The organism is Acinetobacter sp. BHS4 (assembly GCF_018454425.1).
In the GTDB taxonomy this organism is placed as follows: domain Bacteria; phylum Pseudomonadota; class Gammaproteobacteria; order Pseudomonadales; family Moraxellaceae; genus Acinetobacter; species Acinetobacter pittii.
This window is the reverse complement of record NZ_CP075323.1, coordinates 2,647,647-2,705,317: the sequence shown is the minus strand read 5'-3', so window position 1 is coordinate 2,705,317 and position 57,671 is coordinate 2,647,647. Positions and strand designations below refer to the sequence as shown.

The window sequence follows — 57,671 nt, the reverse complement described above, 5'->3', positions numbered from 1 at the left end:
TTGATTTGATATTTAGTCTAGAAAGTCGTGGCTTAAAAGCTGATGCAAACATTATTTTATTTATGATTGATGGCGCAATCATCCAACTTTTAGATCCAAATAAAGCTAGTGAAAGGGAGCAATTGTTGGATTATTTTTTAAATGTTTTGAGATAATTGAGTGAGGGGATGGGTAAGGAAAAATACCCTAAGTGCGTACTTTCCTTACTTTAAAAATAAATTAAACCTGAACTTAATTTATATAAATATTACTTCTTTTGCTTAAAACGGTATTTACATTTTAGACAGCGATAATCTTGAAAAATATTCTTGTCGATTATTACGCCAGCTTTCTTACCAAAAATATTACCAACTACACCGCCAGTAATTCCTGCACTAATGGCACCAACAAAAGTCCCTACAGTTCCACCAACAATTACACCTAAAGGACCAGCAACAGTACCAATAGCTGCTCCAACAGTAGCACCAGTCGCAGCACCACCTACAGTGCCTGCCGTTGTGCCGGCAGCTGTGAGTAAAACACCGCCAGTTGTTCTAAGTAATTTGTCATGGTCACGTGCTTCAATTTCTGTAGAACCACACTTAGGACATTGCAGAGCTTTTTCCATAAAATTTCCTGTCTTTCATCATTGATTGACACAGTTGAGGGCTAAATCAGTTAAGTGGGTAAAGAGCCTGTCTTGCGATGCAGTATCTTTTGCCTATTGAGTGATCGTAACAATAAACTGGTCTGCTTTGATTTTAGCTGAACATTGACACAAATATTTATAGATCATGTAAACACTTGTACTTTAATAATTATCTCATTAAATACCAATGTTTAGAATGACTAAGGTTTACATATCCATGTGTCTAGCAGAGAGCAATTCAATAATGATGAATAGAATGTGAATGGTTTTTCTGAAGTTACTTAGGGTGACAAGCTGGTAAATGATAAAAGGCTTATCCTGTTTGAATAAGCCTTTTTTGAATATTAGAGTGCTTTTTTCCAACTCAGAAATTTATATAGTCCAAACATGAATGTAATCCAGATTGGAATTAAAATAACAGATTTTTCAAACCCTTGAGTCCACATGATATATAAAATCATGCCAATGAAAATCAAAACAATATAGTTACTCAAAGGTGAAAATAGAGCAGGGAACTTGGCAACTTTATCTTCAAGTTTCATAGCACGTTTAAACTTTAAATGAGTAAAGCTAATAATTGCCCAGTTTAAAACCAGCGCAGCCACAGCCATGTACATGAGATAGCTTAAAGCTTCTTCTGGAATAAAGTAGTTCAGCAATACACAACCGAAAATCAGAATAGAAGAAAAGATAACAGCAGGTGTTGGAACCCCTTGTTTGCTGACTTTTGTAAAAATTTTGGATGCATGGCCTTGTACTGCTAGACCATATAACATACGACTGTTTGCATACATGCCACTGTTATAAACTGACAGTGCGGCTGTTAAAATAATAAAGTTAAGCAAATGCGCTGCCCAACCAATGCCAAGCTGACTAAAAATCATGACAAATGGGCTTTTATCTAAACCACCAAGGTCAAGCTGATTCCACGGAATGAGCGACATAATAATAGCAAGCGAAGCTACATAGAAAACCAAGATTCGAAAGATGACTTGGTTAATGGCTTGTGGAATGCTTTTTTCAGGATTTTCGGCTTCAGCAGCAGTCATCCCGATCAGTTCAATACCGCCAAAAGCAAACATTAAAAAGGCGAGCATATAAAATAGGCCCGAGAACCCATGCGGGAAAAATCCGCCATGCTGCCATAAGTTTGAGAAGCTAGCGATAGAGTCGCTACCCGCGGTGAGCAACAAATATAAGCCAAACACGATCATGGCAATGACTGCTGCGACTTTAATAATGGCTAACCAAAACTCAGATTCACCATAAAATTTAACGTTGCCTAAGTTCAAACATGTGACCAAAACAAAGAAAAATAAAGCTGATATCCAAGCAGGAATGTGGGGCCACCAGTAATGCACATATTTAGCAACTGCTGTTAATTCGGTCATCGCGACCAGAATATAAACCACCCAATAGTTCCAGCCCGATAAAAAACCGGGGAATTTCCCCCAATATTTTTGTGCAAAGTAACTAAAGGAACCAACCACAGGTTCTTCTACGATCATTTCACCCATTTGGCGCATAATTAAAAATGCGACCAAACCGACAATGGCATAACCTAAAATAATAGAAGGACCAGCAGACTGGATGACTTGTGCAGAGCCTAAAAATAAACCTGTCCCGACAGCACCACCCATAGCGATCAACTGGATATGGCGATTTTTAAGTCCACGTTTTAATTGGGAAGATGAATTGCTCAAAATATATGCGCTGAATAAAAAAGCTGGCGCTATTGTAATAGATTGGTTAGGGATAACCTAGTTTGAAAAGGATTTTACTCAGCTAAATAAAAAGGATCCGTACAAAGCTATACGAATCCCTTTTTGAAACTGGCTATTTTATAAATTAGAAAGATACCATTTTGCCTGGATTAATCATTGCGCCAATGCCATACATACTTTTTGCGAGTGGAATAACCACGGGTGCAAGGGTACGACCAAAAATAATATTTTGATGATCAATTTTAGATAGCATTTCGAAGTCGTTAGATTGCCCAACAAAGTCATTCGCGATGGCTTTACCAATACGTACTGTCTGAGCAACGCCGTGACCACTCCAACCATGAACAGCATAAATTGGGAATTTATTGCCAAACTTACGGCTATCGACTGCACCATTTACGGTTAAATCGGTCGTGCCACTCCAGACAAAATCCATCTCTAGATTTTTAATTTGCGGGAAAACCGTATGAATTCGATGTTCTAGATAATTTAATGTTTTCTCTGGACCCCAGCAGGTGCCAGTGCCTTGGCCACCAAACAATAAGCGGTTGTTAAATACGGGGCGATAGTAATCAATTTGGAACTGAGTGTCATAAACTGGATGCCCAAATGGCAGTAGCTCTTTCGTATCAAGCTCTAGCGGGGCAGTCGTCGCAACATAGGTATAAAACGGAATAGTGGTATTGTTTTGTTCTGATAAAAGTTTAAACGAAGCATGGTGTACTGCTAAAACTACAGACTTTTTAGCTTTCACGACAGCATTTGCAGTTTGAACATAAATACCATCTGGTTTTTCTTCTATTGAAATGACTTCTGTTTGTTCATAGACAGAACCGCCGTTTTGGCAAAAGCCGTAAATTAAGCCACGGTTCAAAGCTAAAGGATGGATTTGACCACCCAACTCATCAATTAAGCCGCCTGTATAGTAGTCCGACTTAATATAGTCCATGAGTTCGTGTTTACCTACAATGCGGGTATGGTCTTCACCTAAATATTTTCGTGCATCGGCACCTTGCGTTAAACCAACCAAATGTCCTTCATGAACAGCGGCAGTAATGTGGCCGTATTTGCGGTCAAAGTTAAGTTGGTATTTTTCCGAGATGTCATCAATGAGTTGCATCGCTTCCGTAGAGGTAAAATGCCAGAGTTTTTTGGCATCTTCATAGCCTAAGCGATCGGCCATTTCTTGAGCTTCCCAGCGAGCTAAACCAGGGGTAAGTTGTCCGCCATTTCGGCCAGAAGCTGCACTACCTACACGGTTTTTTTCTAATAAAACAGTCTCTACGCCTTGTTCAGCTAAATGTAATGCACTCGATGAACCTAATAAACCACCGCCAATAACCACGACATCACATTCAATATCAGTTTTTAAACTGTCAAAAGTATGCCAATCAGAAAGTGAGCTTTCATAGTAGTTTGCTGGATTATCTACCGATGTGCCTTCTATAGTGGTTGCCTCAAATTTTGCATGTTTCGGATTTAACCAGCTCCACTCTTTGCCCACTTGTAGAGATTTACTTGGTTTATATTCCACGTCTTTTAAAAGCTGAGGTTTAGAAATAATTTTCATAATAAAGTTCCTTAAAAATTAATAAGCATTGCTGATAGCAATACTTTGTTTTTTAATCGTTTTATAAATAAATAGGAGAATGCCCAAAGCTAACCAGAAACATCCAAAAATCAGTGAAGATGAGTCAAGATTAAGCCAGAGGCAAATAATGCTAAAGACTGATATAAGCGGTAAAAACAGGTTTAGAAATTTATTTTTAAACCCTGAACGCTGTTTATCTTTAATATAAAACTTCATAAAAACTGAGAAATTTACGGCTGTAAAAGCGACTAGCGCACCAAAGCTGATGAGGCTTACGACTTGGGCTAAATCTAGAAAAACCGCAGACATTGAAATAAGACCAACAAACAAAACCGAAAAAAATGGTGTACCTAATGAAATATGAATTGTCCCAAAATACTTTTTAGGGAAAATATTATCGGTACCCATTATATACAGTAAACGTGAAGCACTGGCATGAGAGGCAAGGCCAGAAGCGACAGTGTTCATAATTTGTCCGCATAAGAATACAGATTGGAAAAAAGCACCACCCACGTAAAGCACAATTTCAGGCAACGCTTCAGATGGATGCTGAAAGCGTAGATTGTTTGGAAAATAAAGTTGAATAAACCAAGCTGCTGTGAAGAAAATAAGTCCACCCGCAAGAGTTGTTAACATGACTGCGCGGGGAATATTTTTGGTGGGTTGTTTGGTTTCATTAGAAAGCGTGGTAACCGCATCAAAACCTAAAAATGAAAAGCACAAAACTGAGGCACCCGCAACGAGGGGGAGTAAAGATTGGTGCTCGTGCCAAAGTGGCGCCAAAGTAAGCACATGCTCATAACCTTGAGTCGAGCCAATACCCTTAATCACTAAATAAACAAAAATGACCATGAGTATGATCGGTGCAAACACAAACAACAGGCTTAAATTGGCGAGCAACCGAATGCGGAAACAATTCACTAAAGTGACTAGGCTTGCCGATACAAGCACCCAGAACCAGTAAGGCAGGCTTGGGATAAGGGCTGTGAGATAAATCGCAGCTAGCAAAACATTAATGAGGGGTAATAACAAATAGTCGAGTAGCGAACACCAACCGACAAAAAAACCACTTTTAGGCCCTAAACTTTCAGCGGTATAACTATATGCCGAGCCTGATTTTTCTGAATTTTGACTAAATCTTGCATAGCTCCAAGCGGTGAGTAGCATGGCGCCAAGTGCGAGTAAATATGCCAGTGGTACGTGTCCATTGGTAATTCCAGAGACAATACCGAAGGTATCAAATACCGTCATAGGGGTCATGTAGGCAATACCAATAATCGTGACTTGCCAAAGAGACAGTTTTTTTAAGGAAGACGTTTTATTTTCCATGTCATTTCAACCTCAAATTCGTTGTTTTACTTTTCATCCGGAAAAGCGATGCTATTTTTGAGCCAAAACTTCCCCTAGACCTGAATAAACAAGTCTGTTTGGAGAAACTTTGAACAAAAGCTAGGGGCTGTTTCGCTTTAGTGATGCCCTAAAGCAAGATCAGATATTTATATTTTCGGCTTCACTCTAGATCACGACCAGTTGAAAAGATTGACACGGTCGTGAGAGAACCTGCTCATGGCTTTGGTCTTTAAATAATGTGCCTGTTCTGATGGTGATGTCATTTGAAGTAATCACTCGAGAAGAGTCGTTAATCACAATTGCTTTTTGCTTAATATTCTTGAGCTTCGGCATAAGAAGTTTTTCGAGTGCGGAAACTAAAATATCGGTAGCAATTACACCGATAAATTGATCACGAATCATGACCGGATGGGCAAGGGTGATGGTGTATGCACCATTGCAAATATAGTCGACATAGGGTCCATGGATGCACGGACTTTTGTTTTGAGCAGGCTTATGAAACCATTCGAAAGAGCGAAAATCTAAAAATCGCTGAGCATTTTGATAGTTTTCAAGTTTGGCTTGCTGTAACTGATCTTCTTTTTTATACCACCATTCGAGTGTCCAATAATCCTGTTCTTCTTGCGTTGCAGGACTATAACTTGCAAAACCAATACCTTGACTGTAATGGCTTTCCTGTAATGCCTTTTTAATTTCCTTTTGCAAAGCTGTGCGTTCTGAACCTGAAAGCTTAACGTCTTTTGTTTTTTCAGGTTCATGTTTCGAAAGAATTTTGCTCGCTTTAGTTGCCAGCTTTTCTGTAATGGCTGTCGTTTCTTCAACCACCGTCTTTAACAAATTTTGAAGCTCTTCTATATCTAAATGTTGGGTCATTCCTATAACTCCTAAAATTCCGTATTTCTCACTCGATATTTTATAAGTGCTCTACTTTATTGTTTTTATTCAATAGATAACTTATATCGAAGCATTTGGTCTGTTAGCATCGAAATGATTTTTCGCGCTTGAATAACAGCATCATCTTCATTGCCTTGAACAAAAGATGATAAAAGTTGGTGGTGTTGAGCGACGACCAGTTGATGAAATTGATCATCTTGATAAAGCACTGCGATGAGCGGCGCCCATTCGGCTTGTATAGTTAACTCTTGATTTGCCAAGCGAGCTGATTGAGCAAAAGAGGTGAGTGTGAGCAAGCAACGTAAATCAAGTTGGGCACGAGTGTCTGCTTCAACGGCCTGTTCAAATTGATCGATAAGTTCTTTGATTTTGCCCAGTTCATATTCAGTGGTTCTTTGTGCTGCCAAATATGCAGCATGACTTAAAATTGCACTATGAAACTCGCCTAAATCAGCTAGATATTCATTGGAAGCTTGACGCAGAGGGTGCTTGTTTAAGAGTAAATCGGAAGGTAACTCGCAAACAAAGCTTCCGCCGTTTCGCCCACGTCGTGTATCAATCAAACCTTTTACGCGTAAAGTATTTAAAGCTTCACGAACTGTAATGGGTGACACTCCCATTAAGCGAGCTAGATCCGCTTCGTTAGGAAGCTGTTCATTGCTTTTGAGCAATCCAGAGATAATTGCATTTTCCAAGCGTTCTACAACTTGTTCCGATCGAGTTGCCTGAGCGATAGGTGCAAAAATTATCGTATATGCTGACATGGCGAATTCTCTAAAAGCTAAGTCAGAGACTTAGCTTAATGAAACGGATAAATGATTAAAACACGCCATATTGATGGACGGCCTGTTCATCTTCAGGCACAGCTGGTATTGCATCCCAAAGTTCAACAATTTTGCCATTATCTACACGCCATAATTCAAAATAGGCATGTCGATTTCCGGCAATACTTCCTTCGGAATGTGTCAAGACAAATTGACCATCAGCAATGGAGCGATGCGTTTTGGAGTATACCAAACCTTGTCCTTCATTACGGATATTGTTCAAAAAATCAATCACTGCCTTAACACCATCGCCAATATCTGGGCTATGTTGAATGAACTGATCGTCGTGGGTGTATTCTTTAAATGCTTCGTAGTTGCCATCAATTAATGACTTCTTAAAGAACGAGGTCACAATCTCGCGGTTTTTCTCTGGATCATGGTGAGTGACGATTTCAGTTGGACCATCTAGTTGGGTTCTACCACTCACATTCGGAGCTGCTTCTGCTACCAGTCCATCCCAATGTTCCACAATTTTGCCGTCTTTCACTCGGTAAATATCAAAGCCAACTAACGGGTTTTCATCTAATCCTTGAAAGCGGCCATGAATTGCAACCAAGTCACCATCTGCCAATACACGCACAGCTTCATGTTGCATGTCGGGGCAGTCTTCTACCAATTGGCGAAGGCCTGAAATGCCATTTGCAACCAGTGGTGAGTGCTCTATAAAGTCTTCAGAAAAATAACGATCCAGAGCAGTGGTGTCGTGCAAATTAAAAAGCTCGTGATGGGCTTTAGTCACCAAGTCTTTCATTTCTTGTTTATTCATTTTGATCTCCTTTCAAAACTCATTGTTATTATTCGTTTGAACTCATCACATGTTTAACTCGGGTATATTCTTCGAAACCGTAGCCAGATAAATCTTTACCATAACCTGATTTTTTGAAACCGCCGTGTGGCATTTCTGCGGTTAAAGGAATATGGGTGTTAATCCAAACTGTACCGAAATCGAGTTCACGAGACAGACGAGTTGCGCGGGCATGGTCTTTGGTCCAAACACTTGAAGCTAGGCCATATTCAACATCGTTGGCTTTTTCAATCGCATCATTTTCATCTGTAAATTTTTGAACGGTAATCACTGGTCCAAAAATTTCATTTTGAATGGCTTCGTCGTGTTGTTTTAATCCACTAATAACAGTCGGTTCAAAATAGAAGCCTGGACGGTCTGCCTGTTTCCCGCCCGTTTCAACTTTAGCGTGAGCAGGTAAGTTGTCGATAAAGGCTTTAACATTTTTCAATTGGTTGGCATTGTTAAGTGGGCCATAAAGTGCGTCTTGATCATCAGGTTCACCAAAACGGGTATTTTTTGCAGCTTCAACAAGTTTAGCTAAAAACTCATCATGAACTGCTTCAGCCACAATTACACGCGTTGCTGCAGTACAGTCTTGGCCTGCGTTGAAATAGCCCGTTAATGCAATCATTTCAACTGCTTTGTCGAGGTCAGCATCTTCAAAAACCACTACAGGCGCTTTACCACCAAGCTCAAGATGCGCTTTCGCTAGATTTGCTGCGGCAGAAGCTGCAACTTGTAATCCGGCACGAACTGAGCCTGTAATAGAAACGAGTGCAGGGGTCTTATGTGATACAACTTTTGAACCCACCTGAGCTTGGCCTAACACTACGTTAAATGCACCTTTAGGGAAAAATGGTGCAGCAATTTCTGCCAGTAAAAGCGTACTTTCAGGCGTCGTATCACTTGGTTTAAGTACTACTGTATTACCAGCGGCTAAAGCTGGAGCAATTTTCCACACCGCCATCATGAGTGGATAGTTCCACGGTGTAACTTGTCCAACTACACCGACAGGTTCGCGGCGAATAGAAGAGGTTAAACCTTCTAAATATTCACCTGAAGCAGTGCCATTGAGTAGGCGAGCAGCACCTGCAAAGAAGCGAACCTGATCTGCTGATGCACCTACTTCCTCAGATGCGATTAAATGTTTTAACTGACCCGTATTACGACTTTGCGCTTCAATCAAACGATCAGCATTTGCTTCAATAGCATTTGCTAAATTCAGTAATGCTTTTTGACGAGTCGAAGGTGTACTGCGTCCCCAAATTTTAAATGCTTCTTTTGCAGCGGCATAAGCTGCATCAACTTCTGCCTCGGTTGCATTCGGTGATTGTGCATAAACTTCACCAGTCACTGGGCTGACCAAATCGAAATAATCATTTCCTTTGCTAGCAAGATATTCGCCGTTAATGAAGTGTTGTAGTTGAGTTTTAGCCATTTTTTATACCTTGTCCTTAGGTTTTAACATATAACATATAATACTATATGTATTATGTTTTAAATTTTCTGTCAAATGCTTTGATGAGGGGAGTAAGTGAAAAAAGTTGGAATTTAAATCAAATTGGATTTTAAGTTTTTGATTTGATTGTTTAAAAAATATTAAAAATTTATTGAAGATTTTTAGGAGAGGTTGATTGTCGTACTAGTTTAGTAGATTTGATGAAAGATAATTGAATAATTTTCTAATCGAGAGCAGCTTGAGGAGCCAAGATTTATACTTAGCTCATCAATTTCGAGTTCTTATTTATTGAAATTAAATTGAATGATTAGGTTTTATGACTCGCAAGCAGAATGCTGGTTTCACTATTATAAATACCTGAAATATTCCTGATTCTTTCTAAAACTTTATCGAAGTTCTCTAAAGTGTCAGAGCGTAGCTCGACCAAAATATCCCATTTGCCATTCGTTTTATGTAGACATTCCACGGCACTTTCTAGGCGTAATTCTTTAATCACAGACTGCGCTTTGGTCCCTTCAACCATAATGCTCATCCATGCACGGATGACGTTGCGTTCAGCATTCGGTTTAAAACGAACCGTATATCCGGTAATAATGCCCGAAGACTCCAGATACTCCATTCTCTTCTTGATAGTTGCTCTTGAAACGTGAACTTTTTCGGCTAACTCGGTAACAGACATCCGTGCGTTATCTTTAAGTAAACCTAAAATAATTTGATCAATGTTATCCATATTGTAATTGTCAATTATCAAATTGGTAAAAATTAATTCATTTTTGACTGAATTACAAATTTTGTGAATCAATTTGATTTTGAATAATAGGGGCATCGGTTAAGCCTAATAATTCAATTTAATGGACTAGATAAGATGAATAATTTTGCAGTTTCTCGTAATGACTTTAACGAGTGGATGGTTCCAGTTTTTGCACCGGCAAATTTCATCCCGGTACGTGGCGAAGGTTCACGTATTTGGGATCAAGAAAATAAAGAATATATCGATTTTGCAGGCGGGATTGCAGTAAATGCATTAGGTCATGCGCATCCAGTGGCAGTAAATGCTTTAACAGAACAAGCAACAAAACTTTGGCATGTCGGTAACGGTTATACAAATGAACCTGTTCTAAGTCTTGCAAAACAACTCACTGAAAATACATTTGCAGATAAAGTATTCTTCTGTAACTCAGGTGCAGAAGCGAATGAAGCGGCATTAAAACTAGCTCGTAAAGTTGGACTCGACAGTGGTGTTGCTGGCAAAAGTGGTATTGTGGCATTTAACAATGCGTTCCACGGCCGTACCTTATTTACCGTTTCGGCGGGAGGTCAACCTAAATATTCACAAGACTTTGCACCTCTTCCAAATGGCATTAACCATGTTGCCTTTAATGATTTAGAAGCTGCAAAAGCAGCCATTAATGAGCAAACATGTGCTGTTATTGTTGAGCCGATTCAAGGTGAAGGCGGCGTTATTCCTGCTGACATCGAATTTTTAAAAGGCTTAAGAGCACTGTGTGATGAGTTTGGTGCCTTACTTATTTTTGATGAAGTACAAACTGGTGTTGGCCGTACAGGTGCACTATATGCCTACATGAACTCTGGCGTTATTCCAGATGTATTAACCACTGCAAAAGCATTAGGTGGTGGTTTCCCAGTCGGCGCAATGTTAACAACCGATAAGTTTGCTCCGCATTTTTCGGTCGGTACACATGGTACGACTTATGGTGGTAACCCGTTAGCAAGTGCGGTTGCTGGTGCAGTATTTGAGTTTATTAATACACCTGAAGTACTGAATGGCGTTAAAGAGCGTCATGACTACTATAAAAACGCTTTAAATAAATTAAATGAAAAATATGAAGTCTTTAAAACGATTCGCGGTGAAGGCTTATTGATTGGTTGTGCGTTAAAAGATGAATTCGCTGGTAAAGCAAAAGACATCAATAACCTTGCGGGCGAAGAAGGTTTACTGAGTCTGATTGCTGGTCCAAATGTTGTACGTTTTACACCATCTTTAATTATTCCATTTGCCGATATTGATGAAGGTTTAAAACGCTTTGAACGTGCGCTTGCTCGCTTTGTAGAAATTCAAAAGGATGAACAAGCAGCATGATGATTATTCGTTACATCGAACCTAAAGATGTTAATGACCTTTACCTATTGGCTCAAAAAGCGGGTTTTGGTTTGACATCTTTGCAGCCAAATATGGAAAAGTTGGCTGCACGTATTGAACGGGCCTGTAAAACAGTAGCAGGCGAACTCCCTAAGGCAGATCAGGTTTACCTATTTGTTTTAGAAGATACTGAACTCAACAAAGTTGTCGGTGTTTGCGGTATTGAAGTCGCACTTGGTTTAAAAGAGCCTTGGTATAACTTCCATGTAGGAACACAAGTTCATGCTTCTGAACCGTTAAGTGTTTATAACGCTTTACCGACTTTGTATTTGAGTAATGACCATACCAACTGTAGTGAGCTTTGTACTTTATTTTTAGACCCTGACTATCGCTTAAATAAAAATGGCAAGTTTCTATCTAAAGTCCGTTTCTTATTTCTTTCAGCATTCCGTCAATATTTTGAAGAAACGATTGTTGCCGAAATGCGCGGATATTCTGATGAAAATGGACAATCACCATTTTGGAACGCAGTAGGTCATAAGTTTTTTAATATTGAATTTACCAAAGCCGATTACTTAAGTGGTGTCGGGCAAAAGGCTTTTATTGCTGAGCTGATGCCAAGACATCCACTCTATGTCGATATGTTGCCGGACGATGCTAAAGCTGCGATTGGCATTGTTCACCCAAATACTCGACCAGCCTACAATCTCTTGCTTGAAGAAGGACTGCGCTACAAAGGCTATGTCGATATTTTTGATGGTGGTGCAACGCTGCAAGCAGATATCGAAAATTTACGGGCAATTAAAGAAAGTCAGTCTGTAACGGTTCAAATTGAACAACCTGAAAATATCGCTGTAGGGGATGAAGCTTATATTTTGGCTAATGATGACTATGAAAATTATCGCGCCATTCTTGTGTATAGCCAGCCTCATCAGAACATATTGCAGTTAACAAAAGAACAGGCAAACCAATTGAATGTCGAAAATGGCTCTTTAGTTCGGGTGCTAAGTGTTCACATTAAACAAGTTTCGAGTCCAGAAGTGGTCAATAAACTCAAAGCCACTGAACATTTTCGAATGGCTGTTAATTAAGCGGAAATTACTATACATTTCACCAAATTTAAGAAGGAATAATATATTATCGCTAGCGCAAGATGGGTATATGGATAAATACAATCTTGCTCGCTGAGCTGAGATTAATTAGCCTGTTTTTCTTTATAAAAGTTAAATCAATAAAATATTTAATTAGTTTATATATTTTAAATATTTATCGAAATTATATTTTGGAAATCAGGCTAATATAATAATGAAGGAAAGGAATGATGAATAATTTTTATTGTTATAGGTGATGGCTTTTAAAAAGGAATTTATAAGGTCTTAAGTGATTTAATAATATTTTAGAATGATTTAATGGACTAAATTAATAATCATATAATTTGTTTATTATTAAAGCATTTACGACAGTTGCTATAAATTGGAGTAAATATTACATGAGTAAGAATAACGGAAAGCAGTTCTTGGAAGGAGATCTTCTTGGTAGTCAACATATGACTGAGCAAGAAGAAGAGAAATTGCAGCGCTCATTGACAAATCGTCATATTCAGATGATCGCAATCGGTGGTGCAATTGGTACTGGATTATTTATGGGTTCCGGGAAAACATTAAGTGTTTCGGGTACTTCAATTGTTTTAACCTATTTAATTATTGGTTTTTTCTTTTTCTTCGTAATGCGGGCAATGGGTGAATTGTTGCTTGCGAATACCAATTTTAAAACATTCGCCGATTTTGCAACGGCTTATCTCGGTCCATGGGCGGGGTTTTTCCTTGGTTGGTCGTACTGGTGTAACTGGATTATTACTGCGATTGCCGATGTGATTGTGATCGGAGGGTACATGCAGTTTTGGTATCCCGATTTACCCGTCTGGATTCCAGCATTTACATCATTAGCGATCTTGACCATACTCAATTTTGTGGCCGTTCGATTGTTTGGTGAACTCGAGTTTTGGTTCTCACTCATCAAAATTACTGCAATTATTCTATTTATTTTGGCTGGTATTTATTTAATTGGGACTGGATTTACTTCACCAAATGGTGTTAAGGCCTCGATGAGTCATTTGTTTGAAACAGAATCGATGTTTCCTTATGGTGTAACCGGTTTCTTGGCTGGCTTCCAAATTGCCATCTTTGCATTTGTGGGTATTGAGCTGGTTGGTACGACTGCTGCAGAAACTAAAGACCCGCATAAATCACTTCCAAAAGCGATTAACTCTATTCCTTTACGCATTTTATTATTCTACGTAGGCGCATTGGTTTGTATTATTGCGGTCACATCTTGGGCAAAAGTTTCACCAGAAAAAAGTCCATTTGTAGAAATGTTTACTTTGGTCGGGTTACCAATTGCGGCAGGTTTAATCAACTTTGTTGTTGCGACTTCGGCTTTATCTTCTGCAAATAGTGGGATCTTTGCGACTAGCCGGATGCTATACGGTTTGGCTTTAGACAACGATGCACCTAAAAGCTTTAGCAAATTATCAAAAAGAAAAGTTCCAATTAGAGGACTCATATTTTCAATGGCGTGCGTAACGGTTGGAACATCTATTTTATTTATTGTTCCAAATGTCATGACAGCATTTACGATTATTTCTGCGCTGACTTCAATTTTATGTATTTTTACATTCATGTTGATTGTGCTTTCATATATTTATTATCGTAAGAAAAGCCCTGAACTACACATTCAGTCAAAATATAAAATGCCGGGTGGTTTATTTATGGCATGGATGACCATGTTATTTTTAGTATTTACTATCGTAATTTTGGCTTTAGACCATGATACTTTAATTGCATTGGAGTGCTCACCAATCTGGTTTATTGGTTTATTTATTGCTTATAAATATAAAAAGAAAAAGATGTTGCAGCTTGATATCTTAAAAGCACAAAAGGTTGATTATATTTAAGCTAGAAGATGAAATGCTTTTAAAGCTAGGCGTGTGTCTAGCTTTTTTATTTTTAAAATAATAATTTTTAGTTAAGATAATTTGTTTATGATTCCAACATTTAGCAGCAAACTTACTCAGAAAATTTTTGTAAAGTCTGAAATGTTTTTCAGGATTTTAAATATAGTCATAAATATTAAAATGAATTAAATTGATTTTAAAACTAAAGATTACAAAGTAAAAGGAATGGTAATCCCATGATACTTAAGTGTAATGATAGTAATTTGTACGATTTTACTATGGGGAAAAGATATATATGTTTTGGGATGCAATTTAATGAATATCGAAATGAAACAAATGTATCCGTTCGCCGTGATTCAGATGGTATCCCTGTTATTGTAGAAATTTCTAAATTTGAAATAATTAATCCTAGTATACCTGAAGGTTGGGAAATTTCATTTTATAGACAGGAAGATACTATAACGACGACTATTGAACCTAAAGAATTTAGTGGAGAATTTTGGGATGACTATCATGATGGGAATCCTAAAATGGAAAAATTATTTGAAGATACTTATTTAAAGATCTGTAAATTTCATAATTTTTCTATTACGTCCGGTTGATTAATTAAAAGCCAATAAAAAAGCCTCATAACGAGGCTTTTTCTATACTATTTATTTAATACTTGGATCACCTTTTTTCAAGAAAAAGCGAATTGCTAACTTTTGTAGGAATGTTCCATAAGGAGGGTGGAAAAGCTGAGTCGGGAAAAATCGATGACGAATAAATACAGTTTTTGCATGTGAAAGTTCACGGAAACCTTCTTCACCATGATATGACCCCATACCTGAGTTGCCGATACCACCAAAAGGAGCATCGTGGTTAACTACATGCCAACCCCAGTCATTGATGGTCACGCCACCTGAATGAGTTTCACGCAAAATACGATCACGTTCTACTGAACTATGCGTAAAGCAATAAAGCGCTAAAGGTCGTTCGTCCGATTTTACATAGGTAATCGCATCATCTAAAGAATCATAAGCCACCACAGGTAAAATAGGGCCAAAGAGTTCTTCTTTCATAATCCGCATGTCTGGCGTGCAATTCAGCACAATCTGTACAGGCATCCTACGGCCTTGTTGGTCAAAGCTGTAAGTGTCACAAGGAACAATACGTGCACCTTTTTCTTGTGCATCGGTCAAAATATCTTGAATACGTTTTAAATGACGGTCATTTACAATCGATGTGTAATTCTCATTGTTTGTGATGTTTTGACCAAACATTTTTATAAAGCTGGATTTTGCTGCATCCACAAACTCATCAATACTTTCTTTAGGAACCAACGCATAGTCAGGTGCTACACAGATTTGACCACTGTTTGTTGCTTTACCATGCGTAATACGTTTTGCCGCATCGGCAAGCGGGTAGTTGCGGCTTACAATTGCAGGAGATTTACCGCCTAATTCGAGTGTAACAGGTGTTAGATTTTCAGCAGCCGCTCGCATGACGACCTTGCCAATCGCAGGAGAGCCAGTGAAGACAATATGGTTAAATGGCAAAGTGGTGAATCTTGCTGGGTCTGTAATTTCTTCACCAAATACGGCCACTTCATCTTCATTAAAGACTTCAGCCAGCATGCGTCGAAGCATTGCATTGGTATTCGGTGTAATTTCAGGCAGTTTAATCATGACTCGATTGCCCGCAGCTAATGCGGCAATGAGTGGGCCAAGTGCTAAATAAACGGGGAAGTTCCAAGGAACAATTACACCAACCACGCCTTTAGGTTGGTATTGCACACTTAAACGGTTTGATAAAAATAAAAGCTCGGTACGGCGTTTGCTTGGGCGCATCCAGCGGCGTAAATGATGAATCGCATGATCAGCCTCTAACACAGAACCAAGCAGATCTAATAGTTTAGATTCATCAAGTGATCTAGAACTAAAATCGGAATTAATCGCAGCAGCTAAAGCATCTTGATAACGGATAATTTGTTTTTTAAGTTGATGCAGTTTTGTGCGACGTGCTTCAAGACTTGGATAGGGATCTGCCTCAAAATTGGCACGTTGTTTGGAAAAAATAAGTTCCATATGTTCAGTGGCAGAGCCGCTATATTCTTTTAAAGTGGAGCGTTCCATTATTGTTCCTTCCATACTTTTGCTTATCATACTTTATGCTTGAAGCGTCGTATGGTCGATGTTAAATTGAGACAACAAGAGGTAGTTTAGTGCCATTATGCACGTCACTCTAGGGATGGTGTGAATTAAATGCCTAATAATGTTTATAAAAATACAAATGCGGTTATCGAAGGAAACTATGATAATACTTCCTTAGGCGCCAATACATATTTGCTAGGTTTGACCAGCTTATTTGATGAAATGGGTTCGCAAGGCCATTCAATATCAGATGTTTTATCGGGTACAAATATTTCAATAGTTGAGATAAATCAATCCTCTTTATATATTTCTCAAGTTCAAAAAATTCAGCTATTTCAAAATATTCAAAAGCTATCTCACGATCCCTTAATTGGTCTGCGTGCAGGACAAAAGCAGCGACTGTCAGATTTTGGGGTATATGGCTATGCGTTATATTCCTCACGTAATTTTAGACAAGCGGTAGAGCTTGGCATTCGACACATTAAGCTTGCAGGACCTATTTTAAAGAAGTCTTTTTATATTCGAGATGATGCTGCCGTTTTTGAAGGGCAGGACATTATTGCGCTTGGTAAGCTTCTGCCTTTGGTATGCGAGTTTTGGTTTAGCTCAATGCAGACTTTAATTGAACGGGTACTTGAAGGACCATTTCAAGCGAAGAAGCTTTTGTTGCCCTATCCAGCGCCTGACTATGCAGAAGAATATGAAAAAGTTTTTCATTGTCCCGTTCAGTTTAATGCAGGGGTAATGCAATGGCACTTTGATTTAAAGTGGCTCGATGTACCTTGTCCAAATGCCAACCCGATTACTGCGGACATGTGTAAGTCATTTTGTGAGCGGATGCTAGGCGCTGCTGAACTTGAAGAGCCTGAGCTGGTGAAAACGATTCGTTTAATATTATTGGATGGAACGGGGCTTTTTCCATCGGCTCAAGAAATGGCTGAACGCTTACATATGTCAAAGCGTACCTTACATCGGCGCTTGGCAAGTTTTGATTTAACCTATCAAGAACTGTTAGATGAAACTCGGCGCCGTCTTGCCGATGAATATTTGCGAGAAACAACTTTAACCGTAGATGAAATTGCTGAGAGAATTGGCTTTTCAGATACTTCTAACTTTCGAAAAGCCTACCGTCACTGGACAGGCATTTCACCAAATGAGTATCGAATACAGTACCTAAATTAGATTAAGGTTTGTTTGTTATTTAAATCGAGAAAGTAACTTTTTCTGCAAAAATGGATTACAGAGCAAAATCGCAAATAAAATAATAAATATGCCGATAATGCTAAACAGATCAGGTAATTCATGCCAAAAAACAAATCCCCAAATTCCTGCAAAAATAATGGCAATATAGTTCATTGGGCCAATTTGTCCCGCTGGTGCTAGGCTGTAAGCATAAGACATAAACAGTTGACTTATATTTGCTAAAAGTCCTGCGGCAATGAGTAATGCTAGTTCATGCCAAGTGAAAATACGCCAATGCCAGAACATTGGAATAGAGGAAATTAAACTACCAAAAACACAGAAGTAAAAAACGATACGTTCAGGTGGCTCTGTACTGGTTAAAGCTCTTACGGTGACAAAAGCCATTGCTGATAAAAAGCATGCACCCAAGCCAATAAAAGACAATGCGTTAAATAGACCTTGGTCGGGTTTAGCCACAAATAAAACCCCAATGAGTCCAATCACAGCGGCAAAAATCATCGATTTGGTAATTTTTTCTTTTAAGAAAAGCCATGCAATCAGTGGAATAAAGATAGGAGATGAATAACTAAAAACCATGGCGTTCGATAGTTTTAAGTTCGCAATGGCATAGAAAAAACCATACATGGCGGCTAGGCCGACAATACTTCGCCACGTATGCATCCAGAGTTTATCGGTTTTAATAAAATCTAGCCCCTGTTTAAAGAGCATCGGAATAAAAATAAATAAACCTACAGCATTTCTAAAAAATACGACGGTCGCATTGTCTACCGTTTCTGAAGCAAAACGAATGCACACTCCCATAATGGAAAATAATAATGCTGATGTCATAAGACAAAGCAGTGCTTTTCCAAGTTGAGTTGAGGGGAGATTTGAAGCAGTCTGATTTTGCATAGAGAAATGAGTTTTTGGTTTTCGATGTTATTTTAGCAGCGATGTTAAGTTTTGGTGAAATGTGTCGTAATTAATATGGGAAATAAGAAAGATGAGGTGATATAACCTCATCTTATAAACCTTATTAGGTCACGGGTGCTGGGTTAAATACAGCGAGTGAGTTATGAATACCCCAACGGTCCGACCACGTTTGCTGCTCACCACTAGCCACTTGTAAAATCAGTTCAAAAAGTTCCCAGCCCACGTCTTCAATGGTTTTCTTCCCAATAGCTATATCGCCGGCACTGATATCAATCAGGTCATACCAACGGTTTGCAATATTGTTTCGGCTTGCCATTTTAATAACCGGCACAGCTGCCAGCCCATAAGGTGTACCGCGGCCTGTGGTAAAGACTTGGACCGTAATTCCAGATGCCATTTGCTGCGTACCACAGATAAAGTCACTTGATGGCGTTGCTGCAAAAATTAATCCTTTTTTAGTCGGTCTTTGACCCGGTGCGAGAACTTCTACAATCGGTGAGCGGCCCGATTTGGCGATCGATCCCATCGCTTTTTCTACAATGTTATTTAGTCCACCTTTTTTATTACCCGGTGTGGTATTGGCACTTCGGTCTACTTGGCCTGCTGCTAAGTAGTCATCGTACCATTTCATTTCTCGAATTAGATCTTTGGCAACTTGTTCATTTACTGCGCGTGGAGTAAGTAGGTGAATGCCATCGCGGACTTCTGTAACTTCCGAAAACATGACGGTGCCGCCACATTGCACAATTAGGTCAGCTGCGAAACCAACGGCAGGGTTAGAGGTGACTCCCGAAAATGCATCACTCCCACCACATTGCATGCCTACAACTAAATTAGAAGCTGGAACTTTTTCTCGAGTACGTTGATTAAGCTTTTCAAGGTGTTGTTCTGCCACGGTTAAAATATGGTTCACCATACTTTCAAAACCGTTGTGGCGTTCATCTTGCAACTGAATAATATCTTCGTTTGCTAGGGGAATATATTTGTTTTCTTTGGGAATATTTAAAAGTCGTTCGGGTTGCATTTTTTCGCAGCCCAGACTTATAACCATAATTTCTCCACCAAAATTAGGGTTGAGTGCAAGGTTATGTATGGTACGAATAGGAACAATTGCAGCGGGTGCATCAATTGCTACACCACAACCATATAAATGGTTTAATCCAACTACACCATCTACATTTGGATATTTTGGAAGTAAATCGCGCTCAATAATTTTAACGACATAATCGACAATACCCTCTACACAGTTAACACTGGTCGTAATACCTAAAATATTCTTTGTGCCGACGCTACCATCCTTATTTTTATAACCTTTAAATGTATATCCGCTCAAGGCTGGAAGGTTTGGATCAGGACGAGTTGCTAACTCAAGATCATCTAGCTCAGGTGCCTCAGGCATTTGGGTAACGGCTTCATTTACCCATGAACCCGCGGGTAAATCTTTATTGGCATAGCCAATAATTTCCCCATAACGAACAATTGCTTCACCTTGCTTTAACGGCTCCAATAAAACCTTATGTCCTTGTGGTACCTCATCAACCAAGGTGAGTTGGTATTCTTCAATATATGTAGAGGATGGTAAGCCACCGTCATTGACTACAATGGCTACATTATCGAGAGGACTGATTCTTATTAGGAGAGGCTTCAGCATGATCGTTCCTTGTATACATTTGAAGAGAGGTCATAACGCTTAAGTTAGTTAAGCGTTATGGTGTAAAGGTTTAAGAGGTAGGTTTTAACTCGAAGCGTTGAATCTTGCCGACAATAACGGTATAGCAAATGACAGCTGCGATGGCATGTACACCGACATAAGTTAATGCAAGGTTGAAAGAACCAGTACTTGCCAAGATATAGCCGATCACAATTGGGGTCACGATTCCTGCCGTATTACCAAATGCATTCATCATTCCACCTGATAAACCAACCATTTCTTTTGGTGCAACGTCAGACATCACAGCCCAACCTAAAGAGCCAATTCCTTTACCGAAGAATGATAAGGACATAAAGAATACGATTGCTGCTTGAGAGTCGACGTAATTACACATAATGATTGAGGTTGAGACCAAGAAGCCGACGACGATAGGGAGCTTTCTCGAAAAGCTTAAGCTGTAATTCATTCGAATTAACTTATCTGAAATTAAGCCACCTAAAATTCCGCCTACAAAGCCACAGAGTGCTGGTGCAACCGCTGCAAAACCCGCTTCTAAAATGCTGAGATGTCTTTCTTTGACAAGGTAAACAGGGAACCAAGTCAAGAAAAAATAGGTCAGTGTATTTACACAATATTGACCAATAAAAATACCGAGCATCATACGTGAAGCAAGCAGTTGTTTAACTTTACTCCAAGTAATTTTCTCTTTTTTAGCGTTTTGGCTGTTTTCGCCCATATCGAGTAAAGCACCTTCTGAAGCAATGTATTTTACTTCTTCAGGATTTACTGTTGGATGATTGGTCGGGCTATAAATGACCTTGAGCCAGATAAAGGAAAGAATGATTCCTAAACCACCCATGACCCAGAAAATAGACTGCCAGTGGACGGTTGCAACAAGCCAGCCCATGAGGGGAGCGAAAAGTACGGTCGAGAAATAAGAGGATGAGTTAAAAATGGCAGCGGCAGTTCCACGTTCTTTGGTTGGAAACCATGCAGCAGCAATTTTACTGTTACCCGGAAAAGCAGGTGACTCAGACAAACCGACTAAAAATCTGAGTATAAAGAGTGAAGTAATGATGGTCGCAGTATCACCTAAAATGTCGGTAAAACCGATTAAAACAGTGAACAAAGACCATAAAAACAGGCTCCAGAAATATACACGGCGAGCACCAAACTTATCGAGTAGCCAGCCACCTGGAATTTGACCAATCACATAGGCCCATGCAAAGGCCGAGAAAATATATCCCATAGTGACTGAGTCAATTCCCAGTTCATGAGACATTGGCGTTGCTGCCATTGAGAGAGTTGCACGATCACCGTAATTAAAAGCCGTGACCAAAAAAATCATCGCAAGAATGTAATAGCGAGTTTTTGTATGCTTGGCTCTTTGCTGAGTCACTACAGCAATATTTGTTTGCAGATTATCCATATACAAACTCTTTTTAATAATCGACCTATTTGCATATCCGTGAAATAGGTGACGTCATGTCAAATTCATCGATAGAATAGATGAGAAAACGGAATGTTGTATCTACTCTATAGTCCTAATTCTAAAACCGCGCCTTTAGATGTATGACATCATATGATTAAAAATATTATTTTGGCAAGTAGGCTCGAAAAATAATTTTTGTGCGAGTTTATATTGACAAGTTGTCTGATGTCTTATAAGTTTTGGTGATGAAAAAATAGTATCAGTATGCCAAGGAGTATTTTAATGGCGACCTCTACACCTATTGTTAAATCGATTCGAGCAATCCCTGTTGCTGGGCATGATAGTATGCTGCTCAATTTGAGTGGTGCCCATGGACCTTATTTCACTCGTAATATACTCATCATTGAAGATAACTCTGGAAATATTGGTGTAGGTGAAATTCCAGGCGGAGAGAAAATTTTAGCGACATTAAATGATGCTAAAGCCTTAGTAGAAGGACAACCGATTGGTGAATATAAAAACTTGCTCAAAAAAATTCAGCAAACTTTTGCCGATCGTGACAGTGGTGGTCGAGGCAATCAAACCTTTGATTTACGTACCACAATTCATGTTGTAACGGCTTATGAGTCAGCATTACTTGATTTGCTGGGCAAGCATTTAAATGTGAATGTCGCAAGCTTACTAGGTGAAGGCCAGCAACGTAGTGAAGTTGAAGTATTAGGATATTTATTCTTTATCGGCGACCGAAAACAGACTTCATTAGACTATGCGACTACACCTCAACATAACCATGATTGGTATAAAGTCCGTCATGAAAAAGCGTTAACACCTGAGGCTGTGCAGCGTTTAGCAGAAGCATCTTATGACCGTTATGGGTTTAAAGACTTTAAATTAAAAGGTGGTGTATTACAGGGCGAACAAGAAGCCGAAGCTGTTACAGCTATCGCGCGCCGTTTCCCGGATGCACGTGTGACGCTTGATCCAAATGGTGCGTGGTTTTTAGATGAAGCAATTGCTTTAGGTAAACATTTAAAAGGTGTGCTGGCCTATGCGGAAGATCCGTGTGGTGCAGAGCAAGGTTATTCAAGCCGTGAAATTATGGCTGAGTTTAAGCGAGCAACGGGGTTACCGACCGCCACGAATATGGTTGCGACCGACTGGCGGGAAATGTCGCATAGTATTCAATTGCAAGCTGTTGATATTCCTTTAGCTGACCCGCATTTCTGGACATTGGAAGGTTCGGTGCGTGTTTCTCAGTTATGTAAAATGTATAACTTAACGTGGGGATCGCATTCAAATAATCACTTTGATATTTCCCTTGCCATGTTTACCCATGTTGCAGCGGCTGCCGTGGGTAATGTGACTGCAATTGATACGCACTGGATTTGGCAAGAAGGTACAGATCAACTGACTAAAGCACCGCTTGAAATTAAAGACGGTAAAATTCAGGTACCAACAGCACCGGGACTTGGGGTTGAGCTGGACTGGGACCGAATTAATCAAGCCCATGAACTGTATAAATTAAAAGGTTTAGGGGCTCGTAATGATGCCGATGCGATGCAATTTCTAATTCCTAATTGGACTTTTAATAATAAAAAGCCATGTTTGGTTCGTTAATCTGACTCGATTCGTATTTAAATATTGAATTGATAGCTGTCCTTTGGGGCAGCTTTTTTATTGCTATAAAAAAATTAATTTTAAAAAGAAAAAAGATATTGAAAGAAATTAGATTGATGATGTAAGATGTCTGACAACATAAACATGTATGGAAACTTGCAAATGGATGCTCTTGAGTTAAAAAACATTATTTCTGATGGTTTACTGTCTTTCCCAGTAACAGATTTCGATCAAAACGGAGATTTTAATAAGTCTTCTTATGCAAAACGTCTTGAGTGGTTAGCTCCATACGGCGCAAGTGCTTTATTTGCTGCAGGTGGTACAGGTGAGTTTTTCTCATTAACTGGCAATGAATATTCTGAAGTAATTAAAACTGCGGTAGATACATGCAAAGGCAGTGTACCGATTATTGCTGGGGCAGGTGGTCCGACACGTCAGGCGATTGAACAGGCAAAAGAAGCAGAGCGCTTAGGTGCACACGGTATTTTGTTAATGCCGCATTACTTAACTGAAGCAAGCCAAGAGGGTTTAATTGAACACGTTAAGCAAGTATGTAATTCAGTAGACTTTGGCGTAATTTTTTATAACCGTAGCGTATCAAGATTAAATCTCGATTCGATCCAAAAGTTAACTGAGATGTGCCCGAACTTAATCGGTTTTAAAGACAGCTCTGGCCAAATTGATATGATGACGGCAGTGACTCAGACTATTGGAGACCGTTTGTCATATTTAGGTGGCTTGCCGACAGCAGAAGTTTTTGCAGCGCCATATAAAGCCTTAGGTTGCCCAGTTTACTCGTCAGCTGTATTTAACTTTATTCCAAAGACTGCTATGGAGTTTTATAACGCGCTTCGCAGTGATGACTTTGAAACAACCAATCGTTTGATTAAAGATTTCTTCTTGCCACTGATTAAAATTCGCGACCGTAAATCAGGTTATGCGGTAAGCATGATTAAAGCAGGTGCCAAAATTGTTGGGCATGATGCAGGTCCTGTGCGTCCACCATTAAGTGATTTAACTCAAGCAGACTATGAAGATTTGGCTGCTCTCATTGCGACACTTGGTCCGCAATAATTCTAACTGTTTAGGTATTGGAGCTTTAAAATGAGTAAAAATAACGGTCGGCAGTTTATTAATGGTCAACGCGTTGCTGTAAATGCGCCAGCTTTAGAAAGTATAGGTGCAAAAGACTATCAGCCAACAGGTTATGTATTTAGTCAGGCAACACTTGAAGAAGTAGATCAGGCTGCTCAAGCTGCACATAACGCTTTTTTAGTTTATAGCCAAACGACTCAAGAACAACGTGCCTCTTTTCTTGAAGAAATTGCTCGCCAAATTGAAGCATTAGGTGCCAACCTGCAAGAAGTCGCTTCACTTGAAACAGGTTTGCCACTTGCTCGTCTTCAAGGGGAGACAGGCCGTGTTACTGGACAGCTAAGACTATTTGCTGAACTTTTACGCCGCGGCGATTTTTATGGTGCCCGTATTGATGTGGCATTGCCAGAACGTAAGCCTTTGCCGCGTGTCGATTTGCGTCAATATAAAGTTGGGGTAGGACCAGTTGCCGTGTTTGGTGCAAGTAATTTTCCACTTGCATTTTCAACTGCAGGCGGTGATACCGTAGCTGCTTTAGCAGCAGGGTGTCCGGTTGTCTTTAAAGCACACTCTGGCCATATGGCGACTGCTGAGCTTGTTGCAGAAGCCATTGAAAAAGCAATTGATGTTTGCGGTATGCCTAAAGGTACATTCAATATGATTTTTGGTGGCCGTATTGGTGCAAACTTGGTAGAACATCCACTCATTCAGGCAGCTGGTTTTACAGGTTCACTTGAAGGAGGAATGGCACTTTATAACCTTGCGCAGAGCCGTCCTCAGCCAATTCCATTCTTTGCTGAAATGTCGAGTGTGAACCCTGTGGTGGTTTTACCTGAAGCACTTCATTCACGTGGTGAACAGATTGCACAAGATACGGTTGCTTCTTTTAATATGGGTTGTGGCCAGTTCTGTACAAAACCAGGTCTAATTTTAGGTATAAAAGGCCCCGAGTTTGACCGCTTTATTACAGCTTTAGCTGAAAACACGCAGAAAGCCGTACCTCAGGTTATGTTGAATGAAGGTACTTTAAAAAGCTATCGAACTGGTATTGATGCATTAATAAATGAAGCTGGTTTTGAGGTCATTGCATCGGGTCGGGAACCTGAGTTGGTTTCTCAAGCAAAAGCACATCTATTTAAAGCGGACCAATCTGTTTTATTGTCAGGTAACCCAAAACTACAACATGAAGTTTTCGGACCGATGTCGATTGTGATTGCGGTCGAAGATGAAGCCACTCTGTTGAAGGGTATTGAAGCTTTAGGTGGACAGCTTACAGCAACCATTATTGGTGATGAAAATGAATTGTCTAAGGCAGGCGAGCTTCTTGATTTGTTAACCCGTAAAGCTGGCCGTGTATTGTTTAACGGTTTCCCGACAGGGGTAGAGGTATCGGATGCTATGGTACATGGTGGTCCTTTCCCTGCAACTAGTGATGCACGCGGAACTTCGGTAGGTACGGGAGCGATTGAGCGTTTCTTGCGTCCGGTATGTTTCCAAAATACACCACAAGTTTTATTACCAGATGCATTAAAAGATAGTAATCCACTACAGATTACTCGTCTGGTCAATGGGCGGTTAAGTCAGGCCCAAATTTAAAAATGGTGCAGCTTAATCAAGAGTATTGAGCTGCATATTTTTTAACTTATTCAATGAATTGTTAAATATTTAAATAAGCACAAATTGCTTACTTTTTAAATATGAGTAGTGGTTTAATAAGTGAGAGAAAATATTTTATTTTTAATAACTTAGGGATCTAAAAACCGAATATGACTATCGGCTAAGTTTATAGTAAAATGAATTTTATAATTTTTTTCAACATTTCATGAGTTCTTCAGATTATGTCTAGCGCAATTAAACCTAGATCAACAAAAAAACTAAGCCAGATTATTGTAGAACAACTGATCGAAAAAATTCAGTCTGGAGAATTTAAAGTTGGAGAAAAGATCCCGACCGAACTTGAATTAATTGAAACTTTTGAAGTAAGCCGTTCTGTCATTCGCGAAGCAATTACTGAGTTGCGTTCATTAGGATTTGTCGAGACTCGTCACGGAATTGGTACTTTTGTCAAAGAGCAGACAGTTGAGCAAAATTTTCTGTTGTCTAATGCCAGTTTAGAAACCATTAATGACATTATTTCCTTGCTTGAGCTTAGGATTAGTCTTGAATCTGAAGCTGTCTTTTTAGCATCTGAGCGCCGTAAGCAAATCCATATTGATAAAATGAAAGCTGCGCTTGAAGACTTTGAACGACATATTTCTTCAGATGCAAATGATGGTACGGTAAAAGCTGACTATGATTTCCATATTGCCATTGCTGAAGCTTCTGAAAACCAATATTTCGTTGATTTTTTAAAGTATCTTGGCGAAAAAATTATTCCACGTGCACGTGTTAAATCTATTGAGCAAAGTCCTGAAAATCGCGAAGAATATTTAAAAGCGGTTCACCATGATCATGTCAATATTTATAACGCAATTGTCGATCAGGATGGTTTGTTGGCTAGACAAATGATGCGAGCTCATTTGTCTAAAAGTATTAAAAAGTTTAAGCAGTAAAGCTTGAGCTAAGATTAAGATAAAAAAGAGAGCCTGTTAAGCTCTCTTTTAATTTTATAGGGTGCTATTTACAGCTAAAGTTTTCAGCTTTTTCGCTATCACCTTGACCATTGTAACGGGCAATCAGTGGGTAAGGGCAAAGTGGACGAGTACGGTCAGGCGCCCAATCTTGAGGAAGTTCAGTATTCACTTGTCCACTCGGGTTACCTGCGCCGCGTGCGGTTGCAATGATTTTGTCAGGTGCTTGCCCATATTCCACCCAGTTAACTAAAGCAGTCAATGCATCAAATTGGTCGGTAGCAATGCCATCACGGGTATGGTTCATGCCCGGAACTCTAAAGAAACGTGCAAATTCAGGTGCTGTACCTTTTGCATCATTTTTATAGTGTTGTAGCAGTTGATCGTACCAATTTTGGGTGTCATCGACAGAGAAAACGCCGTCTGCTGTGCCTTGTACCACAATCATTTTTCCACCGTGATTACGGAGTTTATCTAGATTAAGTTCATCTGGTGGCATCATGAAAGACATCGAACTTTCAGTATAAACATCATTGGTTGCCGATAGTTTTGGATAGTCGGTATCGAAGTTAAAATTAAAGGCAAATTGTCTAGAATTTTGAGTCACAGTTGGGTCTGGTGGAACCTGAAAAAGAATGCCGACTGCAACGGGGTCACGTGCTGTTCCCACCGAAGATTCAAATTTCCAGCTTGCCCAGTTACTGCCGACTAAACCAGGGTCGAAAGGCTGGGGTGCATAGAGCGCTTGTCCAGCCGAATTTACAGGGCCACGATAAATGTTGGCTAATACATCAATTTGTTCGGTACTTAAACAAGTACCATTTCTTGTGCTTGAGCAAACGGGTACATCTTTGTGAATATCAAAAGCAGTACGGCAAGCCTCAACATCTTGAACAAGTCCATCTGCAACTCCGTCTAAGGTATCGCATCGATCTAAAATCGCTTTTGCTAATAATTTACGCTCTGAAAGAGTGAGGGCGGTACTTAAATCATTTTCATCTGTTGCGACACGACGAAGCTGTTGTGCTGTGTAGAGTTGAGCCGCGGCTGCACGTGGTAGGTGAAAACCCGGTGTGCTTGCTAAAATTCCATCATATTGATCACCTAAACGGGTTGCTGCAATCATGGCGTGTCGCCCACCATTAGATGTACCGCCTGCATAGGAGCGGTCTGGCAATTTACCATATGCGGCTTTAATTAGATTTTTTGCCATAGGCGTGAGTTTGGTAATCGCACCGTAGCCGTAGTTAATTCTGGCTTGAGGGTCTAAACCAAACATTGGATTTTGTGAAGCATTATGTCCAGCATCGGAAGAAATAACCGCAAAACCATCATGCAGGGCATTGGTCAGTGGACCACCGCTACCGACCTGACCTGTTGCAGGGACTAAATTACCATCGGTTCCGCCATTGCCTTGATAGAGGAAACGGCCGTTCCAGTCTATTGGTAAGCGCATTTCAAAACCAATTTGATAAGTTTGTCCATCGACAGGGCTTACCCGTTGATCCATATAACCTTTGACCAAACAATGTGCGCCAATCGGTTTGTTGGCGACAGTCAATGTGCCTGCTTCTTGAAGGGTGGCAGAGCTAATGACAGTATTATTGTACTGAAATCCGAGTAAGTCTGAACAGCTTCCTGTCATTTTTACGCCCACAGCCGGAGACAACTGAGGTGGTTTTGTTGTTGAGGGAACCGTTGTGTCATCATTATCACTTCCACAGCCTGTCAAAGCGCCAAGCATGGCAAGTACTAAAGCGGAGTGGGTCAAAATTCGTTTATTGTTGGTGTAATTCATTTATTCATATCCTTATTGAATGAATGGTCGCAATTAGTCTAAAACCAGAAAATTAGCTGTGCTTCGTGCAATCATTTTGTTGTTTTGCCAAGCTTCACTTTCGAGATTCAGTACCGTTTTTCCTTGTTTAATGAAACGGCATTTTGTAATAACTTCGCCCACAGCACAGGGCCTTAAAAAATCCATCGTTAAATTGATGGTGGTAGCGGGTTTATGGTCATTGGCGAGATATGCAAAAAGTCCCATCACGTCATCAAGCATGGCGCAGATCATGCCGCCTTCAACGGTGCCGCGTGGATTAGTAAAGCTTTCTAGGGTTGTGTAATGGATGTTAAGTTCAGTGTTTTGGTCATTCCAATGGATATTATGTCCACCCAAATGGTGATGGATGGGCGGTAAGTGTTCTAAAGTTTTTTGATCCATAATGAAGGCTCCATCCTTTTTGTAAGTGTTATAAAAATTATTATTTCAAGGTGTAGGCATCATAAATAACCGCTTTGCCCAAGCGCATTGCACTACCTACCGCAACGGTCTGGTTAAGCCATGAATATTTAGGTGAGCTGGTTTCAAACTGCATGGTAATTTTGAAATAGTAATTTTTCGGGTCGACATCTTTGCCTTGGGCAAGCTGTTTTAGTGTTTCTGCCGAGCCATGGCGGTAACCTTTGGTTTGAAGATAAATAAGTGCACCGTCATCGGTTTCTAACAAATATCGTGTATCAATAATGGCTAGTCCTTTACTGTCGACAATTTGCCAATCTGCGCCATTATTTAAAATGCGGCCCTTAAGTGATTTGCCCTCGAATGTCCCACCTGTAATGGGAATAATTCGGCGTTTACCTGCATCACTGGTGGTGCCTAACTCCCAAACAGGCGCATTTAGATCAACACTAAATTTTGCTAAAGGCTCAAGCTGAATAGGTGGCGGGCTATATTGTGTTTCGGCATGAGTTAAGGCAATGAGACAAATTCCGCAGAGTAGCGTTACAACTTTCTTCATGATGAATTTCCCGAAATAAAAAGAGGTTCTATGTGTGACAGAACCTCTCGTTTTGAATTATTTAAATTTCCATGTGTAGTCAATGTTGATACGGGTTTCGTTGACAGGTTTAATATTTGCTGTAGAGAGCATGTTATTGTCATAAATGGCATAACGCGCGCGTAACCCTAGATTTTTCAACCAGCCACTTTGAACTGTGTAGCCTAAATCAAAGTCTGTTTCGCGCTCTTTTAAATTGGTACCGCCTAAGTTAGGTGCATAAATATTGTGACCTGTGGTGTAACGAGTCATAAAACGTAAACCCGGTACATAATCTTTAAAGTCATATTCATAACGGAAGCTATAGGCTTTTTCTTTTGGGTTTAAAAACTCACCCGGCCATGTGTCAATGAGAAGCCCAGTTTCACCTCCAGTCAAATACGGAAAGGCGGTGTCGCCGTGATGTTGGAAAGTTCCAAAAATAAATTTATGGTTTTGATGTTTAAGTTCGAAATGCGCATGATAGAGGTCATTATCGACTAAGCCTGCTTTTGCTTGTCCGTCATCTCGGCTGCGGTAGTAACGTAATTGCGAGCTAAAATTAGTGGTGTCATTAATTTTGTGTTGATGTAAAGCACCGACCATGGTTTGGTTATAAAGATCATCAACGTCCATATAAAAAGCGGTGAGCTTGAGTGCGGGATTAAACTGATAGTTTCCACCTAAGTAATAAAGCCCATCAGTTTCGGCACTTTTAAATCGTCCATTCACCCCTGAAATTTTAATTTTTTCATAGTTGGTTGAATCACGATGATTCACTTTATCGAGGTAGGCTGCCTGTAAATCAAAATCTTTAATATCTTTACTGGTCAGTGAAATTCCTCGATAGGTTTGAGGAAGCAAACGAGCAGGTGACGCTACTAAAACAGGGTTCATTGGCATTAGCGTACCAATGCGTAGCTCGGTTTGGCTCATTTTTGCTTTTGCTGTGACCCCAATTTCGCCATAAGAGTCAGTGGGTTCATTGGTACGCGTGTCTCTAGGTAAGTTTCCTGTACCGCCATGCTCTGCATCGGCATCAAGTTTAAAACCCGCCGTTGCAAGCACATCCAGCCCAAATCCGACAGTCCCTTCGGTATAACCTGAATTGGCTTTGAGAATAAACCCTTGTGTCCAGTCCTTGGCAGCAGGGTAAGCAGATTGCTCTTGATAGTCGCGGTCAAAATAGAAATTTCGCGTGGTGAGTTCTACTGAGCTATTGTTAATAAAATTGCCAGCCCACACTGAACCAGAGAGCATGAGGGTAGAGTACATCCATAATTTCGACATAGCATTTCTTCCTGAAATAACATTTTTTTGTTTTAAACAAGGCATAGTTGTTGTGTCTGCCTTGTTTGGTTTTAAATCGAATTATTTTCCGAGCAGTTCTCGGGCCACGATTTCTTTCATAATTTCATTGGTTCCCCCATAAATTTTTTGTACCCGTGCATCCACAAAAAAGCGTGAAATCGGATATTCCTGCATGTAACCGTAGCCACCAAAAAGCTGAAGTAATTGATCAATCACTTCACATTGGACATCGGTAATAAAACATTTCAATGCAGCAACTTGGGTTACGCTTAACTGGTGTTGTTGATAAAGCGCTGCACATTGGTCTACAAAAGCTTGAGCGGCTTTTGCCTTAATTTGCGCGTTTGCGAGTACAAATCGCGTGTTTTGCATTTGGCTTAAAGGTTGCCCGAAAGCTTTACGCTCTAGTACATAGTCTTTGGTGATTTCGATGGCGCCTAAAATTGACCCCAAAGCCATCATTGAAATGCTTAAACGTTCGCGAGGTAACTCTTGCATTAAATAGGCAAAGCCTTGTCTTTCTTCACCCAAACGCTGAGTTGCAGGCACACAAACATCATCAAAAAATAGTTCAGCTGTATCTTGGGCATGTAACCCGATTTTTTGCAAAGAGCGACCTTTTTTAACGCCGTCTAATGCAGCATCAACTAGAAAAATCGAAATACCTTTTGCTTTGGCTTGTGGATCAGTTTTTGCCACCAGAACAATCAGGTCGGCATGCAAACCATTTGAAATAAAAGTTTTTGAACCATTCACACGATATTGGTCATTTTCTAAAATCGCTTGAGTGCGTATGGCTTGTAAGTCTGAACCAGCATTGGCTTCGGTCATGGCAATTGCAGTGACGACTTCACCTGTCACCATTTTGGGTAACCAATAACGTTTTTGCTCTTCAGTTCCAATATTTTGCAGATAAGGTGAGACCAACTCATTTTGCCCGCCAATGGCAACCGCTAAAGATGCAAAACCAGCTTGAGCAGTTTCTTGAACCAGCATGAGTGAGTAATGAACAGGAGCACCGTAGCCACCATATTCTTCGGGTACATCGACGCACAAAAAGCCATTTTCCCCAAGACGAAGCCATAGATCACGCGGGATGAGGCCATCGTGTTCCCACTGTTCATAATACGGAGCAACCTGTTCTTTTAAGAACCTGCGGTAGCTGTCTCGAAATAGTTCAAATTCTGTATCGTGTGGCATGTTGAACCTTTTTTTAGGCAAAAGTGAGGCTAAGGCCCAAAGCGAAGTTTGAGCTTCCTTTTTTATTTCAATTGCTTATTGCTTTAAGGTGGGCACCCGTATAATCAGCGGGTTATCAGTCTGCTTTTGATAAAGTTCATCAATTAAAGCTGCACGACGTTTCGTAATACTGCTTTGATTGAGGTTGCCTTTATCGGTCACTTCGCCTGCATCGAGTTGAGGTGGCTCGGTCATTAAATAAAGTATTGAGACTGTATTTGAGCTGCCAGTCGCATCTTTATTAAAGGTCGTTAAAAATTGGCGGAACCATTGCTGGACTTTAGGATGCTGTAATATCTCTGTTGCAGAATGTTCACCAAGCTTAAGACCTGCATATTGAGCACACGCTTCTAATTTGGGAAAAATCAAAAAGCCAACAGCATTCAGGTTTGAACCAGTAATACAAACATCCTGAATCAGTAAATTACCTTGAATAAGCACTTTGTTGCGTAGTGTGCCCACATTCACAAAAGTACCCGTATTGAGTTTAAAGTCTTCGGCAATTCGTCCGTCGTACATCAGTCCTTTGGTTGGATCATTGATATCGACCAAACGAACGGCATCGCCTGTATGGAAAAAGCCTTCATCATCAAAAATAGTACTTTGTTGGTCCGCCTTTAGGCGCCAATAGCCTTTCATGACATGTTTGCCACGAACGCAAAACTCAAGTTTGTCACCACATGGAACTAGCTTGATTTCGCATCCCGGAGCAGGGTAACCAATAAAGCCAGCCATTACGCGTGGGCCAGTTGTAAAAGCGCAAGATGGTGCAGTTTCGGTCATGCCCAAGCCGCTCATGATGCGGATTTTTTCTCCGCAATGTTGCTGAGCAATTTTATCGAGTCTGTTCCAGCCCGCTTCTGAGAGCGCAGCACCTGCAAAGAATAAAATTTTAACTTTGGCAAAAAAGCGGTCTCTTAATTCTTCATCTTTTTCTAACGCTTCGGTGAGTTCTTCCCAACCTTTTGGCACATTTAAATAAACTGTTGGAGAAATTTCTTTGAGATTACGAATGGTTTCGTCAAATTTTCCTGCAACGGGTTTGCCATCATCAATGTAAATCGTACCGCCGTTATAGAGTGCGATGCCGACATTGTGACTGCCGCCAAACGTGTGGTGCCAAGACAACCAGTCGAGTAGGACAGGTGGTGTTTCTTCAAACTCAGGGAAAGTCTGCAATAACATTTGCTGATTAACACACAACATTAAATGCGTGGTCGGTACAGCTTTAGGGAGTTTGGTTGAACCCGAGGTAAATAAGAATTTGGCAATCTGGTTTTCATCAAGGGTTTGGTAAAACTCTTGAACATTTGAAACTGGCGTATCTAATAGCGATTGAAAAGATGTGCAGATCTGATCGCCCACAATTCCTTTATTGGTCACCACTTCAATATCAGGTGTAATACACGCTTGAATGGCTTTAGCAAAGGCTTGTCCATCGCTGGCATAGACCATACCAGGTGTAAGCACTTCAAACACATGTTTAAGTTTGCCAAAGTCTTGAGAAATAAGAGAGTAGGCCGGGGAAATAGCCGAGAAAGGCACACCCGCCAGCATGGCACCCATAGAGAGTGTTAAATGTTCGAGATCATTGCCACTTAAAATGACGAGTGGTCTTTCTTGGCTCAAATTACATTCATGTAAGGCTTGAGCAATGTGCCATGCACGTTGTAAAACTTCTGCATAACTCAGTTTGACCCATTCACCTTGAGCATTGCGTTTTGCTGCAAAAATATGGTCTGGTTTAGTTTGTGCAAAATGAATTAACCGATCTGTCAGTTTTTGTGGATACGGTTTTAATTGCTCTTTTGGGCTGATATAGAGCGTGTCATCTTTATGGTGATAATGAATATCATGTTGCCCTAATTTTACGAACCGTTCGCGGTCTTGTGATTGAGTGGCATTCATTTGCATTTCTTTCACTCCATGGAAAGCGCATCACTACGCTTTATTTTTTTTGCATCATGCAATTTTTATTTAATATGTCTGTGTTCGCATTAGCCTGACTAAATCGGGTAATGACGTGATTGGGTTTGAATAGTAATCCAGCGTAAATCGGTAAATTCGGCAACAGAGACTTTACTACCAAAACGTCCGTAACCACTCGATTTTGTTCCGCCAAATGGCATTTGAGCTTCGTCATGTACGGTTGCGCCGTTAATATGACAAATACCCGAATCAATCTGTTTAGCGACTTCTAATGCCTGTGAAATATTTTGGCTAAACACTGCTGAAGAAAGGCCGAACTCGCTGTCATTTGCCAGTGCTACGCCTTCTTCAATGCTTGAAAAACGTTGAACTGTGCATACAGGCCCAAATGATTCTTCGCGGTAAAGCAGCATGTCTGGTTTAATATTGAGGACCAGTGTCGGTTGCATGGTGGTGTCTTCAATATGAATACCTAAAGGTAAGTCAGCACCTTTGTTTTGAGCATCTTCCAGCAAATGCTGAATACGGTTTGCAGCGCGGCGGCTTTCTAATACGCCGAGTACATTGTCTTTTGAGGTTGGATTACCTGCCTGAATAGAACGGGTTTTTTCAATCATTTTTTCAATAAATTGATCGGCAATATTGTCTTGAACCAAAACACGTTCGGTCGACATACAGATTTGACCCTGATTAAAGAATGCTCCAAAAGCAACTGCATTTACGGCTTCATTAATGTCAGCTTCATTTAAAACCACGACAGGCGCCTTACCACCCAATTCAAGTAAAACTGGTTTTAAATATTTAGCAGCAGTCTCGGCAATAATTTTTCCAACTTTGGTTGAACCCGTAAAATTAATGCGTTTCACAGCTGGATGAGACACTAAACGCTCCACGATTTGTGGTGCATCTTCGGCGGTATGCGTAATCACATTGACCACACCTTCACCCAGACCTGCTTCATGTAACACTTCACCAATTAAACGATGTGTTGCTGGGCAGGCTTCCGATGCTTTTAACACAACCGTGTTGCCACAAGCCAAAGGCATAGCAAGTGCACGTGTTGCCAAAATGACAGGCGCATTCCAAGGTGCAATTCCTACAATCACACCACAAGGAACTCGCACACCCATCGCAAGATTGCCCGGCACATCTGATGGAATCAGACTTCCGTCAATTTGTGTGGTCATGGCTGCGGCTTCACGTAACATGTTGGCAGCAAGGTGAACGTTAAACCCATACCATGTTGCAGTTGAACCTGTTTCTTGCATTCCAGTTTCAATGAATTGCTCGGTTTTTTGGTCCATTAAATCGGCTGCTTTTAATAAACGTAAGCGACGTTCGGTAGGCGAGAGTTTCGACCATACTTTAAAAGCTTGTTGTGCCGAGTCTATTGCACGATCAACATCGTCTAAAGTTGCGGCAGCAGCTTTGCTGGCTACTGATCCATCAATTGGGCTAATACGCTCAAAAGTTGCCTGATTTGATGCATCAACAGATCGACCGTGAATAAGTAACTGTACATTTTGCATGGGTTGCGTCCTTACATTGCCATTAAAGTATCAAAAGTTAACCAGTACGTTTATAACTCTGTAAACCCGGTTTAATTGATTTTTCATCTAAGAATTGTTTCAAACCTTCTTGGCGGCCATTTTCTGTATCGCGGTGGATACATTGATCAAGTTTGGCATATAAGTAGTCTTCGTTTTGGTCCCATGTCAGTTCACGGCAACGCTTAAAGCCATTTTTAGCGGTACGAAGAACCACAGGATTTTTCTCAAGTAAGCAATTTGCAAGTTCAGTCACTTCTGCTTTTAATTGAGCAAGCGGTACGCTTTTATTCACAAGGCCCATGGTTTCAGCTTCTTTACCGCTAAAGGTTTTGCCCGTCATGATGTAGTACAAAGATGCACGGTGACCTACGGTATCTGCCATTGCTTTGCTTACAAGGTTACCCGGTGGGATTCCCCAGTTAATTTCAGATAAACCGAAAGTTGCTTCATCTGCTGCAATTGCTAGGTCACAAGCCACTAAAGGTGAGAAACCGCCTCCAAAGCACCAGCCGTTGACCATAGCAATGGTTGGTTTTGAATACATACGAAGAAGTTGCCACTGCCAGCGACAAGAGTCACGGCGAATACGTTCTTGGAAAATTTCAGGCTGAGTGTCGACTTCACGGAAATATTCCTTCAAATCCATACCCGCTGTCCAAGAGTCACCAGCACCAGTCAAAACTAAAACACGCGCATCTTGATCAAGCTCAAGAGTTTCGAGCACATCAATCATTTCACGATTGAGTGTTGGGCTCATGGCATTTTTCTTTTCTGGGCGGTTTAGTGTTACCCATGCAATTCCATCTTCAACTTTGACATCTACTGTTTCCCAGCGGTTTTCATAACTCATCTTCATACTCCTTGAATGATTTTTAGCTGTTCTGGGATTTAATTTAATATCAGTTAAACTTACATTCAAGTCTTTTTTATAAAATTTCATAAATATTTTTTAATTCATTGTATTTTAAATAATAATTGTTTTTTAAATTAATTTAATATAAAAATATGTTGATTTTTTAGTAAGTTTAACTGATATTTTTGGTGTGTTTAAACAACAATGCACAAAAGGCTAAATGGAACGACTAGTCAATAAAGGACAACACAATGGAAAAAATATCAGGACAGCCTTCAAGGGCAAAAATCACGTTGCTACTGTGCTTTGCCATAGCAATTTTTGAAGGGTTTGATCTTCAATCAATGGGGGTAGCCGCTCCACGAATGCGGGCTGAGTTCATGTTAGACAATGCCCAGATGGCGTGGGCGTTTAGTGCTGCAATTTTAGGGACATTACCAGGTGCAATATTAGGCGGTAGATTTGCCGATATTGTCGGGCGTAAGAAAATTCTGATTTTTAGTATTTTACTTTTTGGAATTATGTCTTTGCTAACGGCTTATGCTGCTAACTTTAGTTTGCTGTTACTCATTCGTTTTTGTACTGGTTTAGGAATGGGTGGGGCACTTCCAATGATGATTACACTGGCATCTGAAGCTGTACCTGATAAATATAAAGGTACCGCGGTAAGTATTATGTATAGCGGTATTCCTTTTGGTGGATTACTTACTTCTGTAGTTGCCATGTCGTTGGCTGGCGATGCAGAGTGGCGTCATATTTTCTATATTGGTGGGATTGCACCTATTTTACTCATTCCACTGATTATGCGCTTTTTACCTGAGTCAAATGATTACCTGCAACGTAAAGTTCAAGCGCAAAAAACGACACCATTCTTGGAAGTTTTATTTGCCAAAGAACGTCGTATGTCAACCATTCAGCTTTGGGTCAGTTTTTTCTGTACGCTAGTCGTACTGTATTTCTTGTTGAACTGGTTACCGTTGCTGATGGGTGCGCAAGGCCTATCAAAACTACAGGCAAACTATGTACAGATGGGCTACAACGTTGGCGGAATTTTAGGTTCGGTTCTGATGGGCGTATTGCTTGATAAATTACGCATGAGCTTTGTGATTAAGCTGATTTATCTCGGCATTTTATTTTCGCTTTGTTGTTTAGCAATTTCTCCGACCGTTGCTTTACTTGCACTTTCGGCAGTGGGCTGTGGCTTATTTATTGTAGGTGGACAATCCGCTTTGTATGGTCTGGCAGCAATGTATTATCCAACTGAAATGCGGGGAACTGGTGTAGGTTCAGCAGTTGCAATTGGCCGTATAGGTTCTTTTGCTGGGCCTTTAATGGCTGGCTTTTTACTCTCACTTGGACAAAGCTCGACCATCGTGATTGGTTCAAGCATTCCAGTGATTTTAATTGCAGCGATCTCTGCATTACTTCTTGTCAAAAAACCTAAACAGCCTGTACATTTAGTACAAAGCTCAGGTGCTCGCTAAGTTTTAACGAAAGTATGGGGTTAGAACCTCATACTTTCACTACAGATTTTCTTATGATGAATGAAAGGTTATGGTACGTTCGAATTTAGTTCCAAAAAAAGTAGAAGATGAGCCTAAGTTAAGTTATATGATTGCTCGTGTTGACCGAATTATTAGTAAACATTTAACAGAACATTTAAAAGAGCTTGAAATTACCTTGCCGCAATTTACTGCACTTTCTGTTTTAGCTTCAAAAAGTAATTTATCCAATGCCAAGCTTGCTGAGCGTTCTTTTATAAAGCCGCAATCTGCCAATAAAATTTTGCAAGATTTACTGGTCAATGGTTGGATTGAGAAAAAACCGGACCCAACACATGGCCGCCGTATTTTAATTACACTGACTGAAAGCGGTATTGAAAAGCTAAATAAATGTAATGAAGTGGTTTTAAAAGTTGAAGAAAAAATGCTGGAAGGCATTGATATTAACTTGGCTTATTTAATTCGTAATAATCTCGATATTATGGTCAATAATCTTAAGAATTTTAAATAATTTAGATTAAAATTTTCTAAAAATTAGTAAATTATAGTAATAGTTTAAGGAACAGCGATCTAAAGATTATTTAAATCGCTGTATATAATACTAAATTTATTTAGAGCAATATTTTATTGCAGATGGAGAGACCGTTGGTTCTGAGTTTAACCATTGTTTTGTTGGGATCACTGTAATATCACAATTTTCAGCAACTTTAATTTTAAATGCGCTCCAATAGCGGCTTTCTCCAGTATTTGAAGTAGGGGTAAAAATTTGAGTACCTTTCATTGTATTTAATTCAACTTTTATTGGTGAGCCAAAAATACCCGGATTGGATGTACCCGATTAGTTGTGAACAAAATAATGGTAATCACCTACCATCAATTTACTTAATGTGATCACTTCAGGGCCATAACTCGTCGTATCATCAACATCTAAATTTATAAAAGGATGTTGCAGTAATGCTCCTTGGGCACTGTATGAAACATGACTGCCATCTGGGGCTAGCATATGCGAGTCAATATCATTGGGATTTTGGCCCCAAGTCAACCTAACCGTAATATTTTGGCTTGGCTCTGTTAAAACTAAGCAATCATTTAAAGTACTATTTGAAGCTAATACAGTATGTTCAATTGTATTACTGCGTAAGTTATTTGCCTGACCATTAATTAATACAATAGAGTTTTGTTTTGCTGCGGCTGAGAACTCACCATTATTATTGGTATTAGTAATGGTGTAGCCAGAGTAGTCTTTACCCTCAAGCAAAATTTGAGCATTAGCAATTCGTTTTCCACTTGAATCTGCTAAGCAGCCAGCAACATTTGTGGTCTGATAAGGAATATCTGCATTTACAACATTTAATGTACTTGAGCTACCTGCGTAGAAACTATTTCCGTTATTATCCGTCTGTAAGGTGAGTGTTTGGTTACCATCCTGAAGCCAATAACCACGAGTAGGGTCAAAATAATAAAGTGGAATGGTAGCAGGGGCAATTCCTCTCGCCATTAAAGGAATACGAATATTAGCCAATTGGTTAGCTATCAGTTCAACTTTTGCACCAGTGCTATCTCTCAAATCAACAATCATGGCTCCAAAACTTTCCAACGGCGCTCTTGTATTGTTCACTTGAGTTGCTAAATCACCTGGCATATTGCGCACTTCTTGCGCAGTGTTAATGAGTGCAAAACTCACATTTATATTACCTTGAATAGGCTGTCCATCTACACGTTTTAGACTATTTGGGGCAATAACAACTTGAGCTGTACTGTTTGCTAAGTTTACCGTTCCACCAGTGATGGCAGAAACAGACCCTCCTAAATTTAAAGGAATGAGCTGAACAATAATACCTGAGAGTTCTTGCTTATCCACTAAATCGACAGTAACAAATTGATCTGCATAACCAGTTTTACTAATTTTAATGACAGATCGACCAACGGCAATTTTTTGTAGTTGTGCTTTACCTTCTATATCAGTAGTTAATGATATTGTTTTATTTACTATGCTAACTTGAGCATTATTAATTTGACTACCTGTAGTATTATCAAATACTTGTAAGGCAACACTTGCGGAAGGAGTCGTAACAGGTGAAGTTTCACTTGGATCATTATCACTATCATTACAAGCCATTAAGCCCATACTTAATGCAATAATAAGTGGTAATTTTTTAAAAAATAATAAATTTCTCATTGATAAATCTCTAATCTGATAAATATAAATAATTTTTAAAATTATCGTTTTAAAGCTGTGTTATTAATTTTAAAACGAGAATGAAGTCATCCTTTTTAATGAGTGATTTGAAAGTAAATATTTAATAAAAAGTGATTAAATACCTATCATCTAAAATAAATGAGTTTAAAATATATTATAAATTTATTTTTTATTAAAGAGGTTGTTTTGAAGATTTATTATAGAATAATTTTTAAATTATTCTTAATAATCAATATTTTTATTTATATTATTTAATAAATTTACGACTATATTTTATCAATTTAAAAATAAAAAATAAGTTAATTTTGATATGACGGTAAACCAAGTTGAGTACTTTTTTAGAAAATTAATTTAATCTCGATCAATTAAGTTGACGCTTATAAATGTCTGAGCTGTTAGATTCAAACAGAAAATTTATTTCATTTTACAAATGAACTTGCTAGCATCGAAGTGACGTTTTTGGTGATGTGTGGCAGCGAATGTCTTCAGGACAACAAGTTTTACTTAAACTAAGAAAAATGATTATTTCAGGGGAACTTGAAGGCGGTGCCAGAATTGCCGAAATTCCGACTGCCGAGTTACTTGGTGTTTCAAGGCAGCCTGTTCGTATTGCCTTTCGCTTGCTTGAGCAAGAAGGTCTCCTCATTAAAAACCCAACTCGTGGTTACACGGTTCGTGAAATTTCAGAACAACTCGTTCATGATGCGCTCGAAGTGCGTGGTGTGCTGGAAGGGTTGGCTGCAAAAACTTTGGCAGAACAAGGCTTAAGCGAAGAGCAGAAAAAGACACTGCAACATTGCATTCAAGAAACTGAAAAACTATTTAATGAAACAGACGAGTTTGGTGATGCTGAACTGGAACGTTATCACCATTTCAACGTCATTTTTCATGACACGATTATTGAAGGCGCGCAAAACGTCGCACTCATCCAAGCCTTAGCGAAAAACAATCAATTGCCGATGGCGTCTGCCCAAGCCATTACCTATGACCAGAACCAAGCGTTGTCTGAATATCGCCGTTTGCACTATGCGCATTTACAGCATTGTTCAATTTTCGATGCATTGGTACATCGTCAGGCAGGACGTGCTGAAACTTTAATGCGTGAACACAGTAGTGTGGTGATTTTAGGTGAAACGCTAAGAAATGTTCTCAGCGCTTAAGTTAAAAGAAGTTCCTTTATTTTTGAATAAAGGAACTTAAATATTAAAGCTCAATCACAAGATTTTTAGTTTTTGCACGAGAACAGCAGGGCGTAAATTGGTCATTTAGTGCATGTTCTTCATCGGTCATAAATATATCCCGATGATCTGGCGTGCCCTCTAAAACGCGGGTAATACAGGTCCCGCAAATGCCTTGTTCACATGAAACAGGAATATCAAAACCATTTGCAATTAATGCCTCAGTAGCAGTCTGCTCTGGTAATACTTCAATTCGACGGCCCGTACCTTTAACTTCAATAGTAAAAGCTTCATCGTTAGATGTATCTGCTTTTTGCGCGACAAAATGTTCTTGATGTAACTGTTCGCTATGCCAACCCGCTTGTTCGGCCGAGTTCATGACAAACTGCATAAACCCTGTAGGTCCACATACATATAAGTGTTTATCTGGTGAAGTTTGGCCCAAAACTTCTGCCATATTACATTCAGTGTCTGGTTGGTCTTGAATATGAAAATGAACTTGGGCACCAAAGTGCTCGGTTAAGTTGCCATAGAAAGCAATCATTTCATGGCTACGAACAAAGTAGTGCAATTCAAAAGGAATATTGGCCGACTTAAGTCGATATACCATCGACAAAATAGGGGTAATACCAATACCACCAGCAAATAAAACTGCCTGTTTGGTTTGTGGATGGATTTCAAATAAATTACGCGGTTCACCAATCTTTAAATGATCGCCTTCACGATATTCGGTGTGGATGCAACGTGAACCACCGCGTGAATTGGCATCATGTAAAACACCAATGACATAGCGATGTTTTTCAGTGCAGCAGTTTGAAAGTGAATACTGACGGGTGAGGCCGTTTTTAAGATGCACATCAATATGTGCACCTGCTTCAAAATTCGGTAGCGCTGTGCCATTTGCCGAGACCAATTCAAATGCACGAATGGTCGGGGTAAGCTGGTGAATTTTTTGAATAATAACGTCCATGTTCATGCTCCTTTAAATAATCCGAATGTTTGGAAACTTCTGTATGGACGTTTCAGGAGGTGTTTTATTTTCTTCGGCAAGCAGTCGCTCAATCACCTTACGAGACTGTACACCGCCTGCGTCGATGTTGAGCATGAGTAACTTGCGATGTGGATTTTTTAAAATATTTTGTTGTTGTTGCTCCAGCATTTCTAAGTCTTCAGTAAAGATTTTGCCTTGGCCTTCACGAATTTGATCGGTGAGTTCAGCATTATCTGGCTGGAAGTTACGCGCCATTCCCCAGAAATACCAGTGTGAGGTTTCAGTTTCTGGTGTAATAAAATCAACCACAATTGAGGAAACTTTTTTGTCACTTGGTGCGTGATAACCACCATGTCCAGCATGCGCTACACCGACTTCAATGTGGACATTACTTGGCGCAAAGAAGTGGCAACGTTGCCAACGGTCAACAGGTACATCATCTGCTAAATGATTACCGCGAAGGGCCATTTGCCAAAATGGAGGTGCGATCACATTTTCCATATAGCGTTCGGTAATGACATGGTCGCCGTCAACTTTAGTGACAGGCAATGATTCATCAATCTCTTTTTGCCCAATACTGCTTGAGTGAACATAGGTCTCGTGGGTTAAATCCATCAGGTTGTCGACCATCAGGCGATAGTCACACTGAATGTGAAACAGGCCTCCGCCATAGCTCCATTCAGGATGATCTGCCCATTCTAAAGTTGGCAGTTTTGCTTCTTCTGCTAAAGCTTTCTCGCCTGGCCATACCCAAATAAAGCCGAACTTTTCGACAACTGCATATGCTTTGTTGCAAGGGAAACCATTTACACGTTGAGCTGGCATTGAAACGGTCTTTCCGTCACAACCCATGACTAAACCATGATAACCACAGACAAGGTTGCCATCTTCTACATAGCCAAGTGAAAGTGGGGCGCCGCGATGGGGACAAAAATCTTCAACGGCTGCAACTTGGTTTTCTTTACCGCGATAAAAAACAATTTTTTCACCACAAATAGTGCGACCTAATGGTTTGTCTTGGATTTCTTCTGGGCGGCAGGCAACATACCAAGCATTTTTAATAAACATTGTGACGACTCCTTATCACTTATTGGATCCAATTTATAATAAATAAAAATATTGGTCAATTGATAGGCAGTATATTTTTTAAAAATATTGATCTTTAGGTTTGGTTGTTTTTGTATATTTTTAATTGCTATTAAAGACTTTTGCTATTCTTTGGAATTTTAGAGTGAAATTTTTATTAGTTTTTATTTGGATCCATAATGGCTTCAGTTAAGCCATTATGGGAGTGTAAAGATTTAGAAATTAACCGTGTAGTGAAGCATCATGCGCTGTTCATCCAGACTTTTGCCATGTTTGGTGTCGTAGTTAATATTTAAGAAAAGAAACTTAAGATTTTTAATCCAAGCATTTAGGTCGTATTGAATCAACACGTCACTTTCTTGCTCAAAATCATTTTGATTCATGGTCTGAAATGAATCACCATAAATATATTTATAGGTCACTTTTAGACCCTTGATGTAGTCTTTAAAGTCATACGAGGCAACGAAATGATAAGACTTTTCATCTGCTTTGGTAAACGCACCTAAGGTCCAGTTCACCATATGCGGGATGGGTATATTGTCGAGTTTGGGAATGCCATCTTTGCCAAAGTTTTCTTGGTAGCCAATTCCAGTTGTAAAGTTGCCATGTTTAATGAAATGCATAGCCCCTACAGATGTATTGTCATATTCTCCAAGTTTTGATTTGCCGACATCATCGTGTCGAAACACACGTAATTTTGTGGTGTGCTGCTTTGTCCATTGATAATCAAAAGCAAAGTAACTTTGATTGATGAGGTCGGTTAAGTAACCATTGTAAAATTTCCAATGATATCTAGGCGTTTTCCCATCCCATTGAAAAAAGTAAAGCCCATTAGACTCATGTTTTGAGATGGCTAGTTTGTGGTAGTCCTCCTCATTTTTTGGCGAATAACGGTTAATCAAACCCAGCTCGAAATTTTGTTGCGGTGTCTTATATTTTAATTCCAAGCCTTTATAGTTAACTCGTAATTGATGTGTATCCACTTGTGGCGTAAGTGGTGAATCGGGAGTGATTTCACCTACATTCATGCGAAAGTTTTGATATTCAACTCCAGCACCTAAGCCATATTTAACTTGGTCTTGTGCTTGTTCCTGGGTGTTAGGGTCAAAGGGTATGACCATATCATTGGTGTGTTGGTCGCTACTTAGGCGATAAGCATATTGAATGCTTGGATTGAGGTGGAGCTGTACATCATTAAGCTTGGTTGACCAGTCACCACGATAAATCAGACCTTGGCTCAAGCTATGAGTATCGGGACTAGTACCATTTTCATATTGTCTGTCAAAGTTGAATGTTTTTAGTGTGAGTGTATTTTGAAAATTAACATCTACTTCACTATGAGCTAAACAACAGGCAAGGGTTGTCCCTGAGAAGAAAATCCCATAAATAAAAATATGCTTCATTTTTAAATCCGTTTAAAAGCGTTTTACTGTTCTAAATCCGACATGGCTGGTGGCAAGGTCGAGTTCCTGTGGATGCCTCGCGGCAGCACGATAACGCGCGCAATAGTTGGTTGCACATAAATAAGATCCACCTTTAATCGTGTATTGCAAAATCTGTTCGTGACTTTGCCGATATTTCGATGGATCCCCCATATGGTGATCTCGTGGACCTGTATAGGGTGTTTGCGTCCATTCCCATACATTGCCAATCAAGTCATATAAACCAAATGGGTTTTTACTAAAACAGCCAACAGGGGCAACATCCTTAAAACCATCTTCCTGAACATTTTTGTATGGAAATTCACCTTGCCAGAAGTTGGCTACAATATGGCCTTCGTGGGTCGGGCCAATATCGGAATTTTGCTGAAAACCTTTGGCTGCATATTCCCACTCAAGCTCAGTCGGTAAGTCATGACCTAGCCAGTTTGCATAAGCGTAAGCATCATTCCATGTCACCATACGAACAGGCTCGTGAGGTGCTGGTTGTTTAGGGTTGTTTGGGCCCCATGGGTGTTTCCAATTGGCCCCTTTTTCAAATTTCCACCACTGTAATTCTTCAACTGGATGATCTGGCTGTACAAACATAGCTGCGCCGCCTTGCTTCTCTGCATCGGTGACATAACCCGTTTGTTTAACAAACTCTTGAAATTGGGCATTGGTGACTTCAGTTGCATCAATTAAAAAAGCGGGAACGGAAGTTGTCTGTAAATTTAATGGGCGTTCATCTTCATAACCTTGTGTGGTGCCTAGAACAATTTTTCCTTGCGGAAGCTTGGCCATGCCTGCTTCTTTATTGTTAGGCCATCCCGAAGGAAGGCCTGAATAAGAATTACATTTAGCTTTGCTGCCTAAGTTGGGCAAGGTGGTCTGTTCTAGTTGAGGTGTAGTTTTTTGGCATGCACAAAGTAACAGGAAAGATGAAAGCATTATGATCTGTTTCATCTGGTTTTCTCTACTTTTTGTTGTATTGCTCAAAATCCACAACACCATTTTCATCGGCATATCTTAAATATTTGTCATTTAAGACTTTGACAATCTCAGGATGTTCTGCATAAACATTATGTTGCTCATTAAAATCTGTTTTTAAATTGTAGAGTTCCCAACCGTGGCTTTTAAATTTAGAAGGTGAGTTTTCAATAAGTTTCCATTCGTCAGTTTTTGCGTAGCGGCTGCCATGCAATTCTTTAAAGTCATAATAATTAACAGGACGAATACGGGCAGTATTATCTTTAAACGCAGGAATTAGGCTAAAGCCCGACGGTTTAATTTTGGTACTTGAAGTTGGATAAACCTGATTATTTTGAATACCCGCTAGTTCCATTACAGTTGGGAATATGTCTCTTACTGTCGCAAAGTTATTGTTAATTCCATGTTGTTTAGAAATCTGAACAGGTGATTTAACAATAAATGGGACTCGTACTCCGCCTTCTGAAGCTGCTGACTTCCAGTGGGTAAATGGTGTGCTGCTCACTTCGGCCCAGCGTGGTCCCATGTAAACATATGAACTGGCGTTACCTATATTTTCATAGCGATTGTCGGCATCACCCATTGGGAAATTATGATCACCACCTTCAGCGCCGTTATCTGACATAAACACAATCAAAGTATTGTCATATAACTGATGCTTTTTAAGATATTGAATGACATCACCCACGCGGTCGTCTAACTGGGTAACCATGCCCGCATAAACTTCCATTTTACGCGCTTCGTATTTGCGCTCTTGTGGGGTGAGTTCATTCCAGCTTTTGGTGCCTAAAGCTTGGTTACCACGCTCGACTGGGTATTCTGCATTTGCAGGAATTAATCCTAATTTCTTTTGTCTTTCAAAGCGTTGTTTACGAATTGCATCGTAGCCTTGATCATATTTACCTTTATATAGGTCTCTATAATGAGCAGGTGCTTGTAGTGGCCAGTGTGGAGCGGTATAGGCTAGGTAGGCAAAAAATGGTTTTTGCGCTTTATTTTTGTCTAAATATTCAAAAGCTTTTTGTGTAAAAAAGTCGGTCGAGTAGTAGTTGTCAGGCAAAGTGGTCTTTTGACCATTTTCAGTGTATTGGGTGTTACGCGGATAGTTTTTTGGTTGGTCTTTAAAATGTAAATCGAAGCCATCGAGCAGAGCAAAAGATTGATCAAAACCACGGGCTTTAGGGTTTTGTTCGGGAGCATAGCCTAAGTGCCATTTACCAACCATGAAGGTGTAATAATCTTTTGTCTTTAAAATCTCTGCGAGTGTATAAGCATTTTGCGTTAAATGACCTGAATAGCCATCAATTTTGAGGAGTGCACGCGGGCTATCGGCTCCAACCAGTTTTTCTTGTCTTTTTGAAGTTTCATACATGGCACCTAAACCCACCAAATGGTTATCTGCACCTGTCATAAGCTGTGCACGAGTAGGTGAACACATTGATGAAGCATGAAAATTAAAAAGCATTTTTCCTTGCTTTAACAGACTATCAATATGAGGGGTTTTAATTTCCCCACCATAAGCACCAATATCTGAAAATCCAAGATCATCGGCCAAAATAATCATGATATTAGGTGGTTGTTGATTTTTTGGAGGTGCTGCTTGCGCTGTGTAAAACAATTGGCTGGCAAAAAAAAGTCCCAATGTAAGCTGGCTTACTCTTTTGAGTTTCATAACAACAATCCTTTGATGTTTTAAAAATGCATCTTGCATTTCCTGGAAATAAACTGAGCTTTTTTTGGCTAAAAAATGCTCTGGAATCGATCATAATAGATTTTTTAATATGGATCCATAAAAATATTCAAGCATTCTAATTTTATGTTTTTAATAATTTTATACTTATATAATTTATGTGTTTATATACTTTTTAATAATCCGTTTATAATTTTAGTTGATTTTTTGGATCCAAATATTCAGTATAGAAAAAGAGCAGGATGCTCAAAAAACAAATATTCCTCTAGGTCATTATGGATACGGATGTGCATAACCACCCAATCGCTCATATCAGCAATGTCGTGTGTATGTCTTATCCAAGGGAGATACACAAATGGAAAGAGACGTTCTAAGTGAGATCAATCAAAACAATATGAGCCGCTATCAATGGTTCGTCATTTTGATCTGTATTTGTCTCAATATTATTGATGGCTTTGACGTGATGGTAATGGCATTTACTGCTCCATCCGTGTCAGCAGAATGGTCACTTTCAGGCGCACAAATTGGCTTGTTGTTAAGTGCTGGCCTTTTTGGAATGGCTGCCGGTTCAATTTTTCTCGCGCCTTTAGCCGATAAAATCGGTCGCCGTTTACTCATCTTAGTTTGTCTTGTAATTGCAGGTCTTAGCATGCTGGGCTGTGCTTTTGTACAAAGCCACGGCATGTTAGCTGCACTTCGGTTTATTACTGGAATTGGGGTGGGGGGCATCCTTGCGAGTAGTAATGTATTGGCAAGTGAATATGCCAATGCTCGCTGGCGCAGTCTTGCTGTTAGTTTAATGTCTACTGGTTATGGAATTGGCGCGACACTTGGCGGGGTACTATCACTGGCATTGATTGAGCATTTAGGTTGGCGCTCAATCTTTTTAGCAGGTGGGGTTACTACCATTGCAATGCTGCTGATCAGCGCATGGTTATTACCTGAATCTTTAGATTACTTACTCGCGAAGCGACCAAAACAGGCACTAGAACGAATTAATACAACTGTAAATCGTATGGGTCTTAATCAACTATCAGTTATGCCGCGTTATGAAAAAATCAGCACGCAAAATGGCAGTGAACTGGGCAAATTATTTGCTGGACAACTTGGATTTCAAACGCTTTGTTTGTGGTTTGCATTCTTTTTAGTGATGTTTGGCTTTTACTTTGTCATGAGCTGGACACCAAAAATTCTAATTTCAATGGGAATGTCACCAGAGCAAGGCGTAAGTACTGGTATTTTAATTAGTATTGGAGGGATTTTCGGGGCAGCCATTATTGGTTTATTGGCATCACGTATGAAAATCTTCTATGCCTTAAGCCTGTTTTTAGGACTAACCTCGGCATGTGTTTTCCTATTTGTCGCTGTCTCATCTCAAGTGAGCATTGCACTCATGGTGGGGTTATTACTTGGCACACTCATTAATGGCTGTGTGGCAGGTTTATATTCTATTTCTCCAACAATTTATGATGCTGAAATCCGTAGTCGCGGCGTGGGCTATGCAATTGGTTTTGGACGAATTGGGGCAATTTTATCGCCAACGGTTGCAGGCATCTTCCTGGATAAAGGTATAGCACCCGCAACGCTGTATGCCTATTACGGTGTGGTGTTTATTTTGGCTATTTTCCTGATTTTAAGTTTGGGTAGTGCTTTTTACCGAAGTAAGAAAGAGCAGAACTACTCGCTTAAAATAGCACCTTAATCCATTAAAAATTAAATAGTTGAGATAAAAAATGAAAAAGACACTAGTATGGGTGGGGGTATGCTTGTGCCCATTATTTAGTCAAGTTGTGCATGCCGAATTTCTTGCAGACAGTAAAGCTGAGCTAACACTACGTAATTTTTACTTTGACCGAGACTATAAAAAGGATCCATATCCCTATACAGCAGGTAGAGATTGGGCGCAGGGTTTAATTTTTAAAGGACAGTCTGGTTATACTGAAGGTGCGGTTGGGTTTGGTGTTGATGTACTGGCAATGGCAGGTTTTAACCTGATGGGAAGCCGTGCTGATGACTATGCGCGTAGTGGCTTATTACCAGTGAATACCGATAACTCGCGTGATGATTATTATGGAAAAATCGGCATTACAGGAAAGGCTAAATTTAGAAAAAATGAGCTTTTTGTGGGGGACTTAGTTCCACAATTACCGACCATTTTTTCATCGCCAGCGCGTTTGTTCCCTCAGACTTACCGTGGTATCCGTTTTGTTTCAAATGAAATTCCAAATCTTCAACTCGAAGGCTTTTATGTCGACGAAGTACGTCAGCGCGACTCAATTCGTTATACCGATGTTGGAACAGACAATATCAACCATCGTTTTGACAAAGCGGCAACTACTGATTCTTTTTATACATTAGGTGGAAGCTATCAGTTAAAGGATTATCGTCTACGGGCTTACCATGCTGAACTCAAAGACATTTACCAGCAACAATTTTTAGGTTTTAACGGCAAACAACCTTTAAATGATCAACTTAATTTTTTAAGCGACGTGCGTTTTTTTAATAGTGAAGAAACTGGAAGTAAAAAAATAGGAGAGGTCGATAACCGACATATTAGTGGCTTATTTGGTTTGAACTATCAAAACCATACGGTTTCTTTGGGCTACATGCAGTCATTTGGCTCGACTGGTTTACCATTTTTGTCAGGAACTGAAAGTCCGGTTGTGCTTGATTTTATGAGTTCGGACTATTCAAATAAAGATGAAAAAGTCTATTCGATTCGTTATGAATATGACTTTAAAAATGCACGACTAGGTGATGTTTCGTTAAACGGTCTGCGCTTTATGACCCGCTATGCAAAAGGTGAAGACATTGATTTGTTGCAATATGGCGATCAGCGTTTTAAAGAAGAGTCGATGGAATTTGATTTAGGCTATAAAATTCCTGAAGGTAAGTTAAAAGGTTTGGGAGTACGAGCACGTTTTTCTCACTATCGCAACGATATGCCTACCAATATGACCTTTCATTCGACAAATGAAACGCGGTTGAATATTGATTACACTTTTAAGTTTTAACACTCAATATTTATTAAATTAAAGACAAGTTAAAACATTGTGAGCAGCAATGTTTTAACTTTAGTTATCAACTTCACAAAATCCCTCTATAATACCGCCAATCTTATTAAAGCCACTTGAGTCGTTCATTAAACACATGGCTTTAATCTCTCATTTTTTTAAGTCAATTTCTTCGCTGTGATTCGGCTTATTTTTCAATATTTAGAATTTTATGTGTCTGTGCTGACACATAAAAATATTTAGGTGCCAGCATGGAAATCAAGGTTAATTATCTCGACAATCTTCGACAGGAAGCTAAGTTCGATGACTTTACGGTAATTGCCGATCAACCAATTCGCTACAAGGGTGACGGTTCGGCACCGGGCCCATTTGACTATTTTTTAGCATCGTCAGCATTGTGTGCTGCGTACTTTGTAAAAGTGTATTGTGCCGCTCGAGATATCCCAACCGATAATATTCGTTTATCGCAAAATAATATTGTTGACCCTGAAAACCGCTATAAGCAAACATTTAAAATTCAAATTGAATTACCAGCCGATATTTCAGAGAAAGATCGCCAGGGGATTTTACGTTCGATTGACCGTTGTACTGTTAAAAAAGTGATTCAAACGGGTCCCGAATTTATTATTGAAGAAGTTGAAAGCATCGATGCAGATGCACAAGCATTGTTATTGCCAAGTCTAACTTCAGAAAGCCATACCTATATTCAAGGTAAAGACCTGCCATTAGAAGAAACCATTGCCAATATGTCATCTATTTTGGCAAATTTGGGTATGAAGATTGAAATCGCGTCTTGGCGTAATATCGTGCCAAATGTGTGGTCATTACACATTCGTGATGCCCAGTCTCCGATGTGTTTTACCAATGGTAAAGGCGCGACTAAAGAAAGTGCTTTAGCGTCTGCATTAGGCGAGTTTATTGAGCGTTTAAACTGTAACTTCTTCTATAACGACCAGTTCTGGGGTGAAGATATTGCCAATGCTGAATTTGTGCATTATCCAGATGAAAAATGGTTTAAACCGGGTCCAAATGGTGAATTACCTAAAGAAATCTTAGATGAATATTGTCTTGAAATTTACAACCCAGATGATGAGTTACTTGGCACGCATTTATATGACACCAACTCAGGTAACGTAGAGCGCGGCATTTGCTCGTTACCTTTTGTGCGCCAGTCGGACGGTGAAGTTGTCTATTTCCCATCAAATTTAATTGAAAACTTATACTTAAGTAATGGTATGAGTGCGGGCAACACTTTGGCAGAAGCCCAAGTTCAATGCTTGTCAGAAATTTTTGAACGTGCTGTTAAACGTGAAATTTTAGAAGGTGAAATTGCACTTCCAGATGTTCCTGAAGAAGTATTAGCAAAATACCCAAGTATTGTTGCTGGTATTAAGGGCTTAGAAGAGCAAGGTTTCCCTGTATTAGTTAAAGATGCATCATTAGGTGGTCAGTTCCCTGTAATGTGTGTGACTTTAATGAACCCACGTACGGGTGGGGTGTTTGCATCTTTTGGTGCGCATCCAAGTTTTGAAGTTGCGTTAGAACGTAGTCTGACTGAATTACTTCAAGGTCGTAGTTTTGAAGGCTTAAATGATTTACCTCAACCGACTTTCCAAAGTAATGCAGTCACTGAACCGAACAACTTTGTTGAGCACTTTATTGACTCAAGCGGTTTGGTATCTTGGCGCTTCTTTAGCTCTAAATCTGACTATGACTTTGTTGAATGGGATTTTTCTGGCGAAGGCGAAGAGTCGAACGCAGAAGAAGCTGCAACATTGTTCGGCATTCTCGAAGAGATGGGCAAAGAAGTATATATGGCAGTGTACGAGCACTTAGGTGCGACCGCTTGCCGTATTTTAGTACCGGATTATTCAGAAATTTATCTCGTTGAAGATTTGATTTGGGACAATACCAATAAGGCACTTTCATTCCGTGAAGATATTCTAAATCTGCATCGTTTGGATGATGAACAGCTTGAGGCGTTGGTTGAGCGCTTAGAGGAATGTGAGCTAGATGATTACACTGAAATCACCACGCTCATTGGTATCGAATTTGATGACAATACAGTTTGGGGACAGCTCACAATTTTAGAATTGAAACTGTTGATTTATGTGGCTTTACAACAATTTGAAGAAGCAAAAGAGCTCGTCGAAACTTACTTGCAATACAACACCAACACCGTTGAGCGTGGCTTGTTCTATCAGTGCATGAATGTGGTGCTTGAAGTAATGTTAGATGAAGAACTAGAGCTTGAAGACTACCTGACTAATTTCCGTCGTATGTTTGGTGATACACGAATGGACGCGGTATTAGGTTCTGTCGATGGTAGCGTTCGTTTCTATGGTTTAACACCAACAAGCATGAAACTAGAAGGACTTGATCGCCATTTACGTCTGATCGAGAGCTATAAAAAGTTGCATGCAGCTCGTGCTAAAGCCGTAGCGGTGTAATTTAAAAAGCGAAAGAAAAAAGCCTATTTTTTAATAGGCTTTTTTTATAAAACAACTCGCAGTTTAAGCAGAAGCTTTGGTGATCTCTATGGTTTCTGCCTCTACTCTATGATCTTGTTGCTCACCCAAAGTATGTTTAGCCGGAATATAAGACATTGCGCGTTCTGCAAGAGCTGTAATGGTGAGACTTGGGTTAACCCCTAAATTTGCACCTAACATTGAACCATCTACAACATATAAGTTTTTATAGTTAAAGACACGGTTTTGTCCATCTACTACGCCACGCTCTGGACTTGAAGCAATTGCGCAACCACCCATACAGTGGGCTGTAAAAGGTACGTTAAACAAAATTTCGGTAATAGTCGTCATGGGGTGGCCATTAAACATTTTGGCAACTTTTTCGGTAAATGCATTGGCCTGCGGAATATACACAGGTAGCTTTTTACCTTCGCTCGATAACACCTTGCCAAAAGGCCAGAACCAATTACGTTTCAAGCGCATATTAATTGAGGCATCAGCTGTTTGCATCACCAAGAAAATTAAAGTCTGACGTGCAAAACTGACCGGATTACTCATGCGAAGGAAAATAAATGGATGGCAAATAAGTGCCCATAACCAAAAGAAGATACGCGTCCAACCCGGTTTACCTTTCGCCATATAAGTACACATAAGACCCATGGCATCTGAACCAGTTTGGTAACGTGTTGCTTCAATGTGGGTGTCATGGTCAATGTAAATACTTGAACCAATGGCCACACCTTTACTCATGTCGACATCTTTACCAAAAAAACGAACACCTAAAATTGACTCGGCATTGGTACGTACCCGATTACCCAAATCATCAGAAATATTTGGCAGAGAACCTGATTGTTTTAAACGGAACAACATTTCTTGGGTTCCCAAAGAAGATGCTGAGAAAATCACATTACGAACACGCCATGTACGGCGTTGTTTGTTAAACCATGAGCTTGAACATTCAGTCGTAACTTCATAGCCATCGCTGCCATCGGCTTTACCATTAAGTGGTTTAACATCAACAACTTTGGTTTCTTCGTAAACCTTGGCACCATTTTTTTCGGCAAAATACAAATAGTTTTTATCTAATGTATTTTTTGCGTTGTGCTTGCAACCTGTCATACAGCCGCCACATGCCGTACAAGTTCCGCGGTCTGGACCTTCGCCGTTAAAGTACGGGTCAGGGTAGGTCTTGCCACCTTGTTCACCTTCGGGGGGAAAGAAAGTTGCAACGCGCGTCGGTTTAAACGTATGTCCAACCCCAACTGCATCGCCCATTTTTTTGAGCATGTGGTCGGCAGGACCGAAAATTTTATTATCCGTAACCCCAAGCATACGTTCGGCTTCAGCATAGTGCTGTGGCATTTCATTTTTCCAGTCCGCTGCATCTGCCCACGTGCCTTCATCCCAAATATGTTCAGGTGGAACAAGTAGGGTATTGGCGTAGGTGATTGAACCGCCACCTACGGCGTTCCCGCAAATAATGGTGACATGGCGAAAAAAACGCATGTTGAAATAACCAAAAAGTTTCATGCCCGGGCGCCAAATCCAGCGACGGGTATTCCAGTTATTTTTAGCAAAATCTTTAGCTTCCCAGCGTCGCCCCATTTCCATTACAGCAACTGAGTAGCCCTTTTCGGTTAGACGGCAGGCAGAAACACTACCACCAAAGCCTGAACCAATAATGAGGTAATCATAGTCATAATTGTTTGTTGTCATGCCGAGGACTCCTCTCTGGCGATATTTTTATATTGACTGTGTATGTTTATCAATGAATTGCCCAATGCGCTCAATCGAGTCATTAGATTCATTTAGTATACCCGCGTGGAACTGAAAAACATGTCCGACTCGGTCATAAACCTTCAAGTTCGTCGGAATACCATACTTTTCGGTTTGTTCAGCAAGGCGTTTTGCATCGTCTAATAAAACTTCTTCGGTACCGACATGAATTAGAATATGAGGTAATCCAGTTAAGTCGGCATAGAGTGGGGAACAGGTTGGATCGGTTGCCGATTTTTGGCCGCAATAGTTTTTTGCACACCAAGCTAACCAGTCCTCTGACAACATCGCATCTTGAGCAGTATGAGTTTTTATTGTGCTTCCAGAGAGGCTTAAGTCAACCCAAGGTGAAAGTAAAACTAATGCTGCTGGTAAAGGCAATCCCGCATCCCGTATCGCAATTGCAGTACTCAAACTCAGTCCGCCGCCAGCAGAATCCCCAGCGATTACAATTTTTTTCGGGTCTTGTCCTTGGGCAAGTAAAGCTTTATAGACTGCAACTACATCTTCAATAGCAGCAGGGCTTGGGTGTTCTGGGGCTAGGCGATATTCAGGTAACCAGACTTGTGCTTGAGCTGCATGTCCGATTTGAGCAGCAAGCTTAGCGTGGCTTTTGCTACTGCCCACGACATAGGCACCACCATGTAAATACAAAATACCGAGACCTGACTTAATAGACCTAGGCAGGATATGAAGTGTAGGAACTTGAGCAATTATTTGCTTTTTTGTTTTATAGCCACGTGGCCCAAGCACAATAGCACTGGCTGCATTACTACAAAAACGTTGTAGCCTTAGTGGTGTTTTAGGGGATAAAGCTGGACGTAGTGTGGTACGGATGGTCCATGCAAGAAGCTGCTTCATAATAAGGACTCATACTAAGCATGTTAGATTAATCAGCATCTCTTAAGATTAAGAGCATGCTGACCACTATTTTTATTTTGCTGATTTGTTGAGTAGGCGAGTTTGCCAAGCAGTCGCGGCTGCAAAGATCTTTTGATAGCCTTGCGGAAGAATACGCTGAATCACATCAACGGCTTTTGCATCGGCTCCAATAAGTAAACGGCGACGATTCTTGCGAACAGCTTCCAAAATTTGTTGAGCTGCATCATCAGCAGGGGTGCGAAGTAATTTATCGAAAGCATCCTGACTTTTTAGAGGGTCCATTCCCAAAGACTGGACGCTATTATTCATGCGGGCAGCTTTGGCAATATTGGTGCGAATACCACCCGGATGCACACAAGTCGCGCTCACACCAGCATTTTGTAGATCGAGTTCTTGGCGTAATGATTCAGTAAAGCCACGAACAGCAAATTTACTGGCGTTATAAGCACTTTGGGTCGGTTGAGCTGTTAAGCCAAACATACTGGAAATATTAATAATATGCCCATCACCACTTTGCTTTAAGTAAGGCAAAAACTCTTTGGTGCCATAAACCACGCCCCAAAAATTAATACCAATGAGCCATTCAAGATCTTCGTAGCTCACCCCTTCAGCCGTACTACCTATTGCAACACCAGCATTATTAAAAATCAGGTTAACTTGACCATGCTCATCTACAACAGCTTTGGCCCAAGTTGCAACTTCATCACGCTTAGCTACATCGACTTTCTGAGTAGTGACTTTGACAGAATAGGGTGCTATCAGATCGACTGTTTTAGCTAATCCAGCTTCACTAATGTCAGAAAGTGCCAGATGGCAACCTTGTTTGGCTAATGCAATGGCAAGTGCTTGTCCAATACCAGAACCCGCACCTGTCACAGCTGCGACTTTATTTTTAAAAGACTTCATAAAATTCTCCGTTTATTTTTCTCATTTCCTATGGTGAAGCTTGTTTAAGAAATAGCCGAAACCTGAGTGTAGTTTTCAACATCGAAGCGACGAGTACGTTGACGATATTCAAGAGTAAAACCTGGCCAATTATTGGTATTTTTACCCTCAGCAGTTTGATACCAACTGGTACAACCTTGAGCCCAGACAGTTTTTTTCATTTTTTCTTGAATGCTTTGATTAAACTCATGTTGAACTTCTGCACGAACATTGGTGAACAGAAGTTTGTTTTGTAGGGTTGTTTGAATGGCATCTAAAATATAATTCACTTGGCTTTCAATCATATAAACAATTGAGTTGTGCCCAAGATTGGTGTTTGGACCATAGAGCATAAAGAAGTTTGGAAAACCGCTTACAGTTAAACCGAGATAAGCTTCTGCACCATCTTTCCATGTGTCTTTTAAGGTGCGACCATCAAGACCTGTAATTTGCATTGGCGCCATAAATTCTGTTGCGGCAAAGCCTGTACCATAAATAATGGTATCAACCTCTCTTCGATTTCCGTCCGTATCTAAAATTCCATTTTCAGTAATTTCTTGAATGCCTGTATTAATCACATCGACATGAGGCTGGGTTAGTGTTTCATACCAGTGGTTAGAGATTAAAATACGTTTACAACCAATTGGATAATCCGGCATTAAGCGGTGGCGCAGCTTCCCATCTTTAACGACTTTACGGATGTGGCGCTGGAATAAATATTCCACCAAAGGCATTTCATTTAAAGAAGTTGTAAAAGCAAGTAGGCGAATTTCATGGTGTCCATATTGCAAGGCGCGGTCTAGACTTTGCAAAATTGGCAGTTTGCGGAAAGCCTTTTTCTCTAAAGGTTGGTAAACCCGATCTGGTTTTGGAATCACGTAAGGTGCCGAGCGTTGATAAACATCGAGATGTGCTACCTGTTTAGCAATTT

48 protein-coding genes (2 of these 48 cut by a window edge) are annotated in these 57,671 nt (G+C 40.0%); 16 read left to right on the top strand and 32 right to left on the bottom strand.

Annotated features, from left to right (window positions below):
* Positions 1–155 carry the end of a TetR/AcrR family transcriptional regulator gene (locus KIP84_RS13045; protein WP_213688682.1) on the top strand. The gene continues 400 nt to the left of window position 1, outside the view, so only the last 155 of its 555 coding nucleotides appear in the window; its start codon lies beyond the left edge, outside the window; it ends in the stop codon at positions 153–155.
* A gap of 92 nt (positions 156–247) precedes the next feature.
* On the opposite strand, the gene KIP84_RS13040 is transcribed toward KIP84_RS13045, so the two are convergent.
* The 9 genes from KIP84_RS13040 to KIP84_RS13000 all read right to left on the bottom strand — a co-directional run bounded on the left by KIP84_RS13040 (position 248) and on the right by KIP84_RS13000 (position 9,987).
* On the bottom strand, positions 248–607 hold the full coding sequence (locus KIP84_RS13040) for a hypothetical protein (protein ID WP_002120526.1): 360 nt from the start codon (positions 605–607) through the stop codon (positions 248–250).
* 365 nt (positions 608–972) lie between these two features.
* On the bottom strand, positions 973–2,331 hold the full coding sequence (locus tag KIP84_RS13035) for an amino acid permease (protein WP_133481849.1): 1,359 nt from the start codon (positions 2,329–2,331) through the stop codon (positions 973–975).
* A gap of 145 nt (positions 2,332–2,476) precedes the next feature.
* Positions 2,477–3,922, bottom strand: coding sequence for an FAD-dependent oxidoreductase (locus KIP84_RS13030; RefSeq protein WP_213688681.1), 1,446 nt, complete (start codon positions 3,920–3,922; stop codon positions 2,477–2,479).
* A gap of 18 nt (positions 3,923–3,940) precedes the next feature.
* A complete protein-coding gene (locus tag KIP84_RS13025; RefSeq protein WP_133481853.1) occupies positions 3,941–5,272 on the bottom strand; it encodes an APC family permease in 1,332 nt (443 codons plus the stop codon).
* Positions 5,273–5,458: 186 nt separating this feature from the next.
* On the bottom strand, positions 5,459–6,166 hold the full coding sequence (locus KIP84_RS13020) for a cache domain-containing protein (RefSeq protein ID WP_130118685.1): 708 nt from the start codon (positions 6,164–6,166) through the stop codon (positions 5,459–5,461).
* Between the two features lie 65 nt (positions 6,167–6,231).
* Positions 6,232–6,951, bottom strand: a complete 720-nt coding sequence (locus KIP84_RS13015) for a GntR family transcriptional regulator (protein ID WP_046813644.1) — start codon at positions 6,949–6,951, stop codon at positions 6,232–6,234.
* 55 nt (positions 6,952–7,006) lie between these two features.
* Complete coding sequence (locus KIP84_RS13010; RefSeq protein ID WP_016802970.1) at positions 7,007–7,777, bottom strand: nuclear transport factor 2 family protein; 771 nt, start codon at positions 7,775–7,777, stop codon at positions 7,007–7,009.
* A gap of 28 nt (positions 7,778–7,805) precedes the next feature.
* Positions 7,806–9,236, bottom strand: a complete 1,431-nt coding sequence (locus KIP84_RS13005; RefSeq protein WP_213688680.1) for a gamma-aminobutyraldehyde dehydrogenase — start codon at positions 9,234–9,236, stop codon at positions 7,806–7,808.
* Between the two features lie 328 nt (positions 9,237–9,564).
* Positions 9,565–9,987 (bottom strand): Lrp/AsnC family transcriptional regulator, encoded by a 423-nt coding sequence (locus tag KIP84_RS13000; protein WP_002001056.1) that lies wholly within the window; start codon positions 9,985–9,987, stop codon positions 9,565–9,567.
* Positions 9,988–10,122: 135 nt separating this feature from the next.
* Here KIP84_RS13000 and KIP84_RS12995 point away from each other — a divergent pair, with 135 nt between their 5' ends.
* From KIP84_RS12995 to KIP84_RS12980, 4 genes are all read left to right on the top strand, one after another.
* On the top strand, positions 10,123–11,358 hold the full coding sequence (locus KIP84_RS12995) for an aspartate aminotransferase family protein (protein ID WP_213688679.1): 1,236 nt from the start codon (positions 10,123–10,125) through the stop codon (positions 11,356–11,358).
* Positions 11,355–12,449 carry an arginine N-succinyltransferase gene (astA, locus tag KIP84_RS12990; RefSeq protein WP_213688678.1) on the top strand — a complete coding sequence of 365 codons (1,095 nt, stop codon included), beginning with the start codon at positions 11,355–11,357 and terminating at the stop codon, positions 12,447–12,449. The genes KIP84_RS12995 and astA overlap by 4 nt, the downstream gene beginning before the upstream one ends.
* Positions 12,450–12,847: 398 nt before the next feature.
* Positions 12,848–14,311 carry an amino acid permease gene (locus KIP84_RS12985; RefSeq protein WP_197738932.1) on the top strand — a complete coding sequence of 488 codons (1,464 nt, stop codon included), beginning with the start codon at positions 12,848–12,850 and terminating at the stop codon, positions 14,309–14,311.
* Between the two features lie 278 nt (positions 14,312–14,589).
* On the top strand, positions 14,590–14,913 hold the full coding sequence (locus KIP84_RS12980) for a hypothetical protein (RefSeq protein WP_228308297.1): 324 nt from the start codon (positions 14,590–14,592) through the stop codon (positions 14,911–14,913).
* A 51-nt stretch (positions 14,914–14,964) separates the two neighbouring features.
* Here KIP84_RS12980 and KIP84_RS12975 read toward each other — a convergent pair whose 3' ends face one another.
* Complete coding sequence (locus KIP84_RS12975) at positions 14,965–16,425, bottom strand: coniferyl aldehyde dehydrogenase (protein ID WP_213688676.1); 1,461 nt, start codon at positions 16,423–16,425, stop codon at positions 14,965–14,967.
* Between the two features lie 129 nt (positions 16,426–16,554).
* On the opposite strand from KIP84_RS12975, the gene KIP84_RS12970 reads away from it, so the two are divergent.
* Positions 16,555–17,625, top strand: coding sequence for an AraC family transcriptional regulator (locus KIP84_RS12970; protein ID WP_213688675.1), 1,071 nt, complete (start codon positions 16,555–16,557; stop codon positions 17,623–17,625).
* A 15-nt stretch (positions 17,626–17,640) separates the two neighbouring features.
* Here the strand turns inward: KIP84_RS12970 and KIP84_RS12965 are convergent, their stop codons facing one another.
* The 3 genes from KIP84_RS12965 to KIP84_RS12955 all read right to left on the bottom strand — a co-directional run bounded on the left by KIP84_RS12965 (position 17,641) and on the right by KIP84_RS12955 (position 21,638).
* Positions 17,641–18,537 (bottom strand): DMT family transporter, encoded by an 897-nt coding sequence (locus KIP84_RS12965; protein WP_001181009.1) that lies wholly within the window; start codon positions 18,535–18,537, stop codon positions 17,641–17,643.
* A gap of 124 nt (positions 18,538–18,661) precedes the next feature.
* Positions 18,662–20,209, bottom strand: a complete 1,548-nt coding sequence (garD, locus tag KIP84_RS12960; protein ID WP_213688674.1) for a galactarate dehydratase — start codon at positions 20,207–20,209, stop codon at positions 18,662–18,664.
* Between the two features lie 70 nt (positions 20,210–20,279).
* On the bottom strand, positions 20,280–21,638 hold the full coding sequence (locus KIP84_RS12955) for an MFS transporter (RefSeq protein WP_047480210.1): 1,359 nt from the start codon (positions 21,636–21,638) through the stop codon (positions 20,280–20,282).
* Between the two features lie 285 nt (positions 21,639–21,923).
* Between KIP84_RS12955 and gudD the strand changes: the two genes are divergently transcribed.
* The 4 genes from gudD to KIP84_RS12935 all read left to right on the top strand — a co-directional run bounded on the left by gudD (position 21,924) and on the right by KIP84_RS12935 (position 26,905).
* Positions 21,924–23,258: a glucarate dehydratase gene (gudD, locus tag KIP84_RS12950; RefSeq protein WP_005129160.1), complete on the top strand. Its 1,335-nt coding sequence runs from the start codon at positions 21,924–21,926 to the stop codon at positions 23,256–23,258.
* A gap of 162 nt (positions 23,259–23,420) precedes the next feature.
* Positions 23,421–24,332 (top strand): 5-dehydro-4-deoxyglucarate dehydratase, encoded by a 912-nt coding sequence (gene kdgD, locus KIP84_RS12945; protein ID WP_000339250.1) that lies wholly within the window; start codon positions 23,421–23,423, stop codon positions 24,330–24,332.
* Between the two features lie 30 nt (positions 24,333–24,362).
* The gene (locus KIP84_RS12940; RefSeq protein WP_213688673.1) at positions 24,363–25,949 is read left to right on the top strand and encodes an aldehyde dehydrogenase (NADP(+)); all 1,587 of its coding nucleotides are present in this window, start codon (positions 24,363–24,365) and stop codon (positions 25,947–25,949) included.
* A 242-nt stretch (positions 25,950–26,191) separates the two neighbouring features.
* Positions 26,192–26,905 (top strand): FadR/GntR family transcriptional regulator, encoded by a 714-nt coding sequence (locus KIP84_RS12935; protein ID WP_000092890.1) that lies wholly within the window; start codon positions 26,192–26,194, stop codon positions 26,903–26,905.
* Positions 26,906–26,969: 64 nt separating this feature from the next.
* Here KIP84_RS12935 and KIP84_RS12930 read toward each other — a convergent pair whose 3' ends face one another.
* The 8 genes from KIP84_RS12930 to KIP84_RS12895 form a co-directional block, all read right to left on the bottom strand.
* Entirely contained in the window at positions 26,970–28,721 is a 1,752-nt protein-coding gene (locus KIP84_RS12930) for a tannase/feruloyl esterase family alpha/beta hydrolase (RefSeq protein ID WP_213688672.1), read from the bottom strand.
* Between the two features lie 33 nt (positions 28,722–28,754).
* Positions 28,755–29,144, bottom strand: a complete 390-nt coding sequence (locus KIP84_RS12925) for a PaaI family thioesterase (RefSeq protein ID WP_213688671.1) — start codon at positions 29,142–29,144, stop codon at positions 28,755–28,757.
* Positions 29,145–29,184: 40 nt separating this feature from the next.
* Complete coding sequence (locus tag KIP84_RS12920) at positions 29,185–29,721, bottom strand: DUF3237 domain-containing protein (RefSeq protein WP_064784974.1); 537 nt, start codon at positions 29,719–29,721, stop codon at positions 29,185–29,187.
* 57 nt (positions 29,722–29,778) lie between these two features.
* A complete protein-coding gene (locus tag KIP84_RS12915; protein WP_213688670.1) occupies positions 29,779–31,029 on the bottom strand; it encodes an OprD family porin in 1,251 nt (416 codons plus the stop codon).
* Positions 31,030–31,110: 81 nt separating this feature from the next.
* Positions 31,111–32,250, bottom strand: coding sequence for an acyl-CoA dehydrogenase family protein (locus tag KIP84_RS12910; RefSeq protein WP_213688669.1), 1,140 nt, complete (start codon positions 32,248–32,250; stop codon positions 31,111–31,113).
* Between the two features lie 75 nt (positions 32,251–32,325).
* Positions 32,326–34,212: a feruloyl-CoA synthase gene (locus KIP84_RS12905; RefSeq protein WP_213688668.1), complete on the bottom strand. Its 1,887-nt coding sequence runs from the start codon at positions 34,210–34,212 to the stop codon at positions 32,326–32,328.
* A gap of 83 nt (positions 34,213–34,295) precedes the next feature.
* A complete protein-coding gene (locus KIP84_RS12900; protein WP_213688667.1) occupies positions 34,296–35,747 on the bottom strand; it encodes an aldehyde dehydrogenase in 1,452 nt (483 codons plus the stop codon).
* 37 nt (positions 35,748–35,784) lie between these two features.
* Positions 35,785–36,624 (bottom strand): p-hydroxycinnamoyl CoA hydratase/lyase, encoded by an 840-nt coding sequence (locus KIP84_RS12895; protein WP_169538806.1) that lies wholly within the window; start codon positions 36,622–36,624, stop codon positions 35,785–35,787.
* A 248-nt stretch (positions 36,625–36,872) separates the two neighbouring features.
* Between KIP84_RS12895 and mhpT the strand changes: the two genes are divergently transcribed.
* Positions 36,873–38,105 carry a 3-(3-hydroxy-phenyl)propionate transporter MhpT gene (gene mhpT / locus KIP84_RS12890; RefSeq protein WP_130625628.1) on the top strand — a complete coding sequence of 411 codons (1,233 nt, stop codon included), beginning with the start codon at positions 36,873–36,875 and terminating at the stop codon, positions 38,103–38,105.
* Positions 38,106–38,175: 70 nt separating this feature from the next.
* Positions 38,176–38,634: a MarR family transcriptional regulator gene (locus KIP84_RS12885; RefSeq protein WP_000252459.1), complete on the top strand. Its 459-nt coding sequence runs from the start codon at positions 38,176–38,178 to the stop codon at positions 38,632–38,634.
* Between the two features lie 96 nt (positions 38,635–38,730).
* On the opposite strand, the gene KIP84_RS18860 is transcribed toward KIP84_RS12885, so the two are convergent.
* Together KIP84_RS18860 and KIP84_RS12880 are read right to left on the bottom strand one after the other, a co-directional pair.
* Positions 38,731–38,904 carry a hypothetical protein gene (locus tag KIP84_RS18860; RefSeq protein WP_228308296.1) on the bottom strand — a complete coding sequence of 58 codons (174 nt, stop codon included), beginning with the start codon at positions 38,902–38,904 and terminating at the stop codon, positions 38,731–38,733.
* A 57-nt stretch (positions 38,905–38,961) separates the two neighbouring features.
* The gene (locus KIP84_RS12880; protein ID WP_228308295.1) at positions 38,962–40,302 is read right to left on the bottom strand and encodes a carboxypeptidase regulator; all 1,341 of its coding nucleotides are present in this window, start codon (positions 40,300–40,302) and stop codon (positions 38,962–38,964) included.
* Positions 40,303–40,790: 488 nt separating this feature from the next.
* Here KIP84_RS12880 and KIP84_RS12875 point away from each other — a divergent pair, with 488 nt between their 5' ends.
* The gene (locus KIP84_RS12875) at positions 40,791–41,483 is read left to right on the top strand and encodes a GntR family transcriptional regulator (protein ID WP_005802836.1); all 693 of its coding nucleotides are present in this window, start codon (positions 40,791–40,793) and stop codon (positions 41,481–41,483) included.
* Between the two features lie 43 nt (positions 41,484–41,526).
* Here KIP84_RS12875 and KIP84_RS12870 read toward each other — a convergent pair whose 3' ends face one another.
* The 5 genes from KIP84_RS12870 to KIP84_RS12850 all read right to left on the bottom strand — a co-directional run bounded on the left by KIP84_RS12870 (position 41,527) and on the right by KIP84_RS12850 (position 47,658).
* The gene (locus KIP84_RS12870; RefSeq protein ID WP_002115351.1) at positions 41,527–42,471 is read right to left on the bottom strand and encodes a PDR/VanB family oxidoreductase; all 945 of its coding nucleotides are present in this window, start codon (positions 42,469–42,471) and stop codon (positions 41,527–41,529) included.
* Between the two features lie 12 nt (positions 42,472–42,483).
* Positions 42,484–43,560, bottom strand: a complete 1,077-nt coding sequence (locus KIP84_RS12865) for an aromatic ring-hydroxylating dioxygenase subunit alpha (protein ID WP_063098404.1) — start codon at positions 43,558–43,560, stop codon at positions 42,484–42,486.
* Between the two features lie 233 nt (positions 43,561–43,793).
* On the bottom strand, positions 43,794–44,981 hold the full coding sequence (locus KIP84_RS12860) for an OprD family outer membrane porin (protein WP_213688666.1): 1,188 nt from the start codon (positions 44,979–44,981) through the stop codon (positions 43,794–43,796).
* A gap of 12 nt (positions 44,982–44,993) precedes the next feature.
* A complete protein-coding gene (locus tag KIP84_RS12855; RefSeq protein ID WP_080631214.1) occupies positions 44,994–45,947 on the bottom strand; it encodes a formylglycine-generating enzyme family protein in 954 nt (317 codons plus the stop codon).
* A gap of 25 nt (positions 45,948–45,972) precedes the next feature.
* Positions 45,973–47,658: an arylsulfatase gene (locus tag KIP84_RS12850; protein WP_213688665.1), complete on the bottom strand. Its 1,686-nt coding sequence runs from the start codon at positions 47,656–47,658 to the stop codon at positions 45,973–45,975.
* Positions 47,659–48,031: 373 nt separating this feature from the next.
* On the opposite strand from KIP84_RS12850, the gene KIP84_RS12845 reads away from it, so the two are divergent.
* The 3 genes from KIP84_RS12845 to KIP84_RS12835 all read left to right on the top strand — a co-directional run bounded on the left by KIP84_RS12845 (position 48,032) and on the right by KIP84_RS12835 (position 53,140).
* Entirely contained in the window at positions 48,032–49,378 is a 1,347-nt protein-coding gene (locus KIP84_RS12845; RefSeq protein ID WP_213688664.1) for an MFS transporter, read from the top strand.
* Between the two features lie 31 nt (positions 49,379–49,409).
* Positions 49,410–50,690: an OprD family outer membrane porin gene (locus KIP84_RS12840; RefSeq protein WP_213688663.1), complete on the top strand. Its 1,281-nt coding sequence runs from the start codon at positions 49,410–49,412 to the stop codon at positions 50,688–50,690.
* Positions 50,691–50,941: 251 nt separating this feature from the next.
* Entirely contained in the window at positions 50,942–53,140 is a 2,199-nt protein-coding gene (locus KIP84_RS12835) for an OsmC domain/YcaO domain-containing protein (protein ID WP_213688662.1), read from the top strand.
* 63 nt (positions 53,141–53,203) lie between these two features.
* On the opposite strand, the gene KIP84_RS12830 is transcribed toward KIP84_RS12835, so the two are convergent.
* The 4 genes from KIP84_RS12830 to KIP84_RS12815 all read right to left on the bottom strand — a co-directional run.
* Positions 53,204–54,874 (bottom strand): GMC family oxidoreductase, encoded by a 1,671-nt coding sequence (locus tag KIP84_RS12830; protein ID WP_213688661.1) that lies wholly within the window; start codon positions 54,872–54,874, stop codon positions 53,204–53,206.
* Positions 54,875–54,901: 27 nt separating this feature from the next.
* Positions 54,902–55,795, bottom strand: a complete 894-nt coding sequence (locus tag KIP84_RS12825) for an alpha/beta hydrolase (RefSeq protein WP_213688660.1) — start codon at positions 55,793–55,795, stop codon at positions 54,902–54,904.
* Positions 55,796–55,867: 72 nt separating this feature from the next.
* Complete coding sequence (locus KIP84_RS12820; protein WP_167563908.1) at positions 55,868–56,722, bottom strand: SDR family oxidoreductase; 855 nt, start codon at positions 56,720–56,722, stop codon at positions 55,868–55,870.
* A gap of 44 nt (positions 56,723–56,766) precedes the next feature.
* A protein-coding gene (locus tag KIP84_RS12815) for an NAD(P)/FAD-dependent oxidoreductase (RefSeq protein ID WP_213688659.1) crosses the window boundary here: on the bottom strand, positions 56,767–57,671 show its 3' portion. It continues 583 nt past the right edge of the window; only the last 905 of its 1,488 coding nucleotides appear in the window; its start codon lies off the right edge, out of view — the gene reads right to left on this strand; its stop codon occupies positions 56,767–56,769.

Bases quoted from the DNA above. Each gene is read 5' to 3' on its own strand.
- KIP84_RS13040 (WP_002120526.1), bottom strand. From the start codon at position 607: ATGGAAAAAGCTCTGCAATGTCCTAAGTGTGGTTCTACAGAAATTGAA.
- KIP84_RS13030 (WP_213688681.1), bottom strand. From the start codon at position 3,922: ATGAAAATTATTTCTAAACCTCAGCTTTTAAAAGACGTGGAATATAAA.
- KIP84_RS13025 (WP_133481853.1), bottom strand. From the start codon at position 5,272: ATGGAAAATAAAACGTCTTCCTTAAAAAAACTGTCTCTTTGGCAAGTC.
- KIP84_RS13020 (WP_130118685.1), bottom strand. From the start codon at position 6,166: ATGACCCAACATTTAGATATAGAAGAGCTTCAAAATTTGTTAAAGACG.
- KIP84_RS13015 (WP_046813644.1), bottom strand. From the start codon at position 6,951: ATGTCAGCATATACGATAATTTTTGCACCTATCGCTCAGGCAACTCGA.
- KIP84_RS13010 (WP_016802970.1), bottom strand. From the start codon at position 7,777: ATGAATAAACAAGAAATGAAAGACTTGGTGACTAAAGCCCATCACGAG.
- KIP84_RS13005 (WP_213688680.1), bottom strand. From the start codon at position 9,236: ATGGCTAAAACTCAACTACAACACTTCATTAACGGCGAATATCTTGCT.
- KIP84_RS13000 (WP_002001056.1), bottom strand. From the start codon at position 9,987: ATGGATAACATTGATCAAATTATTTTAGGTTTACTTAAAGATAACGCA.
- KIP84_RS12995 (WP_213688679.1), top strand. From the start codon at position 10,123: ATGAATAATTTTGCAGTTTCTCGTAATGACTTTAACGAGTGGATGGTT.
- astA (WP_213688678.1), top strand. From the start codon at position 11,355: ATGATGATTATTCGTTACATCGAACCTAAAGATGTTAATGACCTTTAC.
- KIP84_RS12985 (WP_197738932.1), top strand. From the start codon at position 12,848: ATGAGTAAGAATAACGGAAAGCAGTTCTTGGAAGGAGATCTTCTTGGT.
- KIP84_RS12980 (WP_228308297.1), top strand. From the start codon at position 14,590: ATGGGGAAAAGATATATATGTTTTGGGATGCAATTTAATGAATATCGA.
- KIP84_RS12975 (WP_213688676.1), bottom strand. From the start codon at position 16,425: ATGGAACGCTCCACTTTAAAAGAATATAGCGGCTCTGCCACTGAACAT.
- KIP84_RS12970 (WP_213688675.1), top strand. From the start codon at position 16,555: ATGCCTAATAATGTTTATAAAAATACAAATGCGGTTATCGAAGGAAAC.
- KIP84_RS12965 (WP_001181009.1), bottom strand. From the start codon at position 18,537: ATGCAAAATCAGACTGCTTCAAATCTCCCCTCAACTCAACTTGGAAAA.
- garD (WP_213688674.1), bottom strand. From the start codon at position 20,209: ATGCTGAAGCCTCTCCTAATAAGAATCAGTCCTCTCGATAATGTAGCC.
- KIP84_RS12955 (WP_047480210.1), bottom strand. From the start codon at position 21,638: ATGGATAATCTGCAAACAAATATTGCTGTAGTGACTCAGCAAAGAGCC.
- gudD (WP_005129160.1), top strand. From the start codon at position 21,924: ATGGCGACCTCTACACCTATTGTTAAATCGATTCGAGCAATCCCTGTT.
- kdgD (WP_000339250.1), top strand. From the start codon at position 23,421: ATGGATGCTCTTGAGTTAAAAAACATTATTTCTGATGGTTTACTGTCT.
- KIP84_RS12940 (WP_213688673.1), top strand. From the start codon at position 24,363: ATGAGTAAAAATAACGGTCGGCAGTTTATTAATGGTCAACGCGTTGCT.
- KIP84_RS12935 (WP_000092890.1), top strand. From the start codon at position 26,192: ATGTCTAGCGCAATTAAACCTAGATCAACAAAAAAACTAAGCCAGATT.
- KIP84_RS12930 (WP_213688672.1), bottom strand. From the start codon at position 28,721: ATGAATTACACCAACAATAAACGAATTTTGACCCACTCCGCTTTAGTA.
- KIP84_RS12925 (WP_213688671.1), bottom strand. From the start codon at position 29,144: ATGGATCAAAAAACTTTAGAACACTTACCGCCCATCCATCACCATTTG.
- KIP84_RS12920 (WP_064784974.1), bottom strand. From the start codon at position 29,721: ATGAAGAAAGTTGTAACGCTACTCTGCGGAATTTGTCTCATTGCCTTA.
- KIP84_RS12915 (WP_213688670.1), bottom strand. From the start codon at position 31,029: ATGTCGAAATTATGGATGTACTCTACCCTCATGCTCTCTGGTTCAGTG.
- KIP84_RS12910 (WP_213688669.1), bottom strand. From the start codon at position 32,250: ATGCCACACGATACAGAATTTGAACTATTTCGAGACAGCTACCGCAGG.
- KIP84_RS12900 (WP_213688667.1), bottom strand. From the start codon at position 35,747: ATGCAAAATGTACAGTTACTTATTCACGGTCGATCTGTTGATGCATCA.
- KIP84_RS12895 (WP_169538806.1), bottom strand. From the start codon at position 36,624: ATGAAGATGAGTTATGAAAACCGCTGGGAAACAGTAGATGTCAAAGTT.
- mhpT (WP_130625628.1), top strand. From the start codon at position 36,873: ATGGAAAAAATATCAGGACAGCCTTCAAGGGCAAAAATCACGTTGCTA.
- KIP84_RS12885 (WP_000252459.1), top strand. From the start codon at position 38,176: ATGGTACGTTCGAATTTAGTTCCAAAAAAAGTAGAAGATGAGCCTAAG.
- KIP84_RS18860 (WP_228308296.1), bottom strand. From the start codon at position 38,904: ATGAAAGGTACTCAAATTTTTACCCCTACTTCAAATACTGGAGAAAGC.
- KIP84_RS12880 (WP_228308295.1), bottom strand. From the start codon at position 40,302: ATGAGAAATTTATTATTTTTTAAAAAATTACCACTTATTATTGCATTA.
- KIP84_RS12870 (WP_002115351.1), bottom strand. From the start codon at position 42,471: ATGGACGTTATTATTCAAAAAATTCACCAGCTTACCCCGACCATTCGT.
- KIP84_RS12865 (WP_063098404.1), bottom strand. From the start codon at position 43,560: ATGTTTATTAAAAATGCTTGGTATGTTGCCTGCCGCCCAGAAGAAATC.
- KIP84_RS12860 (WP_213688666.1), bottom strand. From the start codon at position 44,981: ATGAAGCATATTTTTATTTATGGGATTTTCTTCTCAGGGACAACCCTT.
- KIP84_RS12855 (WP_080631214.1), bottom strand. From the start codon at position 45,947: ATGCTTTCATCTTTCCTGTTACTTTGTGCATGCCAAAAAACTACACCT.
- KIP84_RS12850 (WP_213688665.1), bottom strand. From the start codon at position 47,658: ATGAAACTCAAAAGAGTAAGCCAGCTTACATTGGGACTTTTTTTTGCC.
- KIP84_RS12845 (WP_213688664.1), top strand. From the start codon at position 48,032: ATGGAAAGAGACGTTCTAAGTGAGATCAATCAAAACAATATGAGCCGC.
- KIP84_RS12840 (WP_213688663.1), top strand. From the start codon at position 49,410: ATGAAAAAGACACTAGTATGGGTGGGGGTATGCTTGTGCCCATTATTT.
- KIP84_RS12835 (WP_213688662.1), top strand. From the start codon at position 50,942: ATGGAAATCAAGGTTAATTATCTCGACAATCTTCGACAGGAAGCTAAG.
- KIP84_RS12830 (WP_213688661.1), bottom strand. From the start codon at position 54,874: ATGACAACAAACAATTATGACTATGATTACCTCATTATTGGTTCAGGC.
- KIP84_RS12825 (WP_213688660.1), bottom strand. From the start codon at position 55,795: ATGAAGCAGCTTCTTGCATGGACCATCCGTACCACACTACGTCCAGCT.
- KIP84_RS12820 (WP_167563908.1), bottom strand. From the start codon at position 56,722: ATGAAGTCTTTTAAAAATAAAGTCGCAGCTGTGACAGGTGCGGGTTCT.